Origin of the sequence: Proteus sp. G4415 (assembly GCF_963896075.1) — a bacterium.
Lineage (GTDB): Bacteria > Pseudomonadota > Gammaproteobacteria > Enterobacterales > Enterobacteriaceae > Proteus > Proteus mirabilis.
This window is the reverse complement of sequence record NZ_CAWQOK010000150.1, coordinates 1-53,099: the sequence shown is the minus strand read 5'-3', so window position 1 is coordinate 53,099 and position 53,099 is coordinate 1. Positions and strand designations below refer to the sequence as shown.

51 protein-coding genes and 1 other annotated feature are annotated in these 53,099 nt (G+C 38.5%); of the genes, 18 read left to right on the top strand and 33 right to left on the bottom strand.

Annotated features, from left to right (window positions below; all coding sequences use genetic code 11):
• The first annotated feature begins 250 nt into the window (after positions 1-250).
• The 5 genes from AACU95_RS16850 (at position 251) to AACU95_RS16830 (ending at position 6,148) form a co-directional block, all read left to right on the top strand.
• Entirely contained in the window at positions 251-1,285 is a 1,035-nt protein-coding gene (locus tag AACU95_RS16850; protein WP_004242633.1) for a TAXI family TRAP transporter solute-binding subunit, read from the top strand.
• 12 nt (positions 1,286-1,297) lie between these two features.
• Positions 1,298-3,265, top strand: a complete 1,968-nt coding sequence (locus AACU95_RS16845; RefSeq protein WP_004242632.1) for a TRAP transporter permease — start codon at positions 1,298-1,300, stop codon at positions 3,263-3,265.
• Positions 3,266-3,979 (top strand): FadR/GntR family transcriptional regulator, encoded by a 714-nt coding sequence (locus tag AACU95_RS16840; RefSeq protein WP_141192282.1) that lies wholly within the window; start codon positions 3,266-3,268, stop codon positions 3,977-3,979. It abuts the gene before it with no gap.
• A 17-nt stretch (positions 3,980-3,996) separates the two neighbouring features.
• The gene (lhgO, locus tag AACU95_RS16835; protein ID WP_004242630.1) at positions 3,997-5,199 is read left to right on the top strand and encodes an L-2-hydroxyglutarate oxidase; all 1,203 of its coding nucleotides are present in this window, start codon (positions 3,997-3,999) and stop codon (positions 5,197-5,199) included.
• A gap of 580 nt (positions 5,200-5,779) precedes the next feature.
• Positions 5,780-6,148 carry a helix-turn-helix domain-containing protein gene (locus tag AACU95_RS16830; protein WP_004242629.1) on the top strand — a complete coding sequence of 123 codons (369 nt, stop codon included), beginning with the start codon at positions 5,780-5,782 and terminating at the stop codon, positions 6,146-6,148.
• Positions 6,149-6,264: 116 nt separating this feature from the next.
• Here AACU95_RS16830 and AACU95_RS16825 read toward each other — a convergent pair whose 3' ends face one another.
• From AACU95_RS16825 to AACU95_RS16725, 22 genes are all read right to left on the bottom strand, one after another.
• A complete protein-coding gene (locus tag AACU95_RS16825) occupies positions 6,265-7,284 on the bottom strand; it encodes a lipoate--protein ligase A (protein WP_004242627.1) in 1,020 nt (339 codons plus the stop codon).
• 77 nt (positions 7,285-7,361) lie between these two features.
• Entirely contained in the window at positions 7,362-7,853 is a 492-nt protein-coding gene (locus tag AACU95_RS16820; RefSeq protein WP_012367837.1) for an NlpC/P60 family protein, read from the bottom strand.
• A 148-nt stretch (positions 7,854-8,001) separates the two neighbouring features.
• Positions 8,002-8,403 carry a 4-amino-4-deoxy-L-arabinose-phosphoundecaprenol flippase subunit ArnF gene (arnF, locus tag AACU95_RS16815; RefSeq protein WP_004242625.1) on the bottom strand — a complete coding sequence of 134 codons (402 nt, stop codon included), beginning with the start codon at positions 8,401-8,403 and terminating at the stop codon, positions 8,002-8,004.
• Positions 8,400-8,741, bottom strand: a complete 342-nt coding sequence (gene arnE, locus AACU95_RS16810; protein WP_004242624.1) for a 4-amino-4-deoxy-L-arabinose-phosphoundecaprenol flippase subunit ArnE — start codon at positions 8,739-8,741, stop codon at positions 8,400-8,402. Before arnE ends, arnF begins: the two co-directional genes overlap by 4 nt.
• Positions 8,741-10,402: a lipid IV(A) 4-amino-4-deoxy-L-arabinosyltransferase gene (gene arnT / locus AACU95_RS16805; RefSeq protein ID WP_004247947.1), complete on the bottom strand. Its 1,662-nt coding sequence runs from the start codon at positions 10,400-10,402 to the stop codon at positions 8,741-8,743. The genes arnE and arnT overlap by 1 nt, the downstream gene beginning before the upstream one ends.
• 7 nt (positions 10,403-10,409) lie before the next feature.
• The gene (arnD, locus tag AACU95_RS16800) at positions 10,410-11,303 is read right to left on the bottom strand and encodes a 4-deoxy-4-formamido-L-arabinose-phosphoundecaprenol deformylase (protein WP_004242622.1); all 894 of its coding nucleotides are present in this window, start codon (positions 11,301-11,303) and stop codon (positions 10,410-10,412) included.
• Positions 11,303-13,285, bottom strand: a complete 1,983-nt coding sequence (gene arnA / locus AACU95_RS16795; RefSeq protein WP_004242621.1) for a bifunctional UDP-4-amino-4-deoxy-L-arabinose formyltransferase/UDP-glucuronic acid oxidase ArnA — start codon at positions 13,283-13,285, stop codon at positions 11,303-11,305. Before arnA ends, arnD begins: the two co-directional genes overlap by 1 nt.
• Positions 13,285-14,265, bottom strand: coding sequence for an undecaprenyl-phosphate 4-deoxy-4-formamido-L-arabinose transferase (arnC, locus tag AACU95_RS16790; RefSeq protein WP_004242618.1), 981 nt, complete (start codon positions 14,263-14,265; stop codon positions 13,285-13,287). Before arnC ends, arnA begins: the two co-directional genes overlap by 1 nt.
• The gene (gene arnB, locus AACU95_RS16785; protein ID WP_004247945.1) at positions 14,265-15,410 is read right to left on the bottom strand and encodes a UDP-4-amino-4-deoxy-L-arabinose aminotransferase; all 1,146 of its coding nucleotides are present in this window, start codon (positions 15,408-15,410) and stop codon (positions 14,265-14,267) included. Before arnB ends, arnC begins: the two co-directional genes overlap by 1 nt.
• Before the next feature lie 134 nt (positions 15,411-15,544).
• A complete protein-coding gene (locus AACU95_RS16780) occupies positions 15,545-16,294 on the bottom strand; it encodes a vitamin B12 ABC transporter ATP-binding protein BtuD (RefSeq protein ID WP_004242614.1) in 750 nt (249 codons plus the stop codon).
• A 1-nt stretch (position 16,295) separates the two neighbouring features.
• Positions 16,296-17,330, bottom strand: coding sequence for a vitamin B12 ABC transporter permease BtuC (gene btuC / locus AACU95_RS16775; protein WP_141192137.1), 1,035 nt, complete (start codon positions 17,328-17,330; stop codon positions 16,296-16,298).
• 283 nt (positions 17,331-17,613) lie between these two features.
• Entirely contained in the window at positions 17,614-17,910 is a 297-nt protein-coding gene (gene ihfA / locus AACU95_RS16770; RefSeq protein WP_004242612.1) for an integration host factor subunit alpha, read from the bottom strand.
• A 4-nt stretch (positions 17,911-17,914) separates the two neighbouring features.
• Complete coding sequence (pheT, locus tag AACU95_RS16765) at positions 17,915-20,302, bottom strand: phenylalanine--tRNA ligase subunit beta (RefSeq protein ID WP_004242611.1); 2,388 nt, start codon at positions 20,300-20,302, stop codon at positions 17,915-17,917.
• Positions 20,303-20,316: 14 nt separating this feature from the next.
• A complete protein-coding gene (gene pheS / locus AACU95_RS16760; RefSeq protein ID WP_036971623.1) occupies positions 20,317-21,300 on the bottom strand; it encodes a phenylalanine--tRNA ligase subunit alpha in 984 nt (327 codons plus the stop codon).
• A gap of 102 nt (positions 21,301-21,402) precedes the next feature.
• Positions 21,403-21,525, bottom strand: a sequence feature (Phe leader region).
• Positions 21,477-21,524 (bottom strand): pheST operon leader peptide PheM, encoded by a 48-nt coding sequence (gene pheM / locus AACU95_RS17965; protein ID WP_120655563.1) that lies wholly within the window; start codon positions 21,522-21,524, stop codon positions 21,477-21,479. Its footprint overlaps the feature before it by 48 nt.
• 99 nt (positions 21,526-21,624) lie before the next feature.
• The gene (gene rplT / locus AACU95_RS16755) at positions 21,625-21,981 is read right to left on the bottom strand and encodes a 50S ribosomal protein L20 (RefSeq protein ID WP_004242609.1); all 357 of its coding nucleotides are present in this window, start codon (positions 21,979-21,981) and stop codon (positions 21,625-21,627) included.
• A 43-nt stretch (positions 21,982-22,024) separates the two neighbouring features.
• Positions 22,025-22,222 carry a 50S ribosomal protein L35 gene (rpmI, locus tag AACU95_RS16750; RefSeq protein ID WP_004242608.1) on the bottom strand — a complete coding sequence of 66 codons (198 nt, stop codon included), beginning with the start codon at positions 22,220-22,222 and terminating at the stop codon, positions 22,025-22,027.
• A 94-nt stretch (positions 22,223-22,316) separates the two neighbouring features.
• Positions 22,317-22,856: a translation initiation factor IF-3 gene (gene infC, locus AACU95_RS16745; RefSeq protein ID WP_012367833.1), complete on the bottom strand. Its 540-nt coding sequence runs from the start codon at positions 22,854-22,856 to the stop codon at positions 22,317-22,319.
• A gap of 3 nt (positions 22,857-22,859) precedes the next feature.
• The gene (gene thrS / locus AACU95_RS16740; protein ID WP_004242605.1) at positions 22,860-24,788 is read right to left on the bottom strand and encodes a threonine--tRNA ligase; all 1,929 of its coding nucleotides are present in this window, start codon (positions 24,786-24,788) and stop codon (positions 22,860-22,862) included.
• A 281-nt stretch (positions 24,789-25,069) separates the two neighbouring features.
• Positions 25,070-25,981, bottom strand: a complete 912-nt coding sequence (locus tag AACU95_RS16735) for a fimbrial protein (RefSeq protein ID WP_141192138.1) — start codon at positions 25,979-25,981, stop codon at positions 25,070-25,072.
• Between the two features lie 230 nt (positions 25,982-26,211).
• Positions 26,212-26,898: a helix-turn-helix transcriptional regulator gene (locus AACU95_RS16730; RefSeq protein ID WP_017628172.1), complete on the bottom strand. Its 687-nt coding sequence runs from the start codon at positions 26,896-26,898 to the stop codon at positions 26,212-26,214.
• A 91-nt stretch (positions 26,899-26,989) separates the two neighbouring features.
• Entirely contained in the window at positions 26,990-27,343 is a 354-nt protein-coding gene (locus AACU95_RS16725; protein ID WP_012367830.1) for a tRNA-binding protein, read from the bottom strand.
• A gap of 266 nt (positions 27,344-27,609) precedes the next feature.
• Between AACU95_RS16725 and AACU95_RS16720 the strand changes: the two genes are divergently transcribed.
• A complete protein-coding gene (locus AACU95_RS16720) occupies positions 27,610-28,206 on the top strand; it encodes a GNAT family N-acetyltransferase (RefSeq protein ID WP_004247938.1) in 597 nt (198 codons plus the stop codon).
• Positions 28,207-28,312: 106 nt separating this feature from the next.
• Positions 28,313-29,047, top strand: a complete 735-nt coding sequence (locus AACU95_RS16715; protein ID WP_004242597.1) for a MarC family NAAT transporter — start codon at positions 28,313-28,315, stop codon at positions 29,045-29,047.
• Here the strand turns inward: AACU95_RS16715 and AACU95_RS16710 are convergent.
• Positions 28,999-29,700, bottom strand: coding sequence for a transglycosylase SLT domain-containing protein (locus tag AACU95_RS16710; protein WP_004242595.1), 702 nt, complete (start codon positions 29,698-29,700; stop codon positions 28,999-29,001). The two genes, AACU95_RS16715 and AACU95_RS16710, sit on opposite strands and share 49 nt — an antisense overlap.
• Positions 29,701-30,090: 390 nt before the next feature.
• Between AACU95_RS16710 and AACU95_RS16705 the strand changes: the two genes are divergently transcribed.
• The 5 genes from AACU95_RS16705 to AACU95_RS16685 all read left to right on the top strand — a co-directional run bounded on the left by AACU95_RS16705 (position 30,091) and on the right by AACU95_RS16685 (position 34,674).
• Complete coding sequence (locus AACU95_RS16705; RefSeq protein WP_004242594.1) at positions 30,091-30,999, top strand: metal ABC transporter substrate-binding protein; 909 nt, start codon at positions 30,091-30,093, stop codon at positions 30,997-30,999.
• Positions 30,996-31,883: a manganese/iron ABC transporter ATP-binding protein gene (locus tag AACU95_RS16700; protein WP_004251467.1), complete on the top strand. Its 888-nt coding sequence runs from the start codon at positions 30,996-30,998 to the stop codon at positions 31,881-31,883. Before AACU95_RS16705 ends, AACU95_RS16700 begins: the two co-directional genes overlap by 4 nt.
• Positions 31,884-31,885: 2 nt before the next feature.
• Positions 31,886-32,797, top strand: a complete 912-nt coding sequence (locus AACU95_RS16695) for a metal ABC transporter permease (RefSeq protein ID WP_004242585.1) — start codon at positions 31,886-31,888, stop codon at positions 32,795-32,797.
• Positions 32,794-33,651: a metal ABC transporter permease gene (locus AACU95_RS16690; protein ID WP_004242584.1), complete on the top strand. Its 858-nt coding sequence runs from the start codon at positions 32,794-32,796 to the stop codon at positions 33,649-33,651. Before AACU95_RS16695 ends, AACU95_RS16690 begins: the two co-directional genes overlap by 4 nt.
• Before the next feature lie 150 nt (positions 33,652-33,801).
• Positions 33,802-34,674, top strand: a complete 873-nt coding sequence (locus tag AACU95_RS16685; protein ID WP_141192294.1) for a fructosamine kinase family protein — start codon at positions 33,802-33,804, stop codon at positions 34,672-34,674.
• Positions 34,675-34,767: 93 nt separating this feature from the next.
• Here AACU95_RS16685 and AACU95_RS16680 read toward each other — a convergent pair whose 3' ends face one another.
• Entirely contained in the window at positions 34,768-35,322 is a 555-nt protein-coding gene (locus AACU95_RS16680; RefSeq protein ID WP_004242582.1) for a YniB family protein, read from the bottom strand.
• A gap of 185 nt (positions 35,323-35,507) precedes the next feature.
• On the opposite strand from AACU95_RS16680, the gene hxpB reads away from it, so the two are divergent.
• The 3 genes from hxpB (at position 35,508) to AACU95_RS16665 (ending at position 38,633) form a co-directional block, all read left to right on the top strand.
• The gene (gene hxpB / locus AACU95_RS16675) at positions 35,508-36,176 is read left to right on the top strand and encodes a hexitol phosphatase HxpB (protein WP_004242581.1); all 669 of its coding nucleotides are present in this window, start codon (positions 35,508-35,510) and stop codon (positions 36,174-36,176) included.
• A gap of 257 nt (positions 36,177-36,433) precedes the next feature.
• Positions 36,434-37,000: a metal-dependent hydrolase gene (locus AACU95_RS16670; protein WP_020945544.1), complete on the top strand. Its 567-nt coding sequence runs from the start codon at positions 36,434-36,436 to the stop codon at positions 36,998-37,000.
• Positions 37,001-37,241: 241 nt separating this feature from the next.
• Entirely contained in the window at positions 37,242-38,633 is a 1,392-nt protein-coding gene (locus tag AACU95_RS16665; RefSeq protein ID WP_004242579.1) for an L-cystine transporter, read from the top strand.
• Between the two features lie 324 nt (positions 38,634-38,957).
• Here AACU95_RS16665 and htpX read toward each other — a convergent pair whose 3' ends face one another.
• The 5 genes from htpX to AACU95_RS16640 all read right to left on the bottom strand — a co-directional run bounded on the left by htpX (position 38,958) and on the right by AACU95_RS16640 (position 45,838).
• Positions 38,958-39,836, bottom strand: coding sequence for a protease HtpX (gene htpX, locus AACU95_RS16660; protein WP_004242578.1), 879 nt, complete (start codon positions 39,834-39,836; stop codon positions 38,958-38,960).
• A gap of 379 nt (positions 39,837-40,215) precedes the next feature.
• Complete coding sequence (locus AACU95_RS16655; protein WP_004242576.1) at positions 40,216-41,568, bottom strand: OprD family outer membrane porin; 1,353 nt, start codon at positions 41,566-41,568, stop codon at positions 40,216-40,218.
• Between the two features lie 904 nt (positions 41,569-42,472).
• A complete protein-coding gene (gene prc, locus AACU95_RS16650) occupies positions 42,473-44,533 on the bottom strand; it encodes a carboxy terminal-processing peptidase (RefSeq protein ID WP_004242574.1) in 2,061 nt (686 codons plus the stop codon).
• 19 nt (positions 44,534-44,552) lie between these two features.
• The gene (gene proQ, locus AACU95_RS16645) at positions 44,553-45,245 is read right to left on the bottom strand and encodes an RNA chaperone ProQ (protein WP_004242572.1); all 693 of its coding nucleotides are present in this window, start codon (positions 45,243-45,245) and stop codon (positions 44,553-44,555) included.
• 95 nt (positions 45,246-45,340) lie between these two features.
• Positions 45,341-45,838 (bottom strand): GAF domain-containing protein, encoded by a 498-nt coding sequence (locus AACU95_RS16640; protein WP_004242571.1) that lies wholly within the window; start codon positions 45,836-45,838, stop codon positions 45,341-45,343.
• 277 nt (positions 45,839-46,115) lie between these two features.
• Here AACU95_RS16640 and AACU95_RS16635 point away from each other — a divergent pair, with 277 nt between their 5' ends.
• The 3 genes from AACU95_RS16635 to AACU95_RS16625 all read left to right on the top strand — a co-directional run bounded on the left by AACU95_RS16635 (position 46,116) and on the right by AACU95_RS16625 (position 50,087).
• Complete coding sequence (locus AACU95_RS16635; protein WP_060555370.1) at positions 46,116-47,372, top strand: membrane integrity lipid transport subunit YebS; 1,257 nt, start codon at positions 46,116-46,118, stop codon at positions 47,370-47,372.
• Entirely contained in the window at positions 47,314-49,632 is a 2,319-nt protein-coding gene (locus AACU95_RS16630; RefSeq protein WP_004242568.1) for a PqiB family protein, read from the top strand. The genes AACU95_RS16635 and AACU95_RS16630 overlap by 59 nt, the downstream gene beginning before the upstream one ends.
• Before the next feature lie 212 nt (positions 49,633-49,844).
• Positions 49,845-50,087, top strand: a complete 243-nt coding sequence (locus tag AACU95_RS16625) for a DUF1480 family protein (RefSeq protein WP_004242567.1) — start codon at positions 49,845-49,847, stop codon at positions 50,085-50,087.
• 300 nt (positions 50,088-50,387) lie between these two features.
• On the opposite strand, the gene AACU95_RS16620 is transcribed toward AACU95_RS16625, so the two are convergent.
• The 4 genes from AACU95_RS16620 to ftnA form a co-directional block, all read right to left on the bottom strand.
• Positions 50,388-50,729 carry a YebY family protein gene (locus tag AACU95_RS16620; protein ID WP_004242565.1) on the bottom strand — a complete coding sequence of 114 codons (342 nt, stop codon included), beginning with the start codon at positions 50,727-50,729 and terminating at the stop codon, positions 50,388-50,390.
• Positions 50,730-50,776: 47 nt separating this feature from the next.
• A complete protein-coding gene (copD, locus tag AACU95_RS16615) occupies positions 50,777-51,676 on the bottom strand; it encodes a copper homeostasis membrane protein CopD (RefSeq protein WP_004242564.1) in 900 nt (299 codons plus the stop codon).
• Complete coding sequence (gene copC, locus AACU95_RS16610) at positions 51,676-52,068, bottom strand: copper homeostasis periplasmic binding protein CopC (protein WP_004242563.1); 393 nt, start codon at positions 52,066-52,068, stop codon at positions 51,676-51,678. Before copC ends, copD begins: the two co-directional genes overlap by 1 nt.
• 532 nt (positions 52,069-52,600) lie before the next feature.
• On the bottom strand, positions 52,601-53,099 hold a 499-nt coding region (gene ftnA, locus AACU95_RS16605), incomplete at its 5' end, for a non-heme ferritin (protein ID WP_161737121.1).

Here is a 53,099-nt window from a genome sequence, read left to right as displayed (position 1 = left end):
TATTTTTTAGTGAATTATTTTTCAAATACCCCAAGTTATCGATATTTTCTCTGCCTTCTTGATAAAAACCCCTTGATTATGGATATAATTTACATAATTACCATCATGATCACAATTTGTTACATTCACGTATCAAATTAATCAACCCAGTTCACAATTTCGTAACCTTCCTTTACCTATAAAAGTTGTCATGTTGTATACAAGTTGATGTGAAATATTCACCTGCGTTTTTATGTACAGGAACAACATCATGAGAATAAGAAAAACAAAGCTTGCCATCGGTATTGTTGCTGTTATTGCTGTTGTATCACTAGCAATGATCGGCAAAAAAGAGAATGCCAATAAGCAATTTCTCTCTGTAGCAACGGCCTCAACAGGAGGAACTTATTACCCGATGGGAGTCGGTTTAGCCAATGTTTGGAGCACCCACCTCAAGGATAGAGGAATACAAGTCACAGGGCAGTCCTCTGCTGGCTCAATTGAAAATATCTATTTAATGCAACAAAACGAAGCTCAGCTTTCTATTCTACAAAGTCTATTAGCTGTGGAAGCTTACGAAGGTGTACGTAATTTTGAAGGCAAACCAGAAAAAAATCTACGTTCTATATCAATGCTTTGGCCAAATGTAGAGCACTTTGTCTTAATGAATGACAAAGTAAAAACAGGAACATTGGATGATATTCGTGCCACCAGCTTCTCTGTCGGGCCACAAGCCAGTGGCACTGAACAATCGACCATTATCATTCTTAAAGGTGTGAATTTAACTAAAAAAGAGATCACTCCTGAATATCTTGGTTATGGAGATACCGTTTCAGCAATGCGTGATGGACGCCTTGATGGGGGAGCATTACCTGCCGGTGTTCCCGCCTCTGCGGTTACCGATATGTATGCCAGTGGTGTTAATGCCAAATTACTTGAAGTGACTGATAAGCAACTTGATGATATTAATCATATTGCTAACTCTTGGTTTCGCTTTGAAATACCAGCAAATACCTACCCTCGCCAAGCAGAAAAAGTAAACACCATTGCACAACCTAATATCTTAATGACAACCACAAGTATTGATGACCAGTTAGTTTATGAATTGACTAAAACCATGTTTGAAAACTTACCAGAAGTTCATCAAGTACATAGTGCTGCAAAATACATCACCACCGAAAATGCGTTAAAAGGTGTTTCTGTGCCATTACACCTTGGAGCTTATCGTTATTACAAAGAAATTGGATTAGATATCCCTGACTATTTAATTCCACCTGAAGCTCAAACGCAAACTAATAATAAATAACAGGAGTGAGTTATGACTAATAATGACCACCTAACTCCGGTAGAGCCACCAGCATTAGATAAAGAAGCTAGCTCAGGCACTCGTCACCTTACCGGTATCTATTTAAAAATCACCACCACGCTGGCGATATTCATTTCGTTGTATGCTATTTACTCTAATGCCTTATCCAACACCCAAGAGTTTTATCGTAATACTATTTTTCTTAGTGGTATTTTGATCCTTGGTTTTATTTTATTTCCATTCTCTAAACGATTTTCTACCGCGAAATTTAATGGCTGGGATTATCTTTTTATCGCTTTAACATTAATCAGCTATGGCTATTTTTTCTTTAACTATGTTGATCTCCATGTGGTAAGAAAAAGTATTCCCAACACAATGGATTATGCGATGGCAATTCTTGGCATTATTGTTCTTTTTGAAGCAGCAAGAAGAACAACGGGCTATTTTATTCCTAGCCTAGCCACATTCGCCATTATCTATGCCCTATTTGGCCAATATTTTATGGGTATTTTTGGTCATGCAGGATTTTCTGTAGAGAGACTGTTATATCGTTTATTTATGACCAGTGAAGGTATTTTTGGTATTACACTCTCTACTGCCTCTACCGCTATCGTGGTATTTATTTTATTCGGTTCGTTTTTAAGTGTTAGTGGTGCCACAGCACTATTTAATGATTTAGCGCTAGCTATGGCCGGACGTCGCCGTGGGGGGCCTGCTCAAGTTGCCGTCATTTCATCAGCATTAACAGGTTCATTAAGTGGTAGCGCGGTCGCCAACGTAGCCACTACGGGAACCTTTACCATTCCATTAATGAAAAACATTGGCTTAACATCACGTTTTGCGGGTGCCGTTGAAGCTACTGCATCTACAGGTGGAATGATCATGCCACCAATTATGGGTGCGGCAGCTTTTATTATGGCGGGCTTTTTGGGAATTTCTTATACCACGATTGTTATTGCCGCGATTATTCCTGCGTTGCTCTATTACGCGGCCTTGATCATGGCAATTGATATTGAAGCGAAAAAACAAGGTTTAAAAGGACTTAGCAAAGAGAATATTCCACAAGTTAAAGCGGTATTAAAAGCACGCGGTTTATTACTATTACCTTTAATTATTGTAATTGGCACGCTATTAATGGGTAAAACCCCTATTTATGCGGGTTTTCTTGGTATCTTAACCATTATTGTTGCCAGCTGGCTAACACCTGATAAAACGGTACGAATGACATTAACTAAAGTGGCTGATGCTTTAGCAGAAGCGGCTCGTGGCTCGGTACAAGTGACTATCGCTTGTGCTGCCATTGGTGTGATTATTTGTGTTGTTACCATGACCGGTATCGGTGCGACCTTAGCATTTAATATTGTCTCTATGACTGACAATACATTATGGATGATCTTACTGGTTGTGATGTTAGTCTGTATTGTATTAAGTATGGGCTTACCATCAACTGCTCTATATATCGTGGTTGCCGTTACAGTGTCACCTATTTTAATTAAAGCCGGTGTGATGCCTTTAGCGGCTCATTTCTTTGTCTTCTGGTTTGGCGCGTTATCCAATATTACTCCTCCGGTCGCCCTAGCAAGCTATACGGCAGCAAGTATTGCGAGAGCCGATCCGATGCAAACTTCATGGGATGCGGTACGTTTAGCACTCCCTGGTTTTATTATTCCTTTTATTTTGGTTTATAACCCTGCATTACTGATGCAAGGTGATAATTTAAGTGTTATCTCTATCGGGTTAATGGTCATTAGTGCATTAGTGGGAATTTATGCACTAAGTATTGCCACTGCGAATTTTTGGATAATCAAAACAACATGGTTTGAACGTATCGCCTTTGCAGCGGCCGCTATTTTAATGATTAAGCCCGGACTATATACCGATTTATTAGGTATGGCGTTGATCTTACTTACTGGCGCTTTCCATCTGTTGCGCTCTAAAAAACAGCTGGTCAATGTAGGGCAAGTATCTGGAGAAAACTAGATGATAAAAAAGATCTCACGCCAAAAAGCGTCGCAACAAATTCTTGATCAAATTAAGCAAAATATTTATGACGGGACCTATCCTATTGGTGAAAAACTACCGTCTGAAAATGTACTCGCTGACGCCTTTGGCGTTAGCAGAGTTCCCATCAGAGAAGCATTAGGGGTATTAGAAGCGAGTGGCATTATTACGTCACGCCAAGGAGGCGGTAGACGCGTTATTGACCACTCTATCTTGAGTAAATACGAACCTATTGTGATGGAAATTGCTTGTCCTCAAGAAATTGAATCACTGCTTGAAATGCGTGAGGTCATTGAACATGAAGCGGCAGCCATTGCCGCTTTACGCCGAACACCAGAAGAATTGCTGACGATAGAGCAAGCACATCAGGCCTTTATCTTAGCCACGCAGAAAAACAACAACATTGGTCATCAAGAAGATTATCAATTTCATCGTGCCATTATGGTTGCTTCACATAATCCTTTTTTCGTGCGCATCCTCGATAACTTACATGAGCTTTATCTTGGCGTATTGATGTATTCCTTAAGCCAAAATAAAGGACGTATTGCCGAAACTGAGCGTGTTATTGCAGAGCATGATGCTATTGTTGAAGCAATAAGACAACAAGATAGTGATGAAACTAGCCACAAAATGCGTCTTCATTTAGCCAATGTACGTGGAAAGTTAAAGCGTTTACAACAAGAAAAAAATTAACTCTTATACTGGATTATATGGGTAGTATTATGACTTATGACGTAATTATCATCGGTGCAGGATTAGTAGGATTAGGGGTTGCCAGTGCATTACAAGAAAGCCAACCTGAGCTTAAAGTACTGGTGATTGATAAGGAATCTGGCCCCGCCGTTCATCAAAGTGGCCATAACAGCAATGTTGTTCATTCGGGGATTTACTATACACCAGGAAGCTTAAAGGCAAGACTCGCTAAGCAAGGTAACATCACGACTTACAATTTTTGTAAACAGCATCATCTCTATTACGATCGTTGTGGCAAGGTGATTGTGGCAACTGATGAAAAAGAGCTACCAGCATTAGAAAATATCTATCAACGTGGAATACAAAATGGCCTTGAAGTAATTAAAATGACCGAGAGCGAGCTAAAAGCCAGGGAGCCTTATGTTAATGGTATTGCTGCTTTGCTTGTTCCTGATGCCGGTATTGTCAATTATCCGGAAATTGCCGCCAAACACGTTGAAATCATTCAAGCTCGAGGTGGAGTATTTGCCTTTAACCAAGCAGTAAATGCGATTAATGAAACGGACGAAACGGTAACAGTCACCACATCTACAACACAATTTACCGCAAAGTGGCTGATTAATTGTGCTGGATTATTTAGTGATCGGGTAGCAAAAATGGCGGGCTACGATACCGGCATGAAGATAGTTCCCTTTCGTGGTGAATATTTTATGCTCAACTCAAATAAAAATTATTTAGTTAATCATCTTATTTATCCTGTGCCGAATCCTGATTTCCCATTTTTAGGTGTCCATTTTACACGTATGTATAACGGGCATCGTGACGTAGGCCCTAATGCCGTATTAGCCTTTAAACGTGAAGGCTACAAGAAAAGTGATATTGACTTAAAAGATCTCACTGAAGTACTAACCTATAAAGGATTTTGGAAAATAGCCGGAAATTATTTAGGTGAAGGGATGGCCGAATTACGTCGTTCCTATTCACGTAAGCTGTTTGCCCAAAATGCACAAAAGCTTATTCCTGCTCTACGTGAAGCAGATATTCACCCAGGCCCGGCAGGTGTACGCGCCCAAGCTTTAACTCGCGAAGGAAAATTAGTCGATGATTTTCACTTTGTTAAAGGCAAACGTTCATTACATGTATGTAATGCCCCTTCTCCGGCCGCAACAGCATCAATTGAAATTGGTCGTGAAATTGTAAGAGAGCATTTTTTATTATAAAAAATCTTTCGTCTCACTCGCAGAGTGTCTCCCGTTGTCTGCGAGTGAGCTTATTTAGCATATCTGCTTTTATCTTCTGCTCCAGTCTACAATTCCCCCTATGCAATAACCGTTTTTTGACAGATTTATGTTAGCCTTTATATATTGATAAAAGCACTTTAAACAACCAAGTATCAATACTTATTTTAATTAGAAATATTAATCATTAAAAAAACGATTTCAACCAATAAAATTGTATTTGAAATACATCTTCATCAATGATTTAATTGATTTTTTATCAAAAAATATAACAGTCTGCAAAACAACAGCTATAACAAAATTTAGCGATTGTTAAATAATAGAGTAAATTCAATAAAATAAAATGCGCCAATTTTATAAAACTTATCACTTTCTTTTTGATAGACTATCTATCAATCATTGTTTATTACTTACTCCTATTGCTTTGATAATGATTATCAATCATAAAAAGCACTTTTTGCCTACCTATTATTTCCTCTATGCTTAAAATAGATTACAAATAACATACGTTACTATTCTATTTAATTGGGCACTATGTCCCCACCTATTGTGGGAGGTTTTTATGGCTGAAAATGTCGTTAATGATATTCTGAAATGGTTAGAAACTCAGTTACAACGTAATGAGGGTATAAAGATTGATACGATTGCAAATAAAAGTGGCTACTCCAAGTGGCATTTGCAACGTATTTTTAAAGATTTTAAAGGTTGCACATTAGGCGAATATGTACGTAAACGTCGCTTATTGGAAGCAGCAAAGTCTTTACAAGAAAAAGACATGTCCATTTTAGATATTGCTTTGATGTATGGCTTTAGTTCCCAAGCAACATTTACTCGTATCTTTAAAAAACACTTCAACACTACACCAGCTAAATTTAGAGAACATGGTGAGTTACCAGATACACGTCGTTTTATGTCATGTGAAAATAGCTAATATAGCCAGAAGTATTGACTGACAAAACAAAGCGGGAAAACATCATGTTTTCCCGCTTTGTTTATTATATCAAACCATTTTATTGTCAGTCGTTTTCTTAAATAGATAATAATCAATTAAGAAAGCGCATGAACAAGCCACTGTTGCAGCTCTTCAAGCTCTGATTGGTTATTTGGGTACTGCTCTATTAATTGCGCTAATAGTCTTTTCATCGATCCAGAAGCATAACGCTGTCCAACTAACATCTGCGATAGCTTTTCTAATGGTGCGGGATCTAAACTGTCGGTATAAATTTGGCTTCTAATAATCGTACCGCGTTCAATATCAAAGTGCAGCTCAACACCACCCCATTTAAAGCGATTATCTAATAGATGTGAAAACGCAGGCGCTTGACCAAAATTCCACTCCCAACTACTTTGTTTTGCAAATGTTTCTGCAAAACCCGGTAAATCAGGTAATTTTTGTGGTGAAATAATTTCAGCTTCAACACGCTCACCATAATAGTCAAAAAAACTGTCAGTAATCGCTTGGCATAACTTTTCATGAGTTATATCGGGTTTTAATTCCACTAAATTAGTGACACGAGAGCGCACCGAAGTGATCCCTTTCGCCTGTAGTTTTTTCGGATCTGGATTTAAATAGTTAGCTAAACGAGATAAATCAGCATTAATTAATAAAGTACCATGATGAAAACCACGATCTTTTGTCTCTTTATAGGCTGAGCCAGAAATTTTTCTTTCACCATCAGCCAATGGTACGACTAAATCATTTCGTCCTGATGCCGTTGCTTGTATGCCGGCTTTCGATAACCCATCTAAAATAATTTGCGTCGAAATAGTTTTATTATATTCGGGTTTGCCTGCCATAAAGGTAAAACAGGTATTACCTAGATCATGAAATACTGCACCGCCACCACTTGAGCGACGCGCCAATTTCACACCATCTTCTTCCATTTTTCGGGTATTACACTCTTTCCATGGGTTTTGTGCTCGACCAATCACCACAGTATTATCATTACGCCATAAAAAAAGGACTCGTTGATCAGCTGGCATCTGTTTAAAAATGCACTCTTCAACCGCGAGGTTAAACCATGGATCATAAGACTCAGAAAGAAGTAGACGCAATTTGCCTGACATAAGATATCCCTATATGAAAAAAGTTAGCTATAAGATAGCATAACACTCAGTAGGTTAGCGCCTTCAATGGCACAAAATTACAATCGACGAGCCTGCCAGAAAGTTTTTTTCCAATAGGCATTATCTAATGATGAACGAATAACGCCTTTACTGGTAGAAGCATGAATAAAGGTATTGTCAGTATCATAAATACCAACATGAAGCCCGTTATCCCCTCCTCCTGTTTTGAAAAATACTAAATCACCAGGCATCAAATCACTTTTACTAATTTGTGTACCATATTTAGTTTGATCGATAGTCATTCTTGGCAGTTGTATATCAAAACGATCACTATAAGTCCTATACACAAACCCTGAGCAATCAATACCTGATGGGCTCATGCCACCATAGCGATAAGGCGTACCATACCATTGCTCTAGCTGAGATTTTAATTGCACAATGACCATAATAGGATCAGAAAGTTGCGTTTTTAACGGGGGCGCGGGTGGGAGACGCTTAGAGGGACTCGATGAGCATCCAGCTAGCAGAATAATACAGAGTAAGAAAGAATAAAAAGTAGGCTTTCTCATTGCATCCACCCAATTATTGACAATAGATTTTAAAATCTATCTGCTTTTTTACGTAAAAACAAGTGATTGAAGGTGAATACACAAGCATTGATAGTGTCAATCGCACAATAGCTCACTTTAAAGAGAAAATAACACTCTCTAAGTTAAGCTAATGCGATGTTGTTTGCTCCGTTTTTTGGCTTATTAACCAAACACCTAGCATAATAAAAATGATACCTATTGTTTTAGACCACGACAGCGTTTCTTGAAACCAAGGTAAAACTACCGCGAGAATATAAACAAAGACATAGCTAAGGCTGATGAGTGGATAAGCTTTGTTTAGGGGAATTGTACGTAAAGTCAATAACCAACAAACCATTGACAGTACGTAGCCAATCAGTCCCACGAAAACAACGCTGATAGGTATTATGTTTGCCCATAACCAATGAAGATCAAACCACTGTTTTTCTAATTGCAGATCAGGTAATTCTGACATACCTATTTTTAACAGTAGTTGTGCAACTGTGACTAATAATGCACTGGCGATGGCCCATAAGTAACCGGTTTTCATGACTGCATACTCATTAACACAATACCTAACATAATCGAGGCAATACCAACCCAATGTTTCACATTAACCGTCTCTTTATAGATAAATTGGCCTATCAAAGTGACGACAATAAAGTTAATACTCAACATCGGATAAGCAATACTAAGTGGGAGGATTTGCAGTAAACGTAACCAAAATAACATGCCAAAGCCTAGCATAGCGATGGCAGTAATAAGCCAGAAAATCGTCTTTCTGGCTTTAGTGGTTGAATTATTTTGCCAACTCACCACTGCTTGTTTCTGACAAACTTGGCCAATACAGGTTAGCAAACTAACAATAAGTAACAAAAAAAAGGCCATTACTTACGTTTCTCATAGGTCAAAATAGCCATACGACGATTCGTCACTAACTCTTCAGGTCGTGGCATCTGCGCCAGTTTCTTCGGATCTTTATAAGTGATCACCACAGAGACATTACCTTCTTTTCTGGCATTTTCTAACCATTGCTCAAAACTTTCAGGTTTTAGTAATCTATGTTGAGAATCTGGATATTCAATTCCATAGGTTAATTCCCCTGTTCTCTCATAAAGGTAGATATCGCTACGTTGCAATTCCCAAGCTAATCCAGCCCCCACACCAACGCTGTTACTGACTATATATTTGCTCGCATTGAGGGTATCGATATTTTGGCGAATAAACTCTTGCGGTAATTTACCATCAATAGAGCTATTGGGAATGGCTTGCCCAATACATAAGCTTACCCCTAAAGAGCAAGAGGCTGCCCATAGCCAATGTTTACCATTTAATGTAGAGCAGAGATAACCAATGATGCCCCATAATGAGAAAGCGACAATCGCTAATACCCATTTTGACCATTCATAAGGCATATAGATAGGTTTAGAAGAAACCAATTGAATAATTAATATCGCAACAACAGCAGCGACACCAATAAAAATATTAATATAGCCATTAATGCGCAGTGCTTTCATTTTAAATTTTCTAGCACAGTCTACACCGTATTTGGCCATTAACATCGCCAACGGTCCCATAAATGGCAACATGTAAGTAGGTAATTTACCTTTCGCGATACTAAAAAATAGGAAAGGTACTACAAACCAACATAGTAAGAAAAAGAGTTCAGGACGCTTACGGCGCTTCTTCCATGCACTAGTTAGTGCCCCTGGTAATAATCCAAGCCAAGGAATAACACCCAGTAAAATTATAGGGATGTAATACCAGAAAGGAGAACTATGCTGAGCATCATCACCAGAAAAACGCTGGATATGCTCAACCCAAAAGAAATAGTGCCAATAATCAGGCTCAGCCTTCGCCACCGCTAAAACCCATGGCAAGCTAATTAACGCCGCACTTAAAACAGCAAGCACACCATAGAGTAACATCCGAGTGAACTGTTTTTGGTAAAGGGTTACAGGGATCATCACGATAACAGGGATAGCTAATGCCAAAAAGCCTTTGGTCATAAAGGCCATACCACAAGCTAAACCTAGCGTTATCCATGCCAGTATACGCGTTTTTACCGTGGTTGCTTTCAACGCCCAAAAACAACACACCATACTTGCCGTAACCCAAAGCGCTAACATCGGATCAAGTACGCTATAAGTTCCGACGCTAAACACCAAAAACATGGATAAATAAATTAAGCTAGCCACAAAAGCGACTTGACGATTACGCCACATCATCCGTGCTAATAAATAAATAAGTAGCGCACTTAATAGGATAGAAATAACTGAACCAAAGCGTACGGCAAAATTGGTGTGGCCAAATATTAACTGGCTAATATTATTAATCCAGTAACCTGCTACTGGTTTTTCAAAATAGCGGATATCAAGCATATGGGGAACAATCCAGTTCCCGCTCACCACCATTTCACGGCTAATTTCCGCATAACGTGTTTCATCAGGTTGCCATAATAACCGGCTGTTCAATGGAAATAAGTAGGTAAGAACAAAAAAAAGAGCCAAGAGGATGGCCCCGATTTTACTCGCCCGGTTATTCAACATAGTTTTGTTAGACCTCTTGTTGGCACCCTAACCAGCCTTCTCGACCTGGAAAGTCAGATCGGACAACTTTACCCATCGGAAGCATGTCTATATCTTGTGGTAGTAGATGGCTTAATGGACAGAATTCGATGCCTTCGTTTGCAATCATTGCCAATAACTGCTCAAATTGAGCCGCTTTTGACATTCCCTCAACTTCGGTATGAATAGTATAAACAGGTATACCCTGATCTTTTTTGATTTCATCAATAATAAATTGATTAAAATCTTCGTCCTTTACCTTAGTACCGACCACTTCATCATAAGTTGGTAATGTTACTGGAATTTGCACTGTACCGATAGAACCATTTTCTAGAACTGGCCTAAATGGATGCGTTCCCCGACAATCACTATTGTAGTCAAATTGGAAAGCTTCTTTAACCATTAGAACACGTTCATCAGCACGCCACCCAGCAACCGCAGAACATTTTACAGGTTTTTCAAGTGCTTTTTCCAGTGCTTCTACACCTAAACGAACCTGTTGCATTAATTCTTCTGTTGACCAACGGCCTACTTTAGCTTGCCAACCTTGATGATCCCATGAGTGTAATCCGACTTCATGCCCCGCATCTTGGGTTTGTTTCATCAAATAGCCTAAATTTTTGGCAATTTTTTTACCCGGCCACGCCGTACCGGCTAATAGAATATCCAGTCCATATAATGAAGCGGCATTCGACCTTAGCATTTTCCACAGAAATTTCGGTTTTAAAAGGCGCCATAAATGGCGCCCCATATTATCTGGACCGACACTGAAGAAAAAGCTGGCCTGAATGTTATGCTTGTTAAAGACATCCAGCAATTGTGGAATACCTTCTTTTGTACCCCGATAAGTATCCACATCGACTCTCAAGCCAACTTTCTTCATTACTTATTACCTAACTCTTCAACTGCACCACGTAAGAAGAAGTCTAATGTCTCTTCTACCGTTTGGCGTGTTTCGATAGTTGGTTTCCAATCTAATAGACGCTCAGCATTTTTGATGCTTGGTTTGCGGTGTTCAACATCTTGATAGCCTTTACCGTAGTAACTGCTACTTTCGATTTTCTTGAAGCCAGCAAATGGAGGGAAGTGACCGCGTAACTCATGTTTTTCAAAGCAATCTAACAGCATTTCTGCTAGCTCACGAATACTTGCTTCGTTAGTTGGGTTACCGATATTGATGATCTGACCATCACATTTGTTATCACGATTTTCAATAATGCGGAATAATGCTTCAATACCATCATTAATATCAGTGAAACAACGTTTTTGCTCACCACCATCAACCAGTTTAATCGGTGAACCTTCCACTAGGTTCAAAATTAACTGAGTAATTGCACGAGAGCTACCAATACGCGCTGAATTTAAGTTATCAAGACGTGGCCCCATCCAGTTAAATGGACGGAATAAAGTGAATTTCAGCCCTTCTTTAGCACCATAAGCCCAAATAACTCGGTCTAATAACTGTTTAGAAACAGAGTAAATCCAACGTTGTTTATTAATAGGACCGACGATTAAGCGTGAATTATCTTCATCGAACTCTTTATCATCGCACATACCGTATACTTCTGATGTGGATGGGAAAATAATACGTTTATTGTATTTAACACAATAACGAACAATTTTTAAGTTCTCTTCAAAGTCTAATTCAAATACACGTAATGGATTACGGGTATATTCAATCGGTGTTGCAATCGCTACTAATGGCAAGATCACATCACATTTCTTGATGTGATATTCAATCCATTCTGTATGAATGCTGACATCACCTTCAATAAAGTGGAAACGAGGGTTACCAATAAAGCGTTCAATTGCTGATGAACCGATATCCATACCGTAGATATCATAGTTACCATCTTTTAATAAACGCTCGGTTAGGTGGTTACCAATAAAGCCATTGACACCTAAAATCAGTACACGTTGACGACGTTTCACTTGTGCTGTTGCTTTTGGTCCAACGCGTACATCTGTCACGATCCCCATTTCAGTGGCTAAACGGCTGCCTTGAACATAAAGACCATTTTCACTTTGACCTGTGATAACTTCAATTGCACCTTTCGCACATGCGATAACTAAAGGCTCAGTTGAAATAACAGTACCCGGACGTTTACCTTGGTTATCTGCCACTGGACGTGCACGCCAGATAATCATTTTGCGCTCACCTAAGAAAGTGAAAGCACCTGGGTATGGTTCAGTAACGGCGCGAACTAAATTATGAACCGTTTTAGCATCTGCATTCCAGTCAATTAAACCGTCATCAGCACAACGACGACCATAATAAGTTGCTTGGCTTTCATCTTGTGCTGTTGTTGAATAGTTACCTGAGGCGATATGCGGTAACGTATGAGCCATTAATTTCGCCGCAGCTTCTCTGACTTTTTCATGTAAAATTAATGAAGTATCAGTATCTTCAATCGTTACTTTTTCTTGTGCAACGATATCACCAGCATCTGCTTTAGCCGTCATTTTATGTAAAGTGACACCAGTTTCAGTTTCACCATTGACAATGGCCCAATTGATAGGTGCACGACCGCGATATTTAGGTAATAAAGAGCCATGTAAATTAAATGCACCTTTAGGTGCTAAATTCAGGATCTCATCGCTTAGCATATGGCGATAATAGAAAGAGAAAATGACATCTGGCTTCATCTCACGAATACGCTCAATCCATAATGGATGATTAACGTTTTCTGGAGCAAACACAGTTAATCCCATTTCTGCGCTAACACGCGCTACGGATGAGAAGAAATGATTTTCGTTAGGATCGTCAGTATGGGTAAATACAGCTTGAATATCGAAACCCGCTTTTTCAAGTGCTTTTAAACCAACACAGCCAATATCATGATAGGCAAATACTATTGCTTTCATTAGTCTTCTTCCTGATTTTTGTTGGGTTTTTTAACGCCAACCACTTTTTGGATAAAATACCGAGGACGCGCTCTTACATCATTATAAATTCGGCCTATATATTCACCTAATAGACCCATTGCAACGAACTGCGCACCGATAAACATGAATAAGATAGCAAAGAGTGTAAACACTCCGTCTGCCGCCCAAATTGCACCGAAAATAAGTCGTAGTACAATCAATAATACGGCAAGTAAAAAGCCGGCAACAGCAATCACACTACCTACGACACTTAATAAACGTAATGGTGCAGTTGTCAGACAGGTTAATAAGTCGTACATCAAATTGATGAGTTTTAAGAAACTGTATTTTGAATCACCATATTCACGCTCAGCGTGAGCAACTTCAATTTCAATCGTACGACGAGCGAAGGTATTCGCTAAAATTGGGATAAAAGTACTACGCTCATGGCATTGCAACATCGCATCAATAATATGACGACGATATGCTCTTAACATACAACCATAATCCCCCATTGAACGACCTGTTGCCTTGGTTATCATGGCATTAATCATTTTAGAGGCCGTTTTACGAAACCACGAATCTTGACGGTTACGGCGTCGAGTTCCGACAACATCATACCCCTCTTCTGCGGTTGCCACTAAACGGGGGATCTCCTCTGGTGGGTTTTGTAAATCAGCATCTAAGGTAATGACTAAATCCCCATCAGCTTGGTTAAAACCCGCCATAATAGCGGAGTGTTGACCATAGTTGCGATTTAAAATAATCGCAATAACATGGTTATCTTCAATGTTGGCAGCTTCTTCTAGCATTTTTGCTGAATTATCGCTGCTTCCGTCATCAACAAGGATCAGCTCATACTCTTGTTCTAACTGTTTACAGCTTTTGATTGTTCGCTCTAAAAGCTGTGGGAGACTCTCTTCCTCGTTATAAACGGGAATAACGACTGATACTTTATTGATTTTTTCAAATGTTGACACTAGATATGCTCCGAAAGAATTTCATTGATCGCATCGACAACGCGAATAACATCTTTATTGCTCATATCAGGAAACAGCGGCAGCGAGCATAACGTTGCAGAGTTCCATTCTGATTGAGGAAGGGATAACGAAGGGTAGCGCTCACGATAATATTTTTGTGTATGCGCAGCACGGAAATGAAGCCCTGTACCAATCTCTTTTTGTTTGAGTTTTTCCATAAATGTATCACGATCGATACCACAGGCATTTTTATCAACTCTGACCATAAAGAGATGGTTAGCATGTAAGTGTGGATATTCCGGCACACTTAACATTTCCAATGGTGAATCTTGAAGTTTTTCACGATAAAGGGCAACTAACTCAGCACGTTTAGCATTCATTTCTTCTAAGCGACTTAATTGCACTACCGCGATAGCAGCATGAATATCCGAGAGATTATATTTATAACCAGGCTCAACGACTTCCGCTTGAGGTTTACGTCCTTGGACTTGACGATCAAAAGCATCAACACCCAAACCATGAAATTTTAAGCAACGGACTCGATTGGCTAATTCATCATCGTCCGTAACAACTAATCCACCTTCGGCACAAGTGACATTTTTAATGGCATGAAAAGAAAAAATAGAAGTTCCCTTCTCACCTATCCATTCATCTTTATATCGAGTACCTATCGCATGTGCTGCATCTTCAATTAGAGGAATGCCCGCTTCATCAGCAACCGCTCTTAGTGCATCAAGATCACAAGGCGCTCCGGCATAATGCACAGGGATAATTGCTTTGGTTCTTGGGGTAATCGCTTTTTTTACCGATTCAGCGCTAACCATTAATGTGTCACGATCAATATCGACCATTACTGGCTCTGCGCCTAATAACGTAATGATATTGATAGTTGATACCCAAGTTTGGGAAGGTGTAATAACTTCATCACCAGGCCCTATTCCCATCGCCATCAAAACAACATGCATACCCGCTGTTGCAGAACAAACCGCAATAGCATGTTTGCTACCAAATTTTTCACAAAAATCTTGTTCTAGCTGATGATTTTGGGGACCTGTTGTGATCCAGCCGGAGCGTAAAACGCTTTCAACTGCTTTAATCTCTTCATCCCCGATAGCAGGACGGGAGAATGGAAGAAAGTGACTCATAAAGATGTAGCCTAATTAATGAATGAATAAAAACTAATTATATACAATTTGCTGTTTCACAGCACCCGTTGTTATTAAGAAAGCCTTAAAGAAGGCTTAATAATTTCCGATGCGCAGACTCTGACTCAATAACATCACTCTATTACTTGCCAAATTACACTATTTGCTGATCTATTACATCTAATCTTAGTATTAAATGTAGTAGATAATAAATTTTCATCCAACAAAAGTGCTGAGTCACCTGAGTTGATTATTTTTCCCTCTAACATAAACCATAACTTATCTGCTTTTAGATAAGAATGATTCAAATCATGAGTACTCATAATAATACTGCCACCTTGTAGACAAAATTTATCTAGCCATTTATCCAATAAAGTAAGTTGTACAATATCTAAATTATTTGTCGGCTCATCAAGCATCATTAATTTTCCTGTTAAATCATCGCTTGACCATAATTGTATAAAAGTGGCAACAATCCGAACGCGTTGCCATTCCCCACCAGATAAATGATGAATATTTTTTGACAATAATTTATTGATTTGAAAATCGCTTAATAGTGCATTCAATTCTTGAATATCCATTTTTGATAACTGATAGGATAAAGAAAGATAATGAAACACTGGCATAAATGGCAAAGCTAACGATTGTTGTCTAACAACGCTTTGTATTCTAGAAAGTTCGGCAATTTTATAATCCCTCATTGAAGTTTCGTTTAAAAATATATTTCCAACGTATGAAACTTCACCAGCAATGGCCATTAACAACGTACTTTTACCCGCCCCATTCGCGCCAATTAAATGAATGCGTTCGCCATCATTAACTTGTTCAGTAATACCATATAGTCTTTTATTGACAGCTAATTTATATAGTTTTAATTGTGCCATATTATAAGCGCTCCATCTGTTTAGTGGCTAATAACCAAATAAAAAGAGGTGCGCCTAAGGTGGCAGTTATCACGCCAATAGGGACTTCTGCGCCATTTAACATCAGCCTTGATATTAAATCAGCGAATATCAGTAAACTCGCTCCCGTTAAAGCACAGCCCGGTAACAAGGTTTTATAATGTGTGATACCAGACAATCGTAATAAATGCGGTACAATCAACCCGACAAAACTAATTGCGCCGGCTAGAGCAACGCTAAAACCAATTAATAAACCAACGGTTAAAATAAACCAATTACGCCATATAATCACAGAAATGCCGAGTTTTTTGGCTTCAAAACTCCCCAGAGAAAGGTAATTTAAAATATCGGCTTGCCAAATAAGAAGTGTGATGATTGGAAGTAATGCCCAAAATAATATTTGGTGACGCCAGTCAATGCCACTAAAGCTCCCCATAAGCCAGTACATTAATTGTCTTAAATCTAACGCAGAGCTAAAATAGACCAGCCAAGTCATAACAGCACTTGCTAATACCCCTAATGCTACGCCTATTAATAATAATTGAGCATTAGATAGTTTTTTTATTTGTGAGAAAAACATTAATAAGCAGGTGATCCCCAAAGCCCCTAATATCGCGGCACTGCTTATTAACCAGTATGCAGTTCCTAATTGGAAAACAATCAGTAACACAACACAAACACCCGCACCACTGCTTACACCTAAAAGTCCCGGCTCTGCTAACGGATTTTCAAAGATTGCCTGCATAATGGCACCAGCAATCGCTAAGCTTGCGCCAACCATCATCACAGCCAATATTCTTGGAAGCCTAATTTGCCAAATAAATAAACTAGCTTCTTCAGTGAACCATTTATTGGGGAATAACCAAATTTCACCGGCTGAAAGTGAGATAACAATAAGAACAAATAAAACTAACACCAGCAAAGTGAGTTTTAGCTTATCACTAATTTGCTGTTTGTGTCGTAATTGATTAAGCGGATCATCATATTGATTATTCATATTGTTTAGTAAATAGCCCATAAATTACGCTATTTTTATAAATATATTGCTAATAAATGTAGGGCAACATAACACAGTCCCTTTCAATGAAGAAAATATAATTTTCTATCCTAAGGAAATAAACCTTCCAGTATGATTAATTTTAAACCAATGATTATTCCCCTCAAGCACATCTTATTTAAACAATAAAATGACTATTAGGCGCTATCACAGATAAGCAAAAGAAAAATAGAAGGAGTAAATCGTAGAAGTAAGTCGCAAAAAAAAACGGCTTTCAATAGAAAGCCGTTTTGGTGTTTAAGTATTACTCTTTTGGTGTCGCATTTTCAACCCGGCTTTTTAACTTTTGTCCCGGGCGGAAAGTTACAACACGGCGGGCTGTAATAGGAATATCTTCCCCTGTTTTCGGGTTACGACCTGGGCGCTGATTTTTATCACGTAGGTCAAAGTTTCCGAATCCAGACAGCTTCACCTGTTCTCCATTTTCCAGAGAACGACGCACTTCCTCAAAAAAGGCTTCTACAAGGTCTTTTGCATCGCGTTTGCTAACGCCAAGTTTTTCAAACAGATTTTCTGCCATTTCAGCTTTTGTAAGCGCCATAGGTCTAGTCCCTCAAGGATGCTTGGAATCGCTGTTTCAATGCTGCAACACAGGTATTGACTGTGGCAGCAATCTCATCTTCTTCCAGAGTATGCTCGATATCCTGCAAGATTAAGCTAATAGCGAGGCTCTTATAACCCTCCGCTACTCCCTTACCACAATACACGTCAAATAAGTTTATGCCAACTATTTGATTTCCGCCAACTTTCTTACATTCAGCTAAAATATCTTCTGCAGCCACATCATTTGGAACAACTACAGCGATATCTCTACGATTCGAAGGGAAACGTGAAACAGCTTTCGCTTGCGGTAAATTGCGGTTTGCGATTGCGTCCCAACGTATTTCGAATACTACCGTACGGCCGTTTAAATCAAGTTTACGTTCAAGCTCTGGGTGAACAACACCAATACAGCCAATATATTCATTTCTCAGATAAATCTCAGCACTTTGTCCCGGATGGAGCGCTGAATGATTGGCTGGTTTAAATGTAATTTCATCTAACTGGCCTGTCAATTCCAGAATTGATTCAATATTACCTTTCAAATCAAAGAAATCAACAGTTTGCTTCTCTAAAGTCCAATGTTCTTCATAACGGTTGCCCGCGATCACACCAGCTAGCATAAGTTCCTGACGTATTCCATATTCTGCTTGATTATCAGGAACAAAACGCAGACCTGCTTCAAATAACCTAACTCTAGCCTGTTGACGGTTCTGATTGTAAACCACTGTGGTTAATAATCCGGTCAACAATGACAAACGCATGGCTGACATATCGGCAGAAATTGGGTTAGGTAAGATCAACGCTTCTTCATTAGGATGTAGTAAGCTTTGGATCTTCGGATCAACAAAGCTATAAGTGATAGCTTCTTGGAATCCATTATCAACCAGCATGGTTTTTACACGTTTTAATGGCAGATCCGCTTCACGGTGGTCTGTCATAATCAGATCGGCACGTAAAGGTACATCTGGAATATTGTTATACCCGTAAATACGTGCAACTTCTTCAATTAAGTCTTCTTCAATTTCAACATCAAAACGCCATGAAGGTACAGTGGCTAACCACCCGTCATTTTCAACGGTGACGCCAAAACCTAAACGTGTTAACGAATCAACAACTTGTTCATCATCAATAACATGACCTAATAAACGGTCTAGTTTTGCACGTGTTAATTTGATAGGAGCGACATGGGGTAAATAGCTGTCATTGGTGACATCAATAATTTCCCCCACTTCACCACCACAAATTTCGAGTAATAATTTCGTTGCTCGCTCAATGGCCTGATATTGCAGCGCTGAATCAACACCACGCTCAAAACGATGAGATGCATCGGTATGTAAACCATAACGACGTGCACGGCCGGTGATCGCTAATGGAGAGAAGAATGCGCACTCTAAAAATACGTTTTTAGTTGCTTCATTAACACCAGAAGATTCACCACCGAAAATACCTGCCATTCCTAATGCTTGTTTTTCATCAGCAATAACCAGTACATCATCTTTTAAGGTGATTTCATTACCATCAAGTAAAGTTAGTTTTTCACCCTCTTTGCCCATACGAACAACCACAGCCCCATCGACATGGTCAAGATCAAACGCATGTAATGGTTGTCCCATTTCAAGTAAGACAAAGTTAGTGATATCAACGATTGGATCGATAGAGCGAATACCACCACGACGTAATTTTTCTTGCATCCATAATGGTGTGTTCGCTTTCACATTCACATTAGTGAAAACACGACCTAAATAGCGAGGACAAGCTTGTGGTGCTTCAACTCGCACAGGAAATGTCGCTGAAGAAGTGGCTGCAATTGGTGACATATCAGGGATTTGGCATGTCATTTTATTAATGACAGCGATATCGCGAGCAACACCCATAATACCTAAGCAATCTGCTCGGTTTGGTGTAATGCTGATTTCAATCGCATTATCATTTAATTTTAAGTATTCGCGAATATCGGTACCGATAGGTGCATCAGCAGGTAATTCGATAATGCCTTCATGGTTTTCTGAGATAGCTAATTCAGAAAAAGAGCACAGCATACCTTCTGAAGGCTCACCACGTAGTTTGGCTGCTTTAATTTTAAAGTTACCCGGTAATACCGCCCCAACCGTTGCTACAGCAACTTTTAAGCCTTGGCGACAATTTGGCGCACCACACACGATGTCCAATAAACGCTCACCACCGACATTGACTTTTGTCACTCGTAGTTTATCTGCATTTGGGTGTTGTCCACATTCAACCACTTCACCCACAACAACACCGTGAAAATCACCGGCAACAGGCTCTACACCATCAACTTCAAGGCCAGCCATGGTTAGCTGTTCAGAAAGCTCTTCGCTACTAATTGCTGGGTTTACCCACTCACGTAACCAAAGTTCACTGAATTTCATGAGATAATCCCACCTTATTTAAACTGTTTGAGGAAACGAAGATCATTTTCGAAGAATGAACGTAAATCGGTGACACTGTAACGTAACATAGTTAAGCGTTCCATACCCATCCCGAAAGCAAAACCAGAATAAACTTCAGGATCGATACCTACATTACGCAACACATTTGGATGCACCATACCGCAGCCCAAGACTTCTAACCATTTGCCATTTTTACCCATTACATCAACTTCAGCTGAAGGCTCTGTAAATGGAAAATAGGATGGGCGGAAGCGAATTTCCATATCTTCTTCAAAGAAGTTTTTCAGAAAATCGTGCAGTGTTCCTTTTAAATTAGTGAAGCTAATGTCTTTATCAACAATTAAGCCTTCAACTTGATGGAACATTGGAGTATGAGTTTGGTCATAGTCATTACGATAAACACGGCCAGGTGCAATAATGCGGATCGGTGGCTGTTTATTTTGCATAGTGCGAATTTGTACACCAGAGGTTTGAGTACGCAATAAACGTTTAGCATCAAACCAGAAAGTGTCATGATCAGCTCTTGCAGGGTGATGAGCAGGAATATTTAACGCATCAAAGTTATGATAGTCATCTTCAATTTCAGGGCCTGATTCCACAGAGAACCCTAATTCGCCAAAGAAAGTTTCAATACGTTCAATTGTGCGAGTAACAGGGTGCAGACCACCATTTTCAATACGACGTCCAGGCAAAGAGACATCAATTTTCTCAGCCGCTAAACGTTCGTTTAATAGCGCTGATTCCATTTGTTCTTTACGAGCGTTCAGTGCTTGCTGAACCTCTTGTTTTGCCTGATTAATGACCGCTCCAGCAGCTGGACGCTCTTCAGCGGGTAAGTCGCGCAGCGTGGACATCTGGAGCGTTAAATGACCTTTTTTCCCCAAGTATTCAACACGAACCGAATCCAGCGCAGCAACATCCTGTGCCTCTTCGATAGCTGCTTTAGCTTGAGCAACGAGTTCAGCGAGATGTGGCATCGTTTCCTCTTCCTTTGACCTGATGAGGTCTATTAGTTGTTATCAATGATGACGATTAAAAAATTGCCCTTTTGATTTCTGAACTCAAGTTTGAGTACTGAAAACAAAAAAGCCTCCAAAATGGAGGCTCCGGCGCTACTTTTCGTTTCTTTTCTTACGCGCAAAAGCCCCCAAAATTAGGCGCTAAAGTAAAAAAAGAAGCGGAAAAAAGCGATATTTAACATTGAGACATTCTCATTATGTGTAACTTATTGAATTTTACCATTAAGCCACAAATTTAGACAAAATAAAAGAGGGAGTTAACTCCCTCTTCCATTGACTTAATTAAGCCAGAGCACCTTTCGCTTTTTCAACTAAAGCAGCAAATGCAGCTTTGTCGAATACAGCGATATCCGCCAGGATCTTACGGTCGATTTCAATAGATGCTTTTCTTAATCCATTGATGAAACGGCTGTAAGACATGCCGTTCTGACGAGCTGCTGCGTTGATACGCGCAATCCACAGCTGACGGAACTGACGTTTTTTCTGACGACGGTCACGGTACGCATATTGACCAGCTTTGATAACAGCCTGGAAAGCTACACGATATACACGAGAACGTGCACCGTAATAACCTTTAGCTTGCTTTAAAATTTTCTTGTGACGAGCACGGGCGATAACACCACGTTTAGCGCGAGCCATATAACACTCCTAATGTCTATAATTCTGTTAAAAAAACTGATACTTATGCGTATGGTAGGCAAGCTACGACCAGGCCTAAATCTCCTTTAGAGATCATACCTTTTGGACGTAAATGACGTTTACGCTTAGTTGATTTTTTAGTCAGAATGTGACGGAGGTTAGCGTGCTTACGCTTAAAACCACCACCTGCAGTCTTTTTAAAGCGTTTAGCTGCACCGCGTACTGTTTTAATCTTTGGCATTTCTATAATCCACTTCGCATTGTTAATAACATAAAATAATAAGGCGAATAGCAGTCAGTCAATAAAGACTGACGCTATTACTTGAATTGCCTAACTATTTCTTCTTCGGCGCTAGCACCATGATCATCTGACGACCTTCAATCTTATTAGGGAAAGATTCAACAGAAGCCAGTTCATCCAAATCTTCACGGATGCGATTAAGCATTTCCATACCGATTTGTTGGTGTGCCATTTCACGACCACGAAAACGTAGTGTGACTTTGGCTTTATCGCCATCTTCAAGAAAACGAATCAGGTTGCGTAGTTTGACCTGATAGTCGCCTTCATCTGTACCAGGACGGAATTTAACTTCCTTGACCTGAATAACCTTTTGTTTCTTTTTCTGTTCTTTGAGAGTCTTACTTTTCTCATAGAGGAATTTGCCGTAGTCCATAATACGACAAACTGGCGGCTCGGCATTAGGACTGATTTCAACTAAATCAGCACCTGCTTCCTCGGCTTTCTCAAGAGCCTCTTTCAGACTAACAACTCCAATCTGTTCGCCGTCTAAACCTGTTAAACGAACTTCATGAGCGCGAATCTCACCATTGATACGATTCTGACGCGTTGATTGAATTCTTTTTCCGCCTTTAATACCTTATTCCTCCAACTGATGAAGACTTCTGCTTCTGATTTCTTGCAGAAGTTTTTCTTTAAAATCGTTAACGTCGATACTGCCAAGGTCTTTACCTCGACGAGTACGAACCGCTACTTTGCCTGATTCGACTTCTTTATCACCGCAAACAAGCATGTACGGAACACGACGTAAAGTATGTTCACGAATTTTAAAGCCAATCTTCTCATTTCTCAAGTCTGCTTTTGCACGAATTCCGGCATCTTGCAATTCTTTGACGAGTTTTTGTACATAATCAGCCTGTCCATCCGTGATATTCATCACGACAACCTGCTGTGGTGCTAACCAAGTCGGGAAGAATCCTGCGTATTCTTCAGTTAGAATACCGATAAAACGTTCTAATGATCCTAACACCGCTCGGTGAAGCATAACAGGTACTTTACGCTCATTATTTTCAGCAACATAAGAAGCGCCTAATCGACCTGGCAATGAGAAGTCCAGCTGTACTGTACCACACTGCCATGCACGATCTAAACAGTCGTAAAGTGTAAATTCAATTTTAGGGCCATAAAACGCCCCTTCACCCGGCTGATATTCAAATTCAATATTGTTATCAGTCAAGGCTTTTGCTAAGTCTGTTTCTGCAATATCCCATAAAGCATCTTCACCGATGCGTTTTTCTGGACGAGTAGACAGCTTAACAACGATTTTTTCAAATCCGAAAGTAGAATATACATCATAAATCAATTTGATGCAGTTATTTACTTCACTTAAAATTTGTTCTTCTGTACAGAAGATATGTGCGTCATCTTGTGTAAAGCCACGAACACGCATTAAACCGTGTAATGCACCAGAGGGTTCATTACGATGACAGCTACCAAATTCAGCCATACGTAATGGTAAATCACGGTAAGAACGTAGACCTTGTTTAAAAATCTGCACGTGGCCTGGGCAGTTCATAGGTTTGATACAATATTCACGGTTTTCCGAAGAAGTAGTGAACATATTCTCTTTGTAGTTTTCCCAGTGACCTGTTTTTTCCCAAAGAACACGATCCATCATAAATGGACCTTTTACTTCCTGATAATCATATTCTTTTAATTTGCAACGTACAAATGTTTCTAACTCACGGAAAATAGTCCAACCATCATTATGCCAGAAAGCCATACCCGGCGCTTCTTCTTGCATATGATATAAATCAAGTTGTTTACCTATTTTACGGTGATCACGTTTAGCGGCTTCTTCTAAACGTTCTAAATAAGCTTTTAACTGTTTCTTATCAGCCCAAGCGGTACCGTAAATGCGTTGTAGCATTTTGTTATCGCTATTACCGCGCCAGTATGCACCTGCGATTTTCTGTAATTTAAAGTGATGGCAGAAACGCATGTTTGGCACATGGGGGCCACGGCACATATCAATATATTCTTGATGATGATAAAGTGCTGGGTGTGCATCTTGACTGATATTTTCATCAAGGATAGCGACTTTATAATCTTCACCACGAGCAACAAAAGTTTCCCGTGCTTGTGCCCAAGTTACGCGTTTTTTAATAACATCGTAATCTGTTTTCGCCAACTCTAGCATACGTTTTTCTAACGTTTCTAAATCTTCCTGCGTCAGAGAATGATCTAAATCCACATCATAGTAGAAACCATTTTCGATAACAGGACCAATCGCCATTTTGGTTTGTGGCCATAACTGTTTAATTGCGTGTCCTAATAAGTGGGCACAAGAGTGACGAATAATTTCAAGACCTTCATCGTCTTTTGCGGTAATAATCGCCAGTTGTGAATCTTGCTCGATTAATTCGCAAGCGTCCACCAGCTCACCATTAACGCGCCCTGCAATGCAGGCTTTGGCAAGTCCAGGACCGATATCTGCAGCGACATCCATGACAGAGACTGCATTTTCAAATTGACGTTGGCTCCCGTCAGGAAGAGTAATAATTGGCATTTAAAATCCTTAGTTACAGTGGTGACCCATACGCAAGATCACATGCATTCTTAATTTTACTTTAAAATTTAATACGTTATTAGCAGTTACTTGCTTCACTCTGCAAGTTATGTACACCAAAGTTTTTACGACAATAAAAGTACTTTGGCATACTGCTATAACTCAAGCGTGATATTATCATAGCAACAACAAATTATATATGCTTTTAATTGCGCGAGTATATCTGTCCCCGTTTGCTATTTACGCTAATTAAAATCATAGATATTAAATTAATAAATAACTCACTCATATATAAAGTTAACATCTATAATTGATTTTACTTTTCCAGCAGTTACTCGCTCGCCAGTCATACCATACCTCGCCTTTAAACCTAACGAAGTCGACGAATTAACTCTACCTAAAGATATAGCTTTATTAGCAGGGATTACATATCCATTACGCATTAATTGAACCCCCATACCTTTAGAGATTTCCCCTGCAGAGCCTGCTAAATTAATAAAGGTTGTATCATCATTAGTGGTTTGTCCGGAAAGATAAAATGATATATTTTGTGGTTGCGCACAGTGAATATTTAAATTGACCGGTGCTTCGCCTGGGTAAGGAGGTAAATTAACATTGACATTTCGGCTACTAACGTCGCATCCACTAATTGGCATTGTAACATCATATTTAGACACTATTTCCCACGTAAAATATTTAGGATTACCACCATCCCAATCCGCTATTTTATACATATTAATAGTTGCAATAGTTTCACCCGATCTAATGAGTACTCCTCCTGCAGGTGAGTTATTTATAGGCGTTAAATATAACATCATCGGCATCGGCATAGGGGTAAGATCACCGATATGTAAAACTTTAGTCGCACTATTTAAAGGTAATGAATATGTATTTCCATACCAATATACTGAACCACTAAAATTAAATAGTGGCCCAGATAAGCCCGTCCCTGGTTCTAAATTGATATGGTCAACATCTTGCCATCCACCATAACTATTCCAACATTTTAAATGCCTAGAGAGATCAACAATTAAATTCTGATAAGGTTGCACTTCAGCCTCTAATTGCACATAAATATTATAATTACCAGACTCAATATCATATCCATTATCAACACTGCACCCAAAAGATAATGCATATGCTGAAAAGAAAACAAAAAAAGGATAAAGAAGCCCCTTTATTATTAAATTCATTTACATATCCAATTTAAAAATATTAGTTAATATTATTTTAGCAATACATATAGATTTTGACAAAAAATATTAATAATCAATGAAATACATTCAAAAAAAGACTATACAAATAATATAACTTTGTTGTTCTCTATTTATCTACAATAAATAGAGAATAAAAAAATAAATTAATAAAACTAATTAATTAACAAATCACACATCAAAAGTCAGCATTTTTATCAGTAAGTCGTTTACTGTCGATATTCACTGGGGGTTTTATGAAAGTATTGACGAAAAGCTTGGCTAAAAGCCGAATGTGAATCATACCCTACCGCTAAAGCAATATTTTCAATCGTTAATGATGTGTATTTGAGCAACTCTGCGGATTTAGCGAGTCGCTTTTGCATCACATACTGCATAATAGATATGCCTAATTCCGCTTTTACTTTGCGCTGTAGCGTACTGATTGATATGTTTAATGCACCAGCAATATCAGAAGCTGTTAATGGCATATGCAGTTTATCTTCTAGCCAGAGATCTAATTTATCCCCCCAGCTTGGTTGTACTTTCATTTGGGCTAATAGCAGACGTGCGAGAGTGGAATGATGTTCTGGCGCTTGAGGGTATTGATGTACCCACGCTAATAATCCTATTGCTGCGGGTGATAAGGCAAATATTCCCCCTCTTTCATTCAGTCGCCACTGTGATGTGACAGGAAGTTCTAAAATAAGATTTTTATTATTGAGATGACCAGCAAAAGCATGATCGATGGTAGGTGGGATAATTAAATAGTTTTGTTGAGAAATAAGAAAATCTTGCCGATTGAAATTAACTTCCATCGTTCCGGTTAAGCCAAAGATGATCTGCCAGATATTCTCATGCTGATGTGATACCGTATCTTGTGTATAACATCGCAAATGTAATTCAGGTAATAACAAAACATCCCCTTACACATTAACGCTCACAGTGAAATAAATACTACAACAAAATCGCTGTGAGCGTTAAAAGAAAAGGACAATTAGCTATAGATCATGCTAAACGAGCCCCATCAGGCACAGGTAAATTAAATTCTGCGAGAACGATAGCACCGTTTTCATCAGCAGCCCCGGTAATCAACACCTCAGACTTGATCCCTGCAATCCGCTTAATAGGAAAATTGCAAACACATAAAACTCGGCGACCAATTAGCTCTTCAGGAGTATAATTCACGGTGATTTGCGCACTAGAGCGTTTAGTCCCCAGCTCTCCCAAGCTGACTTCCATTACATAAGCGGGTTTCTTCGCTTTTTTATTTATTTCAGCACTTATAATTGTGCCAACCCGCATTTCTACCCGTAAAAAGTCATCCCATTCGATGGTGTTGGTGTTGGTGGTGTCTGTCATCTTGCTACCTATTATTTTATTGCTATGTCTTCATTAAGATTATCGAATAAGTATAGATTAACATGACATCGGTATCCTGCCCTGTTGCTAAGCTGTCATTCTCTGTTGTTAAACACTCATGACGTTACTTTTCTCTTTATACAAAAACAAATTCTTAAGCTATTTTTAATCACCGTTAAAATAAGCGTACCAATTAATAAATTTGTTATGTATAAAAAGTATTCTTGCCTTGAAACTATTTAATACACCGACTTAGAGAATCGCCTATGAGAAAGATAACAGACTGGACTACCTTAGAAGGTAATTTAGTACGTTTAGTACCATTAAGCATGGAGCATGCATCACCATTACGTGAACTGATTGCTAAAGATAGGCCTGATGAACTTTGGTTTACCACAGTTCCTTCTGTCACTACATTAAAACAAGATATTGAGCATAAAAGACAATTACAAAAACAAGGAGTAATGCTTCCTTTTGCCGTTATTGATAAACGCCGTGAGCGTGTGGTGGGAGTGACGACCTATATGAACGTAGATAACCATACACCTCGAGTAGAGATTGGTTCAACATGGTATGCAAAAGAGGTACAAAGAACGGGTATTAATACCGAGGCGAAATATCTATTACTTAAATATGCATTAGAAGATCTACAATGTATTGCTGTTGAATTCCGCACTCATATCTTAAATCAAACCAGTCGTAGAGCGATTGAGCGTTTAGGTGCAAAACTCGATGGCATATTACGTAATCATCGTTTAACCACCAACGGTCAACGCAGAGATACCTGTATCTATAGTATTACCGATTATGATTGGCAAGCGGTGAAAACACATCTTGAGTGGTTAATGAAAAAATACCCATAACCTTCTTATAAATATAAAAATATTTCTTAATATCAACACTATTATTACTATTTATTTGCTATGATCGGTAGCCTTAATTACCTGTTGTTAGGAGCCTTTACACTCTATGTACTCTGTTTACCAGTTTTTTCAGGCTATCGGTCTTGGTCTTATTTTACTTCTACCGCTAACTAACCCACTCACCACGGTCGCACTTTGGCTTGGTCTGTCGGGGAATATGACCAAAGAACAGCGTAATCAACAATCCTTTATGGCATGTGTCTATATTTTTATTATTATGACCATCGCTTTTTATGCGGGTCGTGTAATAATGACGACCTTTGGTATCTCTATTCCAGGCCTTCGTATTGCTGGGGGGATGATCGTTGCTTTTATTGGTTTTAGTATGTTATTTCCCCATACTCCCAATGTGGACGATCCGCTTTCAGAAGAAAAAAATCCGCATCGAAATCCTCAGGCGCCCAATATTGCTTTTGTGCCCTTAGCCATGCCAAGTACCGCAGGGCCGGGGACAATTGCGATGATCATCAGTACAGCAGCATCAATTCCTTCACGTACAGATATTGCGCAATGGGTATTGTACGTTGCACCTATTACCACTTTCTTTTTAATTAGCCTGATTGTTTGGCTTTCACTGCGCGGTTCAACCGGTATTATGCGCTATCTCGGCCACAGTGGTATCGATGCTATTTCTCGTGTTATGGGATTTTTATTAATTTGCATGGGAGTTCAGTTTATGATTAATGGTGTACTTGAAATCATTGCTGATCTCCCCGCTTTATTACAACAAGCTCAATCAGCGGCTGCTGCCAGCTTATCAGAAAAGTTATCCGCTAAATGATAGGCTGCTTTGACCTTCGCTAAATAGCGTGGTGCTTGAGATGCTGGATGATTTTTTTCAACGTAACGATAAAAATCATCCGCGCTCATGGCATTAATTTTGGCAATCGCCGCATCTCTATTTTTATCAAAAGTTCTGAGTAATGCACCCGCCCCATTCACATAAGCCAAAATAGTCGCGTAATAGAGTGTTTCAGGATTGGAGATCCCAGATAAATGGCGCTCTCTTAATAATTGAATATAAGCAGTTCCTAAATCAATATTAGTAGCCGGATCTTTTAGCTGAGCGGTGGTTGGTTGCCCTGCTTTTCCTCTATTTTGATAAATATCTCTCCCCGCTGTGGATGCCTTTATTTGCATTAATCCAACCGCATTCGATTTACTTATCACTTCTGGCCTAAAATTAGATTCTACCTGAATAATGGCTTTAATTAAGGTTTCATCAACACCATAACGGGCTGAAGCTTGTTTAATATGCTCATCAAAAGGGGTGTTTTTCCATTGAGCAGTAGAAATTGAGGCATTATTAACTCTGTGCTCTACAGGCTGGCTATTTAAAAATCGCGGTGTCTCTTTTTTCGCCGTTTGGTGATTGGGATCTGCACACCCTGCCAGCAGTAAAATTGCCAAAGGAAATATTATGTTGGTCTTCACACGTTATCCTCATCATTTCGCCCTATGCTTTATAGGAGATTATTAAAAAACACAAACCTAACGCTGTCCATTAAAAAAATGGACTAAGGATAAGCTTCTCTCATAAAAACAGATACCTTAACCAGCAGTAAGCCATGATTTGGCTGTAAATTTCATCAATTGTGAGTATTAAACAACCTTTCACACCAATAGTTACCATCGATTGTTAATTTTTATAAAGAAAGACGACAATTTACTTAACATTTATTGAAATACATGCTGTTATCTTAGTATCAGCTGTTATCAAATAGCTATTTTCACTTTCACACAGAGATAACTTGACTTTTTTGAAATGATATTGATAATCATTATCAGTTAGAGAATTCCACGAAAATTATAAGGCTATATAATATGGATATGTTCCGCTCTGTAAATAAAATTTCGCTTACGGCATTATGCTTAGTTGCCTCAATCTTCTTTATAACCCCTGCACAGGCAAAAGATAAGCTAAAAGTTGTCACGACTTTTACTATTATCCAAGATATCGCACAAAATGTTGCTGGCGATGCTGCCGTTGTTGAATCTATCACCAAACCCGGTGCAGAAATTCATGATTATCAACCAACACCAAAAGATATTGTCAAAGCGCAAAAAGCTGATCTTATTTTATGGAATGGGTTAAATCTTGAGCGTTGGTTCGAACGTTTTTTCAATGAATTACGTAATGTGCCTGCGGTCGTTGTCACTGAAGGTATTACCCCTATGCCTATTCGTGAAGGAGCTTACAAAAACAACCCAAACCCACATGCATGGATGTCGCCTAACAATGCATTAATTTATATCGAAAATATTCGTAAAGCGCTCGTTGAACACGATCCAGATAATGCCGCAATTTATAACCAAAATGCCGCGCGTTACGCTGAACAAATTAAACAACTTGATGCACCATTAAGAGCAAGATTAGCGCGTATTCCTGAAGAAAAACGCTGGTTAGTAACGAGTGAAGGTGCCTTTAGCTATTTAACCAATGATTATGGTTTTAAAGAAGTGTATTTATGGCCAATTAATGCAGAAGAGCAAGGCACCCCTCAACAAGTAAAATACGTGATTGATACCGTAAGAGAACACCATATTCCTGTCGTGTTTAGTGAAAGTACGATTTCCGATAAACCTGCTAAACAAGTGAGTAAAGAGACTGGTGCAAAATATGGTGGCGTTCTTTATGTAGACTCACTTTCTGCCCCGGGTGGAGAAGTCCCTACTTATATTGATCTACTTAATATTACTGTCGATACCATTGCGAAAGGATTTGGACAATGAATGATAAAAAAATAAATCCTACTCTTACTGTTGATAATGCAACGGTAACCTATAACAACGGTCACACTGCTATTTATGATGCAAGTTTCTCTATCACTGGTGGCACAATTTGTGCCCTAGTGGGCATCAACGGTAGTGGTAAATCCACACTTTTTAAAACCATTATGGGATTAGTCAAACCTTCAAAAGGTACCGTAACATTAAATAATCAACCTATTCAGCAAGCACTTAAACAAAATATGATTGCTTATGTGCCACAAACAGAGGAAGTTGACTGGAACTTTCCTGTACTGGTTTCTGATGTGGTGATGATGGGACGTTATGGAAAAATGGGTTTTTTTCGTATTCCATCGAAACAAGATCATGAAGTGGTTGAAGCTTGTTTAGAGCGTGTCGGTTTATCAGGCCTTGGACATCGCCAAATTGGTGAGCTATCTGGTGGGCAGAAAAAACGGGTATTCTTAGCACGAGCAATGGCACAAGAAGGCACCGTACTGTTATTAGATGAACCTTTTACTGGCGTGGACGTAAAAACAGAAAATGCCATTATTGAATTATTACGTAACTTGCGTAAAGAAGGTCACCTAGTATTAGTATCAACTCATAACTTAGGTAGTGTACCCGAGTTTTGTGATCACGTTATTTTAATTAATAGAACAGTGCTTGATAGCGGGCCAACAGAAACCACCTTTACCCAAAAGAATTTAGAGCATGCTTTTGGTGGCGTATTGCGTCATATCAGCTTATCAGGCCCTGATCTTCACGACGACGACGATCCACGTTCACTTACCGTTATTACTGATGATGAACGCGCTGCCGTTTTCTATGGTCACCATGAACAACATACTCCCGCTCATCAAAGTAAGCGTAAACAAGGAGATTAGCCATGCTAGAATTACTCCTACAACCTTTTGAGTATAACTATATGGTAAAGGCTATCTGGGTAAGTGCCTTAGTTGGTGCTGTCTGTGCCTTTTTATCTTCTTACCTTATTCTTAAAGGTTGGTCATTAATGGGAGATGCCCTCTCCCACTCCGTCGTTCCCGGCGTTGCCGGTGCTTATATTTTAGGGTTGCCGTACGCAGTGGGTGCTTTTTTTACGGGTCTACTTGCTGCTTTATCAATGACTTTTATTCGTCACATCACAAGATTACGTGAAGATGCGGTGATCGGCTTTATTTTTTCTACTTTTTTTGCTTTTGGTCTGTTGCTGGTTTCATTAAACCCTACTGCCGTCAACGTTCAGACCATTATTTTAGGGAATATTCTCGGCATTGCTGACGAAGATGTCTGGCAAGTCGTTATCATTACTGGTGTCTCTTTTCTTATTCTATTTTGTATGTGGAAAGATTTATTAGTTGTATTTTTTGATGAAGTACATGCTCGCTCTATTGGTTTATCCCCTTTAAAACTAAAAATCATCTTCTTTACCTTGCTCAGTGCATGTACCGTTGCTGCGCTACAAACGGTCGGCGCTATCTTAGTTATTGCTATGGTGGTTACTCCCGGCGCTACCGCTTATTTACTCACTGACCAATTTAAACGACTCGCTATTATCGCTATTTGTATTGGTACAGTAACCAGTGCTGTTGGTGCTTATCTAAGTTATTTCTTTAATGGTGCTACGGGGGGCGTTATCGTCACAATGCAAACCGCCCTTTTCTTATTAGCCTTCTTATTTGCGCCTAAACATGGCATGTTGGCAGCCCGTCGCCGCGCACGTCAAAGTTCACAAGCACTTATTTCACAATCCCAGCATCCAAAAGACGTTACTCAACAAGAAGAGGTGCAACTATGAATGAATTAATGGAATTTTTCATTGAACCTTTTCAATATCCTTTTATGCAACGTGCAATTATTGCCGCGGTTATCATTGGTATCGCCTGCGCTATTTTATCTTGCTATATGGTGTTAAAAGGTTGGTCACTAATGGGAGATGCTATTTCTCACGCTGTTTTACCTGGCGTGGTATTAGCTTATGTCACTGCAATTCCTTTAACGATAGGGGCTTTTCTTTCGGGCCTATTTTGCTCATTTGCAACAGGTTATTTAAAAGAGCATAGCCGAATAAAAGAAGATACGGTAATGGGAATTGTCTTTTCTGGTATGTTTGCTGTCGGTTTGGTGATCTTCGCTAGTGTAGATACTGACCAACATTTAATGCATATATTATTTGGTAATATCTTAGGTATCACCCCAGATGTGCTTATACAGATTAGTGCTATTTGTTTAATTACTATTACTATTATGCTGGTTAAACAAAAAGACTTTATGTTGTATTGTTTCGACCCTAATCAAGCAAGAATTGTCGGTCTCCCGGTCGCTTTATTACATTATGGCTTACTCTCTATTTTGGCGTTAACGATTGTCGCCTCGATGCAAGCCGTTGGGATTATTTTAGTGGTCGCCATGCTGATTTCTCCGGGGATCACCGCTTATCTATTAACGCGAAGCTTCTCTCGAATGATCACTCTCGCTATCCTTTTTTCTGTTATATCGAGTGTTATTGGTACATTTATCAGTTTTCATATTGACGGTGCCACAGGCCCTTCTATTGTACTCACGCAAGCGGTGTTCTTTATTATTGCATTACTCTGTAATCAGATTAAATTGGCAAAAATAAAACGGCAAACTAAACCCGCCAATGCCTAATGAAAATCTTTATTACTATAAAAACGGGATAATCATCCCGTTTTTTAGTTTTATACTGTATTGATTTAATTAAAGTGTTATTGTCATAGTATAAACATCGCTCGTTACTATTTGGGTCTACTAAGTAAACAACTTTGCGAGGTGTAATCTATGTGGCAGAATATTGGTCGTTTGCTTGAATCAAATTTAGGATTTTCAGCAAAGATCAGCGAAAAACACCACCTTTCAAGCGGTGATATACACCACACTTGGAAAATTCAATATGGTGAGATCCCTGTCTTTGTAAAATCTAACCTACGGGAATTTTTGCCCACCTTTAAAAATGAAGCAGAACAGCTTGAAATGTTGGCAAAAAGCCAAACGATCCGTATTCCTCGCGTATTAGGCATTGGCAATAGTAAAGATACTAGCTTCTTACTGTTAGAATTTCTGCCTGTGCAACCTTTTACACCTCACAGCGCGTATTGTTTTGGTCAACAGTTAGCTAAATTGCATCAATGGGAAGAACAACCCCGTTATGGTTTTGATTTCGATACCCATATAGATACCACACCTCAAACAAATGGTTGGGAGAAGCGCTGGAATTACTTCTATTCGGAAAAGCGTATCGGTATCCAGTTGCAACTCGCTTCAGAGAAAGGGATGGTTTTCGGTGATATAGAAGAAATCATTCAAATCATTAATCACCGTTTAGCCGATCATCATCCACAACCCTCACTATTACATGGCAACTTATGGCCTAAAAATTGTGCTGCTATAGGTCAATCTGAAGGAACGATGTTCGATCCTGCTTGTTATTGGGGTGATCGCGAATGTGATATTGCCATGTTACCGCTATGCTCTTCTGTGCCAGCCAATATTTTTGATGGTTACCAAAGCATCTGGCCTTTATCTGAAAAATTCCTATCACGCCAGCCTATCTACCAACTCTACTATTTCCTTAATCGTTGTCATTTATTCGGTGAAGAAAAAGATTACCTAGCAGCCAGAAAAATCATTGATGATTTGCTCGGCACACACTAAAACAATCTGATTTTATTTACCGATAGATAAAAATAAACCTCGCCAAATGTTATCCTGCGAGGTTTATTTTAATTAAATCAATGTGATAGATAACTACCAGCCTAAAAATTTCAGCAGAAAATAACCAATTGCGATCACAATAATAGGTGAAATATACAGCACCATGACTTGAGTAAATAGTGTATGTCTTGGCAATTTTATATTCTGCTCTAGCTCTTGCGCTGTAATACCACTTTTTAGTGCTCGTTCAATAATTAGTTGATCTTGAATATTTTCCTTTAAATATTTCACTTGGCGATACATTCTTAACCCTGATGCACTCAGTGCTAAGCCAATAAACATTAAAAAGAAGATCACAAAGAAGATAATATTCTGTTGGCTAAAACCTATTTGAGTGTTGGGTACTGGAGAATGACGCCAAAAAAAGTCTAGCCACGGGGTGTTAAATTGTACCATTTCTGCTAATACTCGAAAAAAATCATTAATCACAGCATTAACACCCTCGCCATTTGCTCTTGGCATCGCAGCTAACTCAATCAACGAAACTGTCGTTGAAATAAAGGCAGGAATAAAAATAAGCCAACCAATAACACGTTTTACGATGGCATATATTCCTGCATGTTGATAACTCATTTTGTCCTCACTCATAGAATTCGGCAATATGCACCTAAATATCCTAATCTAATTAACGGCTAATATGTCAATAATTTAATAGCTATCATTTTCTCTATTTATTTTTTAAAAGAAATAAGAAACTGATTAAAAAAGATTTTCCAATCAACTCTTGCTACAATCATTTTTCATCAACATAGACCTTATTATGGAGAGTAAACATGTCTTTTAAATTGCCCATTGAAGCCGCTATTTTTGATATGGATGGTTTGCTAATCGACTCAGAGCCGTTTTGGGCACAAGCAGAACATGAGGTCTTTGCACAATTAGGTGTCGATTTATCACTTGCTGACAGCATGCCCGACACCGTCGGCTTAAGAATAGATCAAGTTATCGAACTTTGGTATCAAGTATCACCTTGGCAAGGCGTAACACAACAAGAAGCTAAAGAGAGAATGATTGCTCGCGTTGTACAACTTATTGAAGATAAAAAACCGTTGCTCCCTGGTGTTGAACATGCCCTATCTTTATGTCAATCATTAGGTTTAAAGATAGCCTTAGCCTCAGCATCACCGCATTTTATGCTAGAGCGTGTACTTGAGTTATTTAATATTCGTCATTACTTCTCTGCTGTTGTCTCTGCAGCTGATTTAGCGCACAGTAAACCTCACCCAGAAGTCTATCTCAATGCTGCTAAGGCACTTAATGTCGCACCCATTAATTGTGTCTCTTTAGAGGACTCACGCAATGGTATGATTGCTTGCAAAGCTGCAAGAATGCGCTCAATTGTTGTGCCTGCAGCGGAGCAGTTTAATGACAAATGTTGGGGATTAGCCGATGTTAAAATTGCCTCTCTCAACGAATTAACCAAATCTCAATTATTAGGCTAACGACTTTAGTTATAGCCTATAAAAATTTATAGAAGGATATCATTTATTATCGATATCCTTTTTCTATATTAATTCTCATCCCTTATCTAAAATTTGGTTATTTTTAACACATCCGAATAAAATATTTCTGTTATTGCTTAATAATTAAGGCAATTTTTATCTTTTATGTCTGTTAGTTGCTGTAAAAACCTTTTATACTTAAGCACTGTATAAATGAACAGCAAGCGGTAAAAACCGCATATAGGCATAGATAAGGAATGACAGCCGAAGGACATTTACTTTTTTCTGTTGCAACACTCGTCTTAGCACAGAAATTAGAAATAACCCCCGTTCTTGCTCAAGGTGATTGGTTTCACATGATCCCTGCTGTCTTATTAGGTTCACTACTACCAGATTTAGATCATCCAGGCTCTATATTAGGACGCCTCTTTCGGATAATCTCATTACCGCTATCAAAACTCTGTGGTCATCGTGGCTTCACACATAGCCTACTCGCCTTTTGTGGTTTAGCCATTTTATGGGAAACACAAGTTGCGCCTTATATAGCGATTTCGGCTGATTTTTTTCACGCCCTTTTGCTAGGTTATCTAAGTCACCTACTGGCAGATATGCTAACACCATCAGGTGTACCTTTTTTATGGCCACTAAAAATGCGTTTTGCCTTACCGATTTTAGCGAAAAAAAATAGCAAAAAAGGAGAACGATTTATTTCTGTCATCATCTTAGTTGGTGCACTATTTCTGCCCCCACACCTAACTTTTTCTCTTCCCACACAAATAAATCACTGGTTACAAATGTACCACGATAAACGTACACCTTTTTAACTCTCCTTGACAGTTCTCTACTTTCCTCTATCTATTTATAGTTAATTAGTCTTTTTTATACTAATCTTCCTTGTTTTTATAACTAAACGACTATATAAAAGAATAATTGATTATAAAAAGTTATTAACAATACTGTTACCATATAGCGAGTTGATGCTGTTATATCCTTTCTTATTACCTAAGAACTCATATCGCATACAATCGCCAAATTTATATATAAAAATCTCGTTGGAGAGTTAAGATGAATTTTCCGTTAATTATTAACGTACTCGTCTTTGTTGTGCTATTACTCATCTTGGCTAAATTAAGCCAACGTCAGTGGAGCCTGTCAAAGAAAGTTCTTGTCGGTTTGGTCTTTGGGGTGGTGTTTGGGCTGGCGTTACATGCATTCTATGACGCACACGATCCTATTATTAAAGAATCTATCCTTTGGTTTAACATCGTTGGTAACGGTTACGTACAACTGTTACAAATGATCATTATGCCATTGGTATTTGCTTCTATTTTAAGTGCAGTATCACGTTTACACCAAGCATCATCATTGGGAAAAATTAGTGCACTAACCATTGGTACACTTCTATTTACAACGGCAATTGCTGCTCTTATCGGTATTGTTATAGCCAATATCTTTGGTTTAACAGCTGAAGGTCTTGTTCAAGGGGAACAGGAAGCGCAGCGTTTAGCCGCTATTCAACATAATTATATAGGTAAAGTGTCTGACTTAACTGTACCTCAATTAATTTTATCTTTTATTCCTAAAAATCCATTTGCCGATTTAACTGGTGCAAGCTCAACCTCGATTATTAGTGTAGTTATCTTTGCGGTATTCCTAGGAATGGCTGCAATAAAACTGCTTAAAGAAGATAAACCTCGCGGTGAAAAAGTATTAGCAGCGATTGATAGCTTACAAGCGTGGATCATGAAGTTAGTCCGTATCGTTATGGCATTAACACCTTACGGTGTAATGGCACTGATGACTAAAGTTGTGGCAAGCTCCAATCTGCATGACATTATTCAACTCGGTAGCTTCGTTGTTGCCTCTTATGTTGCGCTGGGCTTAATGTTTGTCGTTCATGGTTTATTAGTTGGATTTACTGGCTTAAGCCCAATTAAATTCTTCAAAAAAGCAGGACCATTATTAGCATTTGCATTTACAAGTCGTTCGAGTGCAGCCAGTATTCCATTAAATATCGAAACACAAACTCGTCGCATTGGTGTTCCTGAATCGATTGCCAGTTTCTCATCGTCTTTTGGTGCGACAATTGGTCAGAATGGTTGTGCCGGTATTTATCCTGCTATGTTAGCCGTTATGGTGGCACCAACAGTCGGTATTAATCCTTTCGATCCTCTTTGGATTGCCACTTTGGTGGGTATCGTAACCATTAGCTCAGCAGGTGTTGCCGGTGTCGGTGGTGGTGCAACCTTTGCAGCCCTGATCGTTTTACCAGCAATGGGATTACCCGTTACACTGGTTGCCCTACTAATTTCTGTGGAGCCCCTTATCGATATGGGTCGTACTGCATTAAATGTCAGTGGCTCTATGACCGCAGGTACTATTACTAGCCAAATGATGCGCCAAACAGATAAAGAGATCTTTAATCAGGAAGAAGAAGCTGAACTTAATGTGAAGTAAACCACATTAACAATTAAGTTAAATCTCTTAAAGCCAGTTTAATTTTAAACTGGCTTTTTTATTTTGATATTAATTTAACTGCCTTTTATCAATCAATAGATATGATGATCATGCATCACTAGCTCTGAGGCTTAACTTAATACCTATAAAAATATTAAGAGATGAGGATATTTGGCTGAACCAGAACGGTCTGTTAAATAAAACGAAAAGCGATTGTAGGAATTAATTAAAGCTAATGGATCACCAACAAAAATGCCAGAAACATTTCTGTCTCTGGCATTTGTAAACTGATAATTAAAAATTATTTATCGCTAATAGTTTCTTTTACTTGAGATATTCGCCACTACGTAGTGCTTCAATACGCTTATCTAATGGCGGGTGTGATAAAAATAATTCACTAAATGACTTATTACGGCCATTAATACAGAAAGCCATCATACTGCTCTCTTCTTGTGGCTCATAGCTGGTTTTTAAGCGTTGTAATGCCGCTATCATCTTCTCACGGCCAACCAGTTTTGCAGAGCCTGCATCCGCATGGAATTCACGGTAGCGAGAGAACCACATCGTAATGATACTTGCCAAAATGCCAAAGACAATTTCAAGCACCATAGAAACGCCCATGTATACCCATGGGTTTCCGTTACTGTTTTCACTCTCTTCATCGCTCGAAATAAAATTCGCCACAAATTGAGCAATGATACGGGAGATAAAGATCACGAAAGTATTCACAACACCTTGTAACAAGGTCATCGTTACCATATCACCGTTGGCAACATGGCTAATTTCGTGTGCAATAACAGCTTCCGCTTCGTCACGGCTCATACTGGCTAATAATCCGGTACTCACCGCCACCAGCGAAGCATCACGACGAGCTCCTGTTGCAAACGCATTAATATCTGGTGCATCGTAGATTGCAACTTGAGGCATTTTAATCCCCACTTGCTCAGACTGACGTCTTACAGTATCAAGTAACCAACGTTCTACTTCAGAGGTTGGATTTTCAATCACTTGACCACCAACGGATCGTAATGCCATCCATTTTGACATAAGTAAAGAAACAAATGCACCACCAAAACCAAATAGGCCAGCCATGATCATTAAACCCTGAACACTGCGGCCTTGAATACCTGTTAAAGATAAGATGATCCCGAACACAAACATGACAGCTAAGTTTGTTAACAGGAATAAGGCAATCCTCATCATATTGATACTGTTCCTATTTTATCTAATTACCACATTGCAAAAACTATCTTATAAATAAGGCTTTTTTTTATTTTATCAAGTCTTTTAACTTGTTTGCTACTAAAAACGATATAACTTTACATTTTAATAAAAGAAAATGTAATTAGTAGCTAAATTATGGAGGATTATTTTCACATAGAGGAGGAATAACAGTCTAGGCAAGATAGGCCCAAAAATAAATGCCTAGTGATGAAATTTTAACAAAATAAATTAATTGAAGGCGTTTTGTTAGATTAAAGGCTTGGATGCCAGCTTTATCTATTTTTGTACATGGCTTACCATCAGGCAAGCCATGCACCTATACAGGGATGAATTCTGTTATCCCTTACCCTATAAACAATTACATTTTAAAACGATATGTCGTTGTCATAGAGCCTGATAATGAGTGAGCACGTCGTGAGTGACCATCATACAGTTTTGGTGTGGTGTAATCATTTTCTTGTTGATGGTGCCAACCAATACCGCCACTTAACGAAATAGAAAGATTAGCCGTTGGCTTCCAGTAGCTAAATAAGCCAAACTGCCCTTGTTTTAATCTTTCGCCGGAGTAACTAAATTCACTATAGTTAGTTCGTGCACCAACAGACAACTCATTGTTAACTTTGTATGCAGCTTCTAATGCACCCATCACTTCACCATCACGCACATAGTCAATATCTGCATAAGCTGGTGAGTTAAAGCGTCCACGAGTATTCCCAATTGGGTTACGCGCAAATTGACCAACACCATTGGCTTTTTTCGCATCGGTATAAGTCACACCCGTACGAATGGTCCACGCTGATTCAGGAATACGCCATTCCATAGTACCAGCAAAGTGCCATGCATCCTTATCAAAGTTACGTTTACCTGCATTGGCATTGGTTAATGTGCGTTTTCCTTCACTGCCATAATCGTGGTAATAAACAACACCACCTAGAGTAACGTCTGATGTTAACTTATATTTTGTTTCTAAACCGTGTTGACGGAATACATCATCCGCCTGACCATAGAAATAATAGACTTTTAATGGTTTGGAATTATAGTTAACTCCCCCAGTAATAACATGGTCAATATTATGTCTAACACCATTACCATCACTGAAATACATTCTATCGATATTTGGGCTATCACGACGCATAACTTTTCCGTCGAGATACAGCAAATCTAAACTCCAATCACCCATCGCCGTATTAGTGTAATAACCGTTATAACTGTTTAATGATAAGCGCTGTGAGTTAGTAAAAATACCTGTATTCTTCAAGGTAAACCAACCCGCTTTACCATTAATTAAAACAGGATCTAAATCGAATCTCACTTTTGCAAAACGTTGACCAATTTTGTTATAGCCTTTTGCTTCACCATCATCATTATATAATATGGCACGAGAAGCGAAGTCTTTACTTGCTCCTAATTTAATACCGCCATAATAAGAAACATCGAATCCAAGAATGCCACCTAAATAGCCAGATCTGAAATCAGCTTGGAAGTTTTGACCCCAAGCATTAGCAACTTGTTTTCTATAACGTTGCTCTTGTTTATCAAAACGGTTTTCTGTTTTTAGGTATTTCCACATATTAATGGTAGTCAGCTCAAGTTCAGAATCAGAAATAAATGAGCTTTCTTTAATTGTATTTTCCCAATTCCCAGCATTAGCAGCGCTCACAGCTAAAAAACAAGGGGAAAACATAAACAACACCATTCTTTTTAGTTTCATTTTAAATTCAACCTGGTTAATAACTATTTAAATTTATTTATATTCAATAAGTTAAACAAAGTACTATTTTTATATTTAGCTAAAAGTAACGCTCGCTTAAATTGTATAAACTTAAGCCAAATCGCTATTTTTTTAGCATCAATAATGCTAGGTAGTCATCTCACCACATTGTTATTTACTTTTTTGAGCAATAAAATGCTTAAGCAAATTATAAATAACTTACCTTCTAGTCATTAATCCTTAATGAGAAAATCTATTCTAAAATTAGCGCATCTAGCGTTTATATAACTGCGCCGATGAGAAGAGATTTTGCACTTAGCATTTGGGTGAGATTTTTAATCTGTTACTATTACCTTAGTATGTCAGAATGATACAAAATTTTATGATCTGTATGCTATCGTAATTTTATGTCAACTAGAGCGATCATTGTCACAACATGTTACATTTATTGCAATAAGTAAACCATTAAATGTGAATTTAATCACATTTAATAAGGCATTTATTTTTTTATCTTATTTAATAGATAAAAATCTAGTTTTTATTTACCTTATAAAAGATTTTTTATCTAAACCTCCTTGCATTCCATTTATTTATATTTTTCAAAGCTAGTATCAAATAGATTTCAAATAAAAACTTAGATTACATGATATTAAGAATATTTTTATATAAAAGCAGTTAAATATCTTAATGAATCCTTATGTTACTGGTAACCAAATATAACTACTGAGAAAAATAGCGAAATAATAGTATGAGACGATTTTCTCACTAAAGATATAACTAAGGTTATTATAAAGCATTAGATACCAGATACTTTTTTAGACAAATATAGGGAAATAAAAACCCCCAATAATTGATTAATCAACTATTGGGGGTAAATTTGAATCACTTTCTTAAGTAGAAAAACTTAATTTAATAACTTCTTAGGTTTTAATACCTTTGCAAGATCATCCGCAATATTAGCCGTTTCATCTAAGTAAGGATCAGGGCCTTCATAATCCTTCGGCAAATCATCAAGTGATTTTAGTGGTGGCTTACCCTCTAACTTAAGACGTTGGTTAATACGCTGTAATTTTATGGCTTCTAGCTCTTTATTCTCTTTTTCGCGCTCTGCAAAATTAAGAATAATAAACTTATCTTCACCTTTGGCTTTAGCTTCATTGTAGCGCTTGATGTCGTCAAAGATATATGAAAACTCTCTATCATTCGCGATACGTTTAGCATGTTGATCCGTCAATGTAGGTAGTGCTTGTTTTATTTTCTCTGAATACTCAGACAGCTTATAATTAGCCGGTGGAATACTGTCCCAAGGTAAAGCATTATCTTCATTGCTTTCCCCCATTTCTGAATTATCAAAGCTTGGTAATAACAAGTCTGGTGTCACCCCTTTTAATTGGGTACTTCCGCCATTAATACGATAGAATTTTTGGATAGTGTACTGAACTGAACCTAAACTAGGCCAATCAGGACTTAACATCTGATCATAAACTCGTGTCAATGAACGATATTGTTGCACCGTTCCTTTACCAAAGGTTTGCTCACCGACAATTAATGCGCGACCATAATCTTGCATTGCAGCAGCAAAAATTTCAGAAGCAGAAGCACTAAAGCGGTTAACGATAACCACTAGTGGCCCTTTATAATAGACAACATCATCACGATCATAATCCTGGCGTACTCGACCATTATTATCACGGACTTGAACGACGGGACCACTTGGAATAAATAAACCTGATAATGCAATAGCTTCCGTTAACGCACCGCCCCCATTACCACGTAAATCAATAACTAAAGCAGATACATTGTCTTTAGCCACTTTTTGTAGTTGGGTTTTCACATCATTAGTTAAACCGACATAGAAACTAGGAATATCTAAAATAGCGATTTTATCACCATTAATCACTTTTTCGGTTAACTTGACCGCTCTATCTTCTAGGCGGATCTGTTCTCTTGTTAAAGTGATAGTTCTTGGCTTCGCCCCTTTTTCATCAGAGATAACTTCTAGTTTAACTTGGCTACCTTTAGGGCCTTTGATTAACGCGACAACGTCATCTAAGCGCCAACCAACCACATCAACCATGGGTTTATTATGTTGACCGACAGCGATAATTTTATCACCTACTTTTAGCGCTTTACTTTTAGCAGCCGGTCCGCCCGTTACCATGGAATTAATCATTGGATAATCATCATCCATTTGTAATACGGCACCAATCCCTTCTAATGAAAGGCTCATCTCTGAATCAAAGGCTTCCGTATTTCTTGGTGATAAATAACTGGTATGGGGATCAATTTCACGCGCAAAAGCCGTCATGATAATTTGGAATACGTCTTCACTTTGGCTTTGTGTTTGGCGACGTAATGCAGCTTTATAACGTTTTGTCAGTGTTTCTTTGATTTCACTGTCTGTTTTGTCAGAGAGTTTAAGTGTTAGCCAGTCGTATTTTACTTTTTCATCCCAAAGCTTATCTAATTCAGCTTGCGTTTTCGGCCATGGCGCTTTGGTTCTATCTAACTGAAATTTATCTTGTCCAGTGAGATCGATAGGTTGATTTAATCGATTTAAAGCATATTGAAAGCGCTCAAAACGTCTTTTTTGCGCAAGGTTAAACAGATCATATAAAGGACCTAATTCACCTGTTTTTAAATATTCACCCACTTTAGTTTTATCTTTATCAAACTGGGCAATATCTGACGCTAATAATACGTTATGGCTATAATCCAATAAATTAAGATAACGATTAAAAATCTTTTCGGAAAAACTCGCGTCTAACGAGAATTGACGATAGTGGGAACGTTCAAAACGAGCGGTGACACGTTCACTCACTGTGGAATGTTGTGGCTCTTGCTTTAATGTCGGTAATTGATTAATAGTCACCATGGCTGGCGTGGCTGGTTTATCAGCCATGACAGCAGAAGTGCCTGTTAACGCTAATCCGATAGCAAAAGCCACATTTAAAAGTTTGTTCATGCTCTGGTTGGCCTCCGTATCAGAACTTTAAATGTTCCGTGCGTACATTCATTGCCAAACCGTTAGGCAATTGTACACGTACACCCTCTTTCGCTATTTCTAGCACTGTCGCATCCATCACGCTACTTCCAACGTTAACTTTCAGCGATTGACCTACAGTAAGCACTGAGATGTCTTTGACTGGGGTTAACTTTTCAGTATTTTGGCGTGGCGCTTTGCGAGGCGCTTGATTAGCTTGCTTTTGAGGGCGAGGCTGTCGTTTTTCACCATCTTTAGGTGCTTGACGACGAGGATTTGGCTTTTTCGCTGCCGGACGTTTACTGGTCTCCTTATCACCTTCAGCTTCGCGCTTTTTAGCACGTTGCTCAGCTCGTTGAGCTTGAACGCGCGCTTTCGCTTCGGCTAATTGTGTACGAGCATGTGCAATATGCTCTGCTTCCAGCTCTCCGCAGTCGTTACCATTCAAGTCGACACGTTTAGCCCCTTCTTTTACACCATAAAGGTAGCGCCAACTTGAGGTATACAAGCGTAAGGCAGAACGTAACTGTGTCTTACTCAGCTGAGTTTCATCTTTTAGATGCTCAACGAGATCTTGAAAAATACCGACTTTCAAAGGGCGTGCTTCACCCTCAGCGATAAAACACTTAGGGAAACGTTCCGCTAAAAAAGCGATGATTTCTTTACTACTGTTCAACTTAGGTTGATTTTCCATGAAATTTCCTGATTACAACGGTTTTGCCAACCAGCGCAGGCATGAACAAGCGACATTATAATAGTGTTGCCAACAATTTCTACGGCAAACGCCTGTTATCTTACACAAAATTCACAATATTTTGCGGTATGACACGTTTTTAAATGCTCGCAGAGCACGTCACACAACGCTTTAAGCCCATTTTCATCTTTTTTATCAAAACGACCAAAAATAGGGCTATCGATATCGAGAACGCCGATAATTTGTCCATTTACCTCTAAAGGTAGAACAATTTCAGACTGACTTGCACTATCACATGCAATGTGTCCACTAAATTGGTGCACATCATTAACTCTTAGAATTTTGTTTTCTGAGAATGCCGTTCCGCAGACTCCTTTTCCAAAACCAATCCTGACACAAGCCACTTTACCTTGGAAAGGACCAAGAACTAATGAGTTACCATCATTAAGATAAAATCCGACCCAATTTATCTTGTCTAACTTCTCGTAAATCAATGCACTGGTATTAGCAAGTGATGCGATAAAGTCATTTTCACCAGACAACAAGGCTGACAAATTATCAGTGAGTTCCTGATAAAAATTTAATTGTGGCATCAGAAGATCCTATTTGCATAACGAAAGCATAACTAAAATAGATAACATATCTTGTAATTTAGCTTATTTTATCTTGAGGTTGAATACAGACTTTTCAATAAGTCTACAAAAAAACGATAATACACACTAAAAGCGCACAAAAAAAATCAGATACTTATTATTGTAAAATGAAAAGCGTAAATATAATAAAAATGGTAATTTGTGACCCACTGAGTATAGAGGTTTTTTTTGGGCTTAAGCTAGGATAAGCGAGAAGAAAGACCAAATAGGCGGATAAATGAGCGATTTAGTCACCAAAGAAAGCAAATCAATACATTGTCAGGAGTGTGACCACCTCGTATCACTTCCTATAGACCTCAAGCGCGGCGAAGACGCCTATTGCCCACAATGTCAAGCCAAGTTAGCGACCTATCGTGATTGGTCATTAACCCGACTATTAATTCTTTCTATCACCATGCTGATATTCGCGTCTATCGCTTTTACTCAACCTCTTATCAAGATCCATTTATTAGGGACCATGATATCAGCCAATGTTCTTGACGGTATTCGCTTAATGTCACAACAAGGCTCTCCATTAACGGCAACAATGGTTGCCTTTTGTGCCGTTGCCGCTCCTCTTAGTCTACCCATTACCATTTTATATCTCCATTTAGGGGCTCGTTTACATCTAAATTTACGTCCCGTGCTATTAATGTTAGGTAAGCTAAAAGAATGGGTAATGCTGGATGTTTATTTAATTGGCCTTGGTGTTGCCACCATAAAACTAGGCGATTATGCCACAATCTATATTGGTCATGGCTTAGTTGCTTTTTCAGCTTTAATGGTTTTAAGTCTATTAATGCTTATTAACATTAATATGGATCAACTATGGCAACAGTTTTATCCACAAAAAGAGATAAAAACGAGTCCAGCAACCTGTCATGCATGTCATTACCATTTTAAAAAGCCACCTTCGAGCCATTGCCCAAGATGTAAATCTTGCTATAGTGCTCGTCAACCAATGAGTTTGCAAAAAACTTGGGCAGCACTCATCACAGCGATGCTCTTGCTATTACCGGCAAATTTATTACCTATCTCAATCTTTTATTTAAATGGCCAGCGTAATGAAGACACTATTTTTTCTGGTGTTCTCTCTTTAATTAATTCAGGTAATACACCTATTGCAATTATTGTGTTTATTGCCAGTATCTTTGTGCCTTTCTTTAAGATAATCATTATGCTGGGGTTACTATTGAGCATTCATTTTAACTCACGTATTCACCCTCTATTGCGCATGAAACTTTATCGATTTGTCTCTTGGATCGGCCGATGGTCAATGCTCGACCTGTTTGTGATTGCGCTGATGATGTCATTAATTAATCGAGATCAGTTAATGACATTCACTATGGGACCTGCAGCTTTTTATTTTGGTACAGCTGTCATTCTCACTATCCTTGCCGTTGAATGGTTTGATAGTCGTTTATTATGGGATACTTATGCAACAAGAAGAAAACAACACACAGGCAACCCAAGCCGAAATACGTCGCAAACGTAAAATTTCGACTTTTTGGTTACTCCCTGTTATCGCTATTTTTATTGCGAGTTGGTTGCTTTTCCAACACTGGCAAGAAAAAGGCGTACAAATCACCATCGATTTTCAATCAGCCTCTGGTATTGTTTCAGGGAGAACACCTATCCGTTACCAAGGTGTTGATGTAGGTATTGTACAGGACGTGACGCTCAGTAATGATTTACGCCGAGTCATTGTTACCGCTGATATTCGAAAAAACCTTGCTAATGCATTACGTAAAAATACGCAATTTTGGCTTGTTACCCCAAAGGCCAGTCTTTCTGGTGTTTCGGGATTAGATGCCTTAGTGGGAGGCAACTATATCAGTATGCTTCCTGGAGATGGGGAAAAGCAGTTTCAATTTGTTGCTCAAGAGGTTCGTCCTAAAGCCAACATTGATAAAAACCAACAAATTATCACCTTAACGGCGGATAATTTAGGCTCTCTTAATGTCGACTCTCAAGTTTATTATCGCAAAGTTCCGGTCGGTAAAGTTTACAGCTATGCCATACGTCCAGATAATCAAGGTATTTTTATCGAGCTGAGTATTGATAAACAATATGCTCATCTGATCCGCCAAGATAGTCATTTTTGGAATGTATCCGGCTTTCAGGGCAACTTTAATCTAAAGAGTGGTGCTTCTATTAAAATGGAAAGTGTTTCTGCTTTAATTAATGGTGCTATTGCCTTTGATTCTCCGGAAAATAGTCCCCCAGCCCAAGAAAATCAACAATTTGTGCTACAGTCTGCCACTTCCGTGGATGCAGGCAAAGCCTTATATGGTGAAGATGGATTAATTATCTCATTAACCAGTGAAGAGAGCTGGGGTGTAGATGCCGGGCAACCTATTCTATTTAGAGGCATTACGATAGGACAAATTATTCAGCGCAACATCAGTGATGATGGGGTTATTTTCGATGCCATCATTGCACCTGAATATAAACACTATATTTACGAAAACAGCAAATTTGTCGCTAATAGCCGAATTAACGTCAATATGGGCTTAAATGGTATTGAGATCCAAGGAGCCACACCTCAAGAGTGGCTTGAAGGCGGTATCCACCTTATTCCGGGTAGCCAAGGCGCCCCTAAAGAACAATATCGCCTTTATCGCAATGATTTTTATGCTAAAGCAAGTATTGAGGGCAATGAGTTACCTGTCACTTTGACACTTAAAGCAGCTAGTCTACCGGGTATTCAAAAAGGTTCCGTGGTGCTTTACCACCAATTCCAAGTTGGAGAAATCGTCGATGTACGGCCTTTAATGGATGAATTTGATATTGATGTCCATATTTCTAAACAATATCGTCACCTGCTTACTGAAAAGAGTGTGTTCTGGACTGAAGGTGCTGCGAAGGTTTCATTAAATGGTGCGGGATTAACGGTAGAAGCAACGCCGCTAAACCGTGCCTTAAAAGGCGCGATAAGCTTTGATAACTTTGAAAATATTAATAACAATGTTTCAAGATATAAACTTTATCCTAGCGAAACGAGTGCTAGAGCCATTGGTGCTCAAATTACTTTAAAAACCTACGATGCCAGTAAACTTTCTGAAGGAATGCCTATTCGTTATCTAGGTATTGATATCGGTCAGGTGGAAACGCTAACCCTTTCTGCGGATAAAAAAGCGGTGAGTGTATCAGCGGTACTCTACCCTGAATATGTGAAAACTTTTGCACGCTCAGGAAGCCGATTTGCGGTAGTCACCCCTGAGTTAACCGCTTCAGGGCTCGATAATTTAGATTCTCTTATTCAGCCTTATATCAAGGCAGAGCCAGGCAATGGTGGCGTATACCGCATATTTGAATTACAAACGGCAAATATTACCGACTCTCGGTATCTAGACGGCCTTAACCTTGTATTGAATGCGACTGAAGCAGGATCTGTGCAAATTGGCACACCTATCTATTATCGTGGTTTAGAAGTAGGTGCGGTAACCGGACTAGAATTAGGTAATATGTCTGACAGGGTATTGATCCACATTAGAATTAGTCAGAAATATCAATATCTGGTACGTAATAACACAGAGTTTTGGCTTTCATCAGGTTATAACTTCTCATTTGGTTTAACTGGTGGAGTATTCCGCAGCGGTACATTTAAGCAGTTTATACGTGGTGGCATTACATTTGCTACACCGCCATCAACCCCACTCCAGGCTAAAGCAAAACAAGAGCAGAATTTCATTCTCAATGCTAAAGAGCCAAAAGAGTGGAATGAATGGGGTACTGCGATACCTAAGCCATAAACGGTAATATCATCAACTTTATTTAACACATTTATTTAAAACGGATCACAAAATTTGATCCGTTTTTTTTATTGCTAAAAAATACTTTGGAAATGACTTCCATTTATACTATGCTTAAAACTGTCCGATTAAAAAGTGCTCACCATGCTGTTCACTTTTAAGCTTAAACTATGAAAGCACAACACAACATCGCATAACCTTGGAGCTATAGCATGAATAAAACAACCTTAAAAATTGCTTGTTATGAAATTGAAGATGTTACTTTGAAACACTCTTCCGATAATCAACTCACTTATGTTCATATTCCATGTGATTATGATAAAGAGTTTTGTATGCAATTAGATGGATGGGATGAAAACACCAGCATTCCTGCGCAACTGAAAGATAAAAATATTCTGCTTTATCGTCATGCCTATGACAAAGAAAACCACCATTGGATTTTAAAAGTAGCCTAATCGCATGTTAAAGCATCGTAAAAAAAGCCAGGTAAATCATTTACCTGGCTTAGGGAAAAGGCTCATTGCGAGCCGTGCGCTAAAAAGTGATACTGAATGAGAAAATAGCGTGTAAAAAACTGCTTATGCCACATCTATTTCACAACCTTATTGTTAAATAATAGCTAACAATATGTAAAGATCCAGTAAACACCCCTACCACACTTCATATTCTTTATAAAAAATCAAATAACTCATTTTTTATCTTTTAAATCAAACAAATAACAAATGTGTTTTTTTTATTGCAACTCAATCAAATGATTAGTTTTTTTCACAAAGAGACAAAAATGCACTTTCTATAGCTTCCAGTGATTTTTTCTTATCAGGTGTATTGGGATCAGGAAGTAGAATACTATCAATCAGTTGAGCATTAACTTTGCCACTTTTCATTTGTTCCATGGCAATATTATTAAGTGGATATTGAGCTAAAGTTGCGGGATTAATCACAAACCAAGCACCATCAGCACGACAATTTAGCATGACTTCTTCACGGGTGAATGGCCAAGCATCACCAAACTGAAGCTTACTGACTGTTGATATTGGTGCACTGAAAGTTTGAAAAGAAAAAAGCATCAATATGCCCGCAAATAAAAAACGTTTCATGGTTATCTTCCACTTAAAAAAATAGATTAATACAAGTATATATCAATCTATACAGGTGAGTTAATCGCAAAAATGGCCACTGTCAAAATAACCATAGTACCAAGTAATAACTCAAACCAACTATTAATAAGCAACCATTGAAAGTTATTCTTCTTACGGATATGAGGCACTAATACATACCTATTCACTAATGCCAATCCTAACATCAAGGCAACAAAGGCTATTTTTAGCCATAACATACTTTGGTACTCTGAGGAAAGTTGTGTCGTTGCAGGCCAACCGGGGAGTAACATAATGGCACTCACAATCCCACTAGCTATAACCAATAAAACAGCGAAGTGACCGAATAATGAAAAGCGTTTCATGGTGGCAATAATAGGCTTGATCATGCCATCAGCTAATTCATCTTTATTACGCAAAAACTGTAAGCACACAACAAAAGGCCATAAACCACCAAACCAATACGCTCCACTAATAAGATGGATACTCTGATTTAGTTTATAAATTACGGCTTCACTACCTGTAAACATGGCACTATGGCCAATAAAAGCATGCAGCACAAGCATCAATGTTGAGATAAGTAACAGACTAATATTTCTAATGCTACGTTGATGAATAAAGAGAGCGATTAATGCGAGAGAGGATAAAACTAATTGCCATTGCCAAATTTGGCCAAAAGAGGTTCCCAATACAGCTTGCCATATCGTTAGCGACCAAGCATCTTGCCAGCCATCTCCCATAATGCCTGATTGCACTATCATCCATAAATAAGTGGAAACAAATACAGTGATAGTGCTAATCGCCAATGCTGGGCGTAAGCGTACTTGAATAAGAGGAACAAACTTTTCTTTAGCGAGAATGGCAGCCGAACAGCTCAGTCCGAACATGAACATGACTGCCACAAAATGAAAAATTCGGCATAAAATATAAACGTCTTCAGGAGTCATTATTTTACACTAAATTGATAAGAACCTTTTGTTTTGTGCCCATCGACAGAAACAACACTCCAATCTACAGAGTAGTTCCCTTCTGCTAATTCACCTTCTAATGGCAATAACAATTTTGTATTGTTAACGGGATCAAGACTTAATTTACCGACAGTAATTTCTTTACCCTCTTTATCAGTGACTTTTACTTTACTAAAGGCCAACTCAATCCCTTCAGAGAAATCGAGTGTAATCACTTTTGGTGCTTGCGCTTGTTCAATAGCCGCACCCTCTGCAGGTAATTGTGATTTTAGATGTGCGTGTGCTAAGGCTTGTTGGCATGACATGCCTAAAAATAAAACAGCGATGGCGGATAATTTGCCCCATGATGTCTTAAGTGTGTTTAATGACATAATAACCTCTTAAATTACAGGTGATTTTTCTATTTATGATAAAGAAGATTTTATAGCAAATTGACTTTAATATCTGCGCTTCTTTATCGTTGAAATAAAAGGTTGTGAACTAGCACTCAAAATATAACTTATTTAGCGCCATTTTTGTTTCAAATATCACCCTTTTTACACTTAACAAAAATATAATACTTTAATTGACACACTACACAGTTCAATACATAACCAAATAATCTAAAAGCCAAACTAAAATAGGCTATAAATCGACGACTCAAACTAGAGAATAGAAAGAACAGAAAATAGACAAAATAATAATCAGCAAAGCTTAAGAAATGATTAAATTAAAGGAGTAGAAAAATAAAAAATCGATTACGTCTATATAAAATAGTTATATGGATATGCAATATTGCACTAACTGGGTCGATAAAAAAAGCTCTACTGTGCGATTACAGTAGAGCTTGTTATGTTAATCTGAGCAATGCTTATATGCACTTAGCCAACCAGGTTAAAACAGCAGTATAGTTATTCTTATTATTTAAATATGTGCGGATGTAGAAAGAGCACTTAAGTCTTTATCTAACAAGAACAATGCCTTACCACCATCACCGACCATAGCAAGTTTATCCAGAATAGATTTAAATAACTTCTCTTCTTCATGTTGTTCAGCAACATACCATTGTAAGAAGTTAAATGTTGAGTAATCTTGTGTTGTCATTGCTAGGTGAGCAAGTTTATTAATTTCAGCTGTAATAAACTTCTCGTGCTCATAAGTTTTAGTAAATAAATCAGATAAAGATAAAAATTCAGCGGGTGGTGCTTCAATAGTCCCTAACAAAGGCATAGCACCTGTATCACTTAAATAATCAAATAAGCGTTGCATATGCTCCATTTCTTCACGGGAATGTGCTTTTAAAAATTTGGCAGCACCATCAAATCCTTTATCATCGCACCAAGCGCTCATCTGCAGGTAAAGGTTAGCTGAATAAAACTCAAGATTCAGCTGTTCATTGAGTTTATTGATCATATCTTGATGT

Coding starts and splice junctions, on each gene's coding strand:
- AACU95_RS16850 (WP_004242633.1), top strand. CDS start 251: ATGAGAATAAGAAAAACAAAGCTTGCCATCGGTATTGTTGCTGTTATT.
- AACU95_RS16845 (WP_004242632.1), top strand. CDS start 1,298: ATGACTAATAATGACCACCTAACTCCGGTAGAGCCACCAGCATTAGAT.
- AACU95_RS16840 (WP_141192282.1), top strand. CDS start 3,266: ATGATAAAAAAGATCTCACGCCAAAAAGCGTCGCAACAAATTCTTGAT.
- lhgO (WP_004242630.1), top strand. CDS start 3,997: ATGGGTAGTATTATGACTTATGACGTAATTATCATCGGTGCAGGATTA.
- AACU95_RS16830 (WP_004242629.1), top strand. CDS start 5,780: ATGGCTGAAAATGTCGTTAATGATATTCTGAAATGGTTAGAAACTCAG.
- AACU95_RS16825 (WP_004242627.1), bottom strand. CDS start 7,284: ATGTCAGGCAAATTGCGTCTACTTCTTTCTGAGTCTTATGATCCATGG.
- AACU95_RS16820 (WP_012367837.1), bottom strand. CDS start 7,853: ATGAGAAAGCCTACTTTTTATTCTTTCTTACTCTGTATTATTCTGCTA.
- arnF (WP_004242625.1), bottom strand. CDS start 8,403: ATGAAAACCGGTTACTTATGGGCCATCGCCAGTGCATTATTAGTCACA.
- arnE (WP_004242624.1), bottom strand. CDS start 8,741: ATGGCCTTTTTTTTGTTACTTATTGTTAGTTTGCTAACCTGTATTGGC.
- arnT (WP_004247947.1), bottom strand. CDS start 10,402: ATGTTGAATAACCGGGCGAGTAAAATCGGGGCCATCCTCTTGGCTCTT.
- arnD (WP_004242622.1), bottom strand. CDS start 11,303: ATGAAGAAAGTTGGCTTGAGAGTCGATGTGGATACTTATCGGGGTACA.
- arnA (WP_004242621.1), bottom strand. CDS start 13,285: ATGAAAGCAATAGTATTTGCCTATCATGATATTGGCTGTGTTGGTTTA.
- arnB (WP_004247945.1), bottom strand. CDS start 15,410: ATGAGTCACTTTCTTCCATTCTCCCGTCCTGCTATCGGGGATGAAGAG.
- AACU95_RS16780 (WP_004242614.1), bottom strand. CDS start 16,294: ATGGCACAATTAAAACTATATAAATTAGCTGTCAATAAAAGACTATAT.
- btuC (WP_141192137.1), bottom strand. CDS start 17,330: ATGGGCTATTTACTAAACAATATGAATAATCAATATGATGATCCGCTT.
- ihfA (WP_004242612.1), bottom strand. CDS start 17,910: ATGGCGCTTACAAAAGCTGAAATGGCAGAAAATCTGTTTGAAAAACTT.
- pheT (WP_004242611.1), bottom strand. CDS start 20,302: ATGAAATTCAGTGAACTTTGGTTACGTGAGTGGGTAAACCCAGCAATT.
- pheS (WP_036971623.1), bottom strand. CDS start 21,300: ATGCCACATCTCGCTGAACTCGTTGCTCAAGCTAAAGCAGCTATCGAA.
- rplT (WP_004242609.1), bottom strand. CDS start 21,981: ATGGCTCGCGCTAAACGTGGTGTTATCGCCCGTGCTCGTCACAAGAAA.
- rpmI (WP_004242608.1), bottom strand. CDS start 22,222: ATGCCAAAGATTAAAACAGTACGCGGTGCAGCTAAACGCTTTAAAAAG.
- thrS (WP_004242605.1), bottom strand. CDS start 24,788: ATGCCAATTATTACTCTTCCTGACGGGAGCCAACGTCAATTTGAAAAT.
- AACU95_RS16735 (WP_141192138.1), bottom strand. CDS start 25,981: ATGAATTTAATAATAAAGGGGCTTCTTTATCCTTTTTTTGTTTTCTTT.
- AACU95_RS16725 (WP_012367830.1), bottom strand. CDS start 27,343: ATGACAGACACCACCAACACCAACACCATCGAATGGGATGACTTTTTA.
- AACU95_RS16720 (WP_004247938.1), top strand. CDS start 27,610: ATGAGAAAGATAACAGACTGGACTACCTTAGAAGGTAATTTAGTACGT.
- AACU95_RS16715 (WP_004242597.1), top strand. CDS start 28,313: ATGTACTCTGTTTACCAGTTTTTTCAGGCTATCGGTCTTGGTCTTATT.
- AACU95_RS16705 (WP_004242594.1), top strand. CDS start 30,091: ATGGATATGTTCCGCTCTGTAAATAAAATTTCGCTTACGGCATTATGC.
- AACU95_RS16700 (WP_004251467.1), top strand. CDS start 30,996: ATGAATGATAAAAAAATAAATCCTACTCTTACTGTTGATAATGCAACG.
- AACU95_RS16695 (WP_004242585.1), top strand. CDS start 31,886: ATGCTAGAATTACTCCTACAACCTTTTGAGTATAACTATATGGTAAAG.
- AACU95_RS16690 (WP_004242584.1), top strand. CDS start 32,794: ATGAATGAATTAATGGAATTTTTCATTGAACCTTTTCAATATCCTTTT.
- AACU95_RS16685 (WP_141192294.1), top strand. CDS start 33,802: ATGTGGCAGAATATTGGTCGTTTGCTTGAATCAAATTTAGGATTTTCA.
- AACU95_RS16680 (WP_004242582.1), bottom strand. CDS start 35,322: ATGAGTGAGGACAAAATGAGTTATCAACATGCAGGAATATATGCCATC.
- hxpB (WP_004242581.1), top strand. CDS start 35,508: ATGTCTTTTAAATTGCCCATTGAAGCCGCTATTTTTGATATGGATGGT.
- AACU95_RS16670 (WP_020945544.1), top strand. CDS start 36,434: ATGACAGCCGAAGGACATTTACTTTTTTCTGTTGCAACACTCGTCTTA.
- AACU95_RS16665 (WP_004242579.1), top strand. CDS start 37,242: ATGAATTTTCCGTTAATTATTAACGTACTCGTCTTTGTTGTGCTATTA.
- htpX (WP_004242578.1), bottom strand. CDS start 39,836: ATGATGAGGATTGCCTTATTCCTGTTAACAAACTTAGCTGTCATGTTT.
- AACU95_RS16655 (WP_004242576.1), bottom strand. CDS start 41,568: ATGAAACTAAAAAGAATGGTGTTGTTTATGTTTTCCCCTTGTTTTTTA.
- prc (WP_004242574.1), bottom strand. CDS start 44,533: ATGAACAAACTTTTAAATGTGGCTTTTGCTATCGGATTAGCGTTAACA.
- proQ (WP_004242572.1), bottom strand. CDS start 45,245: ATGGAAAATCAACCTAAGTTGAACAGTAGTAAAGAAATCATCGCTTTT.
- AACU95_RS16640 (WP_004242571.1), bottom strand. CDS start 45,838: ATGCCACAATTAAATTTTTATCAGGAACTCACTGATAATTTGTCAGCC.
- AACU95_RS16635 (WP_060555370.1), top strand. CDS start 46,116: ATGAGCGATTTAGTCACCAAAGAAAGCAAATCAATACATTGTCAGGAG.
- AACU95_RS16630 (WP_004242568.1), top strand. CDS start 47,314: ATGCAACAAGAAGAAAACAACACACAGGCAACCCAAGCCGAAATACGT.
- AACU95_RS16625 (WP_004242567.1), top strand. CDS start 49,845: ATGAATAAAACAACCTTAAAAATTGCTTGTTATGAAATTGAAGATGTT.
- AACU95_RS16620 (WP_004242565.1), bottom strand. CDS start 50,729: ATGAAACGTTTTTTATTTGCGGGCATATTGATGCTTTTTTCTTTTCAA.
- copD (WP_004242564.1), bottom strand. CDS start 51,676: ATGACTCCTGAAGACGTTTATATTTTATGCCGAATTTTTCATTTTGTG.
- copC (WP_004242563.1), bottom strand. CDS start 52,068: ATGTCATTAAACACACTTAAGACATCATGGGGCAAATTATCCGCCATC.